Origin of the sequence: Pseudomonas spirodelae, assembly GCF_034653255.1 — a bacterium.
Classification (GTDB): domain Bacteria; phylum Pseudomonadota; class Gammaproteobacteria; order Pseudomonadales; family Pseudomonadaceae; genus Aquipseudomonas; species Aquipseudomonas spirodelae.
Genome location: NZ_JAYEET010000023.1, coordinates 56,214 through 113,321, shown reverse-complemented (window position 1 = coordinate 113,321; position 57,108 = coordinate 56,214). Strand labels below are relative to the sequence as shown.

Annotated in this window: 51 protein-coding genes, 3 tRNA genes, 3 rRNA genes, 1 other RNA gene and 1 pseudogene (2 of these 59 running past the window's edge); 30 read left to right on the top strand and 29 right to left on the bottom strand. The window is 57.0% G+C overall.

Translation table 11 applies throughout. From position 1 onward, the window contains the following. From pheT to SOP97_RS07685, 7 genes are all read right to left on the bottom strand, one after another. Window positions 1-951 carry the 5' portion of a phenylalanine--tRNA ligase subunit beta gene (gene pheT / locus SOP97_RS07715; RefSeq protein WP_322948829.1) on the bottom strand. The gene continues 1,428 nt to the left of window position 1, outside the view, so the window shows 951 of its 2,379 coding nt (coding positions 1-951); the start codon lies at window positions 949-951; the stop codon falls past the left edge of the window. Window positions 952-996: 45 nt separating this feature from the next. Continuing rightward, complete coding sequence (gene pheS / locus SOP97_RS07710) at window positions 997-2,013, bottom strand: phenylalanine--tRNA ligase subunit alpha (RefSeq protein WP_274088769.1); 1,017 nt, start codon at window positions 2,011-2,013, stop codon at window positions 997-999. A gap of 95 nt (window positions 2,014-2,108) precedes the next feature. Then, a complete protein-coding gene (gene rplT / locus SOP97_RS07705) occupies window positions 2,109-2,465 on the bottom strand; it encodes a 50S ribosomal protein L20 (protein WP_040069108.1) in 357 nt (118 codons plus the stop codon). Between the two features lie 25 nt (window positions 2,466-2,490). After that, the gene (gene rpmI, locus SOP97_RS07700) at window positions 2,491-2,685 is read right to left on the bottom strand and encodes a 50S ribosomal protein L35 (RefSeq protein WP_136665879.1); all 195 of its coding nucleotides are present in this window, start codon (window positions 2,683-2,685) and stop codon (window positions 2,491-2,493) included. 60 nt (window positions 2,686-2,745) lie between these two features. After that, window positions 2,746-3,297: a translation initiation factor IF-3 gene (gene infC / locus SOP97_RS07695; protein WP_274088779.1), complete on the bottom strand. Its 552-nt coding sequence runs from the start codon at window positions 3,295-3,297 to the stop codon at window positions 2,746-2,748. Beyond that, window positions 3,297-5,219, bottom strand: a complete 1,923-nt coding sequence (gene thrS / locus SOP97_RS07690) for a threonine--tRNA ligase (RefSeq protein WP_274088768.1) — start codon at window positions 5,217-5,219, stop codon at window positions 3,297-3,299. The genes infC and thrS overlap by 1 nt, the downstream gene beginning before the upstream one ends. Window positions 5,220-5,463: 244 nt before the next feature. Continuing rightward, window positions 5,464-5,540, bottom strand: a tRNA-Val gene (locus tag SOP97_RS07685). Window positions 5,541-5,725: 185 nt separating this feature from the next. Between SOP97_RS07685 and SOP97_RS07680 the strand changes: the two genes are divergently transcribed. Further along, window positions 5,726-7,009 (top strand): NAD(P)/FAD-dependent oxidoreductase, encoded by a 1,284-nt coding sequence (locus SOP97_RS07680; RefSeq protein WP_274088767.1) that lies wholly within the window; start codon window positions 5,726-5,728, stop codon window positions 7,007-7,009. 76 nt (window positions 7,010-7,085) lie between these two features. Here SOP97_RS07680 and SOP97_RS07675 read toward each other — a convergent pair whose 3' ends face one another. Further along, a complete protein-coding gene (locus SOP97_RS07675) occupies window positions 7,086-7,733 on the bottom strand; it encodes a PA2778 family cysteine peptidase (protein ID WP_274088766.1) in 648 nt (215 codons plus the stop codon). A gap of 268 nt (window positions 7,734-8,001) precedes the next feature. On the opposite strand from SOP97_RS07675, the gene cbpA reads away from it, so the two are divergent. The 6 genes from cbpA (at window position 8,002) to SOP97_RS07645 (ending at window position 15,327) form a co-directional block, all read left to right on the top strand. Beyond that, the gene (gene cbpA, locus SOP97_RS07670) at window positions 8,002-8,949 is read left to right on the top strand and encodes a curved DNA-binding protein (RefSeq protein ID WP_274088765.1); all 948 of its coding nucleotides are present in this window, start codon (window positions 8,002-8,004) and stop codon (window positions 8,947-8,949) included. After that, window positions 8,946-9,251, top strand: a complete 306-nt coding sequence (locus SOP97_RS07665; RefSeq protein WP_274088764.1) for a chaperone modulator CbpM — start codon at window positions 8,946-8,948, stop codon at window positions 9,249-9,251. The genes cbpA and SOP97_RS07665 overlap by 4 nt, the downstream gene beginning before the upstream one ends. A gap of 65 nt (window positions 9,252-9,316) precedes the next feature. Next, window positions 9,317-10,387 carry an HlyD family secretion protein gene (locus SOP97_RS07660; protein WP_274088763.1) on the top strand — a complete coding sequence of 357 codons (1,071 nt, stop codon included), beginning with the start codon at window positions 9,317-9,319 and terminating at the stop codon, window positions 10,385-10,387. Then, complete coding sequence (gene rbbA / locus SOP97_RS07655) at window positions 10,384-13,119, top strand: ribosome-associated ATPase/putative transporter RbbA (protein WP_322948828.1); 2,736 nt, start codon at window positions 10,384-10,386, stop codon at window positions 13,117-13,119. The genes SOP97_RS07660 and rbbA overlap by 4 nt, the downstream gene beginning before the upstream one ends. A 1-nt stretch (window position 13,120) precedes the next feature. Beyond that, the gene (locus SOP97_RS07650; protein ID WP_322948827.1) at window positions 13,121-14,245 is read left to right on the top strand and encodes an ABC transporter permease; all 1,125 of its coding nucleotides are present in this window, start codon (window positions 13,121-13,123) and stop codon (window positions 14,243-14,245) included. 332 nt (window positions 14,246-14,577) lie between these two features. Continuing rightward, window positions 14,578-15,327 carry a substrate-binding periplasmic protein gene (locus SOP97_RS07645; protein ID WP_322948826.1) on the top strand — a complete coding sequence of 250 codons (750 nt, stop codon included), beginning with the start codon at window positions 14,578-14,580 and terminating at the stop codon, window positions 15,325-15,327. A 146-nt stretch (window positions 15,328-15,473) separates the two neighbouring features. Here the strand turns inward: SOP97_RS07645 and SOP97_RS07640 are convergent, their stop codons facing one another. The 5 genes from SOP97_RS07640 to SOP97_RS07620 form a co-directional block, all read right to left on the bottom strand. Next, window positions 15,474-16,202, bottom strand: coding sequence for an LrgB family protein (locus SOP97_RS07640; RefSeq protein ID WP_322948825.1), 729 nt, complete (start codon window positions 16,200-16,202; stop codon window positions 15,474-15,476). Further along, window positions 16,195-16,563 (bottom strand): CidA/LrgA family protein, encoded by a 369-nt coding sequence (locus SOP97_RS07635; protein WP_274088758.1) that lies wholly within the window; start codon window positions 16,561-16,563, stop codon window positions 16,195-16,197. The genes SOP97_RS07640 and SOP97_RS07635 overlap by 8 nt, the downstream gene beginning before the upstream one ends. 11 nt (window positions 16,564-16,574) lie before the next feature. Then, the gene (locus SOP97_RS07630) at window positions 16,575-17,087 is read right to left on the bottom strand and encodes a DUF934 domain-containing protein (RefSeq protein ID WP_322948824.1); all 513 of its coding nucleotides are present in this window, start codon (window positions 17,085-17,087) and stop codon (window positions 16,575-16,577) included. Beyond that, window positions 17,084-18,754 (bottom strand): nitrite/sulfite reductase, encoded by a 1,671-nt coding sequence (locus SOP97_RS07625; protein WP_322948823.1) that lies wholly within the window; start codon window positions 18,752-18,754, stop codon window positions 17,084-17,086. Before SOP97_RS07625 ends, SOP97_RS07630 begins: the two co-directional genes overlap by 4 nt. Before the next feature lie 428 nt (window positions 18,755-19,182). Further along, window positions 19,183-19,485 (bottom strand): DUF1883 domain-containing protein, encoded by a 303-nt coding sequence (locus SOP97_RS07620; RefSeq protein WP_090256153.1) that lies wholly within the window; start codon window positions 19,483-19,485, stop codon window positions 19,183-19,185. A 158-nt stretch (window positions 19,486-19,643) separates the two neighbouring features. Here SOP97_RS07620 and SOP97_RS07615 point away from each other — a divergent pair, with 158 nt between their 5' ends. After that, complete coding sequence (locus SOP97_RS07615; protein WP_322948822.1) at window positions 19,644-20,675, top strand: RNA methyltransferase; 1,032 nt, start codon at window positions 19,644-19,646, stop codon at window positions 20,673-20,675. A gap of 102 nt (window positions 20,676-20,777) precedes the next feature. Here the strand turns inward: SOP97_RS07615 and nfuA are convergent, their stop codons facing one another. Together nfuA and SOP97_RS07605 are read right to left on the bottom strand one after the other, a co-directional pair. Beyond that, on the bottom strand, window positions 20,778-21,362 hold the full coding sequence (nfuA, locus tag SOP97_RS07610; RefSeq protein WP_322948821.1) for a Fe-S biogenesis protein NfuA: 585 nt from the start codon (window positions 21,360-21,362) through the stop codon (window positions 20,778-20,780). A gap of 90 nt (window positions 21,363-21,452) precedes the next feature. Continuing rightward, window positions 21,453-22,148, bottom strand: a complete 696-nt coding sequence (locus tag SOP97_RS07605) for an alpha/beta family hydrolase (RefSeq protein WP_322948820.1) — start codon at window positions 22,146-22,148, stop codon at window positions 21,453-21,455. 104 nt (window positions 22,149-22,252) lie between these two features. Here SOP97_RS07605 and ccoN (SOP97_RS07600) point away from each other — a divergent pair, with 104 nt between their 5' ends. From ccoN (SOP97_RS07600) to SOP97_RS07525, 16 genes are all read left to right on the top strand, one after another. Continuing rightward, the gene (ccoN, locus tag SOP97_RS07600) at window positions 22,253-23,692 is read left to right on the top strand and encodes a cytochrome-c oxidase, cbb3-type subunit I (RefSeq protein WP_322948819.1); all 1,440 of its coding nucleotides are present in this window, start codon (window positions 22,253-22,255) and stop codon (window positions 23,690-23,692) included. After that, complete coding sequence (gene ccoO / locus SOP97_RS07595; protein WP_322948818.1) at window positions 23,692-24,300, top strand: cytochrome-c oxidase, cbb3-type subunit II; 609 nt, start codon at window positions 23,692-23,694, stop codon at window positions 24,298-24,300. Before ccoN (SOP97_RS07600) ends, ccoO (SOP97_RS07595) begins: the two co-directional genes overlap by 1 nt. A gap of 4 nt (window positions 24,301-24,304) precedes the next feature. After that, complete coding sequence (locus SOP97_RS07590; RefSeq protein ID WP_322948817.1) at window positions 24,305-24,490, top strand: cbb3-type cytochrome oxidase subunit 3; 186 nt, start codon at window positions 24,305-24,307, stop codon at window positions 24,488-24,490. Then, window positions 24,487-25,425, top strand: a complete 939-nt coding sequence (gene ccoP, locus SOP97_RS07585) for a cytochrome-c oxidase, cbb3-type subunit III (RefSeq protein ID WP_322948816.1) — start codon at window positions 24,487-24,489, stop codon at window positions 25,423-25,425. The genes SOP97_RS07590 and ccoP (SOP97_RS07585) overlap by 4 nt, the downstream gene beginning before the upstream one ends. Window positions 25,426-25,803: 378 nt before the next feature. Beyond that, window positions 25,804-27,246: a cytochrome-c oxidase, cbb3-type subunit I gene (gene ccoN / locus SOP97_RS07580; RefSeq protein ID WP_274088748.1), complete on the top strand. Its 1,443-nt coding sequence runs from the start codon at window positions 25,804-25,806 to the stop codon at window positions 27,244-27,246. After that, on the top strand, window positions 27,246-27,854 hold the full coding sequence (ccoO, locus tag SOP97_RS07575; RefSeq protein ID WP_090242354.1) for a cytochrome-c oxidase, cbb3-type subunit II: 609 nt from the start codon (window positions 27,246-27,248) through the stop codon (window positions 27,852-27,854). The genes ccoN (SOP97_RS07580) and ccoO (SOP97_RS07575) overlap by 1 nt, the downstream gene beginning before the upstream one ends. A gap of 6 nt (window positions 27,855-27,860) precedes the next feature. Next, window positions 27,861-28,046, top strand: a complete 186-nt coding sequence (locus SOP97_RS07570; RefSeq protein WP_322948815.1) for a cbb3-type cytochrome oxidase subunit 3 — start codon at window positions 27,861-27,863, stop codon at window positions 28,044-28,046. Beyond that, complete coding sequence (ccoP, locus tag SOP97_RS07565; protein WP_274088746.1) at window positions 28,043-29,032, top strand: cytochrome-c oxidase, cbb3-type subunit III; 990 nt, start codon at window positions 28,043-28,045, stop codon at window positions 29,030-29,032. Before SOP97_RS07570 ends, ccoP (SOP97_RS07565) begins: the two co-directional genes overlap by 4 nt. Before the next feature lie 136 nt (window positions 29,033-29,168). Beyond that, window positions 29,169-30,581, top strand: coding sequence for a cytochrome c oxidase accessory protein CcoG (gene ccoG / locus SOP97_RS07560; RefSeq protein ID WP_322948814.1), 1,413 nt, complete (start codon window positions 29,169-29,171; stop codon window positions 30,579-30,581). A 12-nt stretch (window positions 30,582-30,593) separates the two neighbouring features. Then, window positions 30,594-31,106: a FixH family protein gene (locus SOP97_RS07555; protein WP_274088744.1), complete on the top strand. Its 513-nt coding sequence runs from the start codon at window positions 30,594-30,596 to the stop codon at window positions 31,104-31,106. An 8-nt stretch (window positions 31,107-31,114) separates the two neighbouring features. Further along, window positions 31,115-33,514, top strand: a complete 2,400-nt coding sequence (locus SOP97_RS07550) for a heavy metal translocating P-type ATPase (protein ID WP_322948813.1) — start codon at window positions 31,115-31,117, stop codon at window positions 33,512-33,514. 39 nt (window positions 33,515-33,553) lie between these two features. After that, window positions 33,554-33,772 (top strand): cbb3-type cytochrome oxidase assembly protein CcoS, encoded by a 219-nt coding sequence (gene ccoS, locus SOP97_RS07545; RefSeq protein ID WP_274088742.1) that lies wholly within the window; start codon window positions 33,554-33,556, stop codon window positions 33,770-33,772. Continuing rightward, window positions 33,765-34,448, top strand: a complete 684-nt coding sequence (locus tag SOP97_RS07540) for a sulfite exporter TauE/SafE family protein (RefSeq protein ID WP_322948812.1) — start codon at window positions 33,765-33,767, stop codon at window positions 34,446-34,448. The genes ccoS and SOP97_RS07540 overlap by 8 nt, the downstream gene beginning before the upstream one ends. Window positions 34,449-34,552: 104 nt before the next feature. After that, complete coding sequence (hemN, locus tag SOP97_RS07535; RefSeq protein WP_322948811.1) at window positions 34,553-35,935, top strand: oxygen-independent coproporphyrinogen III oxidase; 1,383 nt, start codon at window positions 34,553-34,555, stop codon at window positions 35,933-35,935. A 398-nt stretch (window positions 35,936-36,333) separates the two neighbouring features. Next, window positions 36,334-37,068, top strand: a complete 735-nt coding sequence (gene fnr / locus SOP97_RS07530; RefSeq protein ID WP_274088739.1) for a fumarate/nitrate reduction transcriptional regulator Fnr — start codon at window positions 36,334-36,336, stop codon at window positions 37,066-37,068. Between the two features lie 28 nt (window positions 37,069-37,096). Beyond that, on the top strand, window positions 37,097-37,645 hold the full coding sequence (locus tag SOP97_RS07525; protein ID WP_322948810.1) for an adenine phosphoribosyltransferase: 549 nt from the start codon (window positions 37,097-37,099) through the stop codon (window positions 37,643-37,645). Between the two features lie 65 nt (window positions 37,646-37,710). On the opposite strand, the gene SOP97_RS07520 is transcribed toward SOP97_RS07525, so the two are convergent. Next, window positions 37,711-39,270 (bottom strand): cation:proton antiporter family protein, encoded by a 1,560-nt coding sequence (locus tag SOP97_RS07520; RefSeq protein ID WP_322948809.1) that lies wholly within the window; start codon window positions 39,268-39,270, stop codon window positions 37,711-37,713. Between the two features lie 620 nt (window positions 39,271-39,890). On the opposite strand from SOP97_RS07520, the gene SOP97_RS07515 reads away from it, so the two are divergent. After that, on the top strand, window positions 39,891-40,103 hold the full coding sequence (locus SOP97_RS07515; protein WP_069516724.1) for a cold-shock protein: 213 nt from the start codon (window positions 39,891-39,893) through the stop codon (window positions 40,101-40,103). Window positions 40,104-40,180: 77 nt separating this feature from the next. Here the strand turns inward: SOP97_RS07515 and SOP97_RS07510 are convergent, their stop codons facing one another. The 4 genes from SOP97_RS07510 to dnaX form a co-directional block, all read right to left on the bottom strand. Next, window positions 40,181-41,329, bottom strand: coding sequence for an acyl-CoA dehydrogenase family protein (locus SOP97_RS07510; protein WP_322948808.1), 1,149 nt, complete (start codon window positions 41,327-41,329; stop codon window positions 40,181-40,183). A 107-nt stretch (window positions 41,330-41,436) separates the two neighbouring features. Then, window positions 41,437-42,036, bottom strand: a complete 600-nt coding sequence (gene recR / locus SOP97_RS07505; protein WP_322948807.1) for a recombination mediator RecR — start codon at window positions 42,034-42,036, stop codon at window positions 41,437-41,439. 154 nt (window positions 42,037-42,190) lie between these two features. Continuing rightward, window positions 42,191-42,517, bottom strand: coding sequence for a YbaB/EbfC family nucleoid-associated protein (locus tag SOP97_RS07500; RefSeq protein ID WP_090242388.1), 327 nt, complete (start codon window positions 42,515-42,517; stop codon window positions 42,191-42,193). Window positions 42,518-42,534: 17 nt separating this feature from the next. After that, the gene (dnaX, locus tag SOP97_RS07495) at window positions 42,535-44,556 is read right to left on the bottom strand and encodes a DNA polymerase III subunit gamma/tau (RefSeq protein ID WP_322948806.1); all 2,022 of its coding nucleotides are present in this window, start codon (window positions 44,554-44,556) and stop codon (window positions 42,535-42,537) included. Between the two features lie 461 nt (window positions 44,557-45,017). Between dnaX and SOP97_RS07490 the strand changes: the two genes are divergently transcribed. After that, complete coding sequence (locus SOP97_RS07490; RefSeq protein WP_090242392.1) at window positions 45,018-45,239, top strand: hypothetical protein; 222 nt, start codon at window positions 45,018-45,020, stop codon at window positions 45,237-45,239. Window positions 45,240-45,309: 70 nt separating this feature from the next. After that, window positions 45,310-45,597: a DUF3509 domain-containing protein gene (locus SOP97_RS07485; protein ID WP_322948805.1), complete on the top strand. Its 288-nt coding sequence runs from the start codon at window positions 45,310-45,312 to the stop codon at window positions 45,595-45,597. A gap of 257 nt (window positions 45,598-45,854) precedes the next feature. On the opposite strand, the gene ffs is transcribed toward SOP97_RS07485, so the two are convergent. The 3 genes and pseudogenes from ffs to SOP97_RS20365 all read right to left on the bottom strand — a co-directional run. After that, an RNA gene (gene ffs / locus SOP97_RS07480) (signal recognition particle sRNA small type) lies at window positions 45,855-45,951 on the bottom strand. Between the two features lie 100 nt (window positions 45,952-46,051). Continuing rightward, window positions 46,052-46,831: a methyl-accepting chemotaxis protein gene (locus tag SOP97_RS20370; RefSeq protein WP_411912041.1), complete on the bottom strand. Its 780-nt coding sequence runs from the start codon at window positions 46,829-46,831 to the stop codon at window positions 46,052-46,054. A 78-nt stretch (window positions 46,832-46,909) separates the two neighbouring features. Continuing rightward, window positions 46,910-47,686: pseudogene (locus SOP97_RS20365) on the bottom strand (HAMP domain-containing protein); the annotation flags it as partial. Window positions 47,687-47,833: 147 nt separating this feature from the next. Here SOP97_RS20365 and SOP97_RS07470 point away from each other — a divergent pair. Beyond that, on the top strand, window positions 47,834-48,112 hold the full coding sequence (locus SOP97_RS07470) for an HU family DNA-binding protein (protein WP_322948803.1): 279 nt from the start codon (window positions 47,834-47,836) through the stop codon (window positions 48,110-48,112). A gap of 119 nt (window positions 48,113-48,231) precedes the next feature. Here the strand turns inward: SOP97_RS07470 and rrf are convergent. The 6 genes from rrf to tyrS all read right to left on the bottom strand — a co-directional run bounded on the left by rrf (window position 48,232) and on the right by tyrS (window position 55,298). Further along, window positions 48,232-48,347: ribosomal RNA gene (gene rrf, locus SOP97_RS07465) — 5S ribosomal RNA — on the bottom strand. A 138-nt stretch (window positions 48,348-48,485) separates the two neighbouring features. Further along, window positions 48,486-51,375: ribosomal RNA gene (locus SOP97_RS07460) — 23S ribosomal RNA — on the bottom strand. A gap of 243 nt (window positions 51,376-51,618) precedes the next feature. Then, a tRNA-Ala gene (locus SOP97_RS07455) sits at window positions 51,619-51,694 on the bottom strand. A gap of 31 nt (window positions 51,695-51,725) precedes the next feature. Then, window positions 51,726-51,802, bottom strand: a tRNA-Ile gene (locus tag SOP97_RS07450). A gap of 65 nt (window positions 51,803-51,867) precedes the next feature. Beyond that, a 16S ribosomal RNA gene (locus SOP97_RS07445) occupies window positions 51,868-53,404 on the bottom strand. Together the 16S, 23S and 5S rRNA genes with 2 tRNA genes alongside form the textbook arrangement of a ribosomal RNA operon. A gap of 694 nt (window positions 53,405-54,098) precedes the next feature. Continuing rightward, complete coding sequence (gene tyrS, locus SOP97_RS07440; protein ID WP_274089019.1) at window positions 54,099-55,298, bottom strand: tyrosine--tRNA ligase; 1,200 nt, start codon at window positions 55,296-55,298, stop codon at window positions 54,099-54,101. Window positions 55,299-55,509: 211 nt separating this feature from the next. On the opposite strand from tyrS, the gene SOP97_RS07435 reads away from it, so the two are divergent. Continuing rightward, a complete protein-coding gene (locus tag SOP97_RS07435; RefSeq protein WP_322948802.1) occupies window positions 55,510-56,916 on the top strand; it encodes a peptidoglycan DD-metalloendopeptidase family protein in 1,407 nt (468 codons plus the stop codon). Between the two features lie 3 nt (window positions 56,917-56,919). Then, window positions 56,920-57,108, top strand: the 5' end (the start) of a protein-coding gene (locus tag SOP97_RS07430; RefSeq protein WP_322948801.1) for an anhydro-N-acetylmuramic acid kinase. 903 nt of this gene lie beyond the right edge of the window; only the first 189 of its 1,092 coding nucleotides appear in the window; it begins with the start codon at window positions 56,920-56,922; its stop codon lies beyond the right edge, outside the window.

Here is a 57,108-nt window from a genome sequence, read left to right as displayed (position 1 = left end):
ACCCATCACGCCAGCAATGGCCAAGGCACGATTATGATCGGCGATTACCAGCGTATCGCTACGTAGGCTGACCTCCTGACCATCAAGCAAAACGAGCTTCTCGCCCTCCTCCGCCATACGCACACGGATACCACCATTGATCTCGGCAAGATCGAACGCGTGCAGCGGCTGACCCAACTCAAGCATCACGTAATTAGTGATGTCGACAGCCGCATCAATACTGCGCACATCGGCACGACGCAAACGCTCAACCATCCACAACGGCGTGGGCTTGGACAGATCGACATTACGCACAACGCGACCGAGGTAACGCGGGCAGGCTTGCGGCGCGAGCACTTCGACCGGACGCACTTCATCGTGGCTCGACGCAACCGCCTCAATTACTGGACGAGTGACAGGCGCGGCATACAGCGCACCCACTTCACGCGCCAGGCCAGCCAAAGACAGGCAATCACCACGATTTGGCGTCAGATCAACTTCGATGCTGGCGTCGTCAAGATCCAAATAGACACGAATGTCCTGACCGACTGGCGCGTCTGCCGGCAACTCCATAAGGCCATCATGGTCTTCACTGATCTGCAGCTCGGAAGCCGAGCACAGCATGCCGTTTGATTCGACACCACGCAGCTTGGCTTTCTTTATTTTGAAGTCGCCAGGCAGTTCGGCACCAATCATGGCAAACGGAATTTTCAGGCCGGGGCGCACATTCGGCGCGCCGCACACCACCTGAAAGGTTTCCGCACCACTACTAACCTGACACACACGCAATTTATCGGCATCAGGATGCTGCTCGGTGCTCAGCACCTCGCCCACCACCACGCCACTGAATACGCCCGCAGCTGGCGATACGCTATCGACTTCTAGGCCAGCCATGGACAGGCGGGCAACCAGATCGTCGCGAGAGACATCTGGGTTTACCCAGCTGCGCAGCCATTGTTCACTGAATTTCATTCTGTCTGTTCTCCTGAACCAATTCGATTACGGAATGCGAAGGCGCTAGCGAAATTGCGCCAGGAACCGCAGGTCGTTATCGAAGAACAGCCGTAAATCGTTGACGCCGTAACGCAGCATGGCCAGGCGCTCAACACCCATACCGAAGGCGAAGCCGGAGTATTTTTCCGGATCAATGCCCGACATGCGCAGTACATTCGGATGCACCATGCCGCAGCCCATAACTTCCAACCAGCCAGTCTGCTTACACACACGGCAACCTTTGCCGCTGCACATTACGCATTGCATGTCGACTTCGGCCGATGGCTCGGTGAACGGAAAGAACGAGGGACGGAAACGCACACCCAGCGGCTTCTCGAAGAACACCCGAAGGAATTCCTCAATGGTGCCTTTGAGGTCGGCAAAACTCACACCCTCGTCGACCAGCAGACCTTCGACCTGATGGAACATCGGCGAGTGAGTGATATCAGAGTCGCAGCGATAGACACGACCGGGGCAAACAATGCGGATCGGCGGCTGCTGCGATTCCATGGTGCGCACCTGTACCGGCGAGGTGTGGGTGCGCAGCAACATGTTCGCGTTGAAGTAAAAGGTGTCATGCATCGCCCGCGCCGGATGGTGGCCGGGGATATTGAGCGCCTCAAAGTTGTGGTAGTCGTTCTCTACCTCGGGGCCTTCGGCGATGCCGTAGCCTATCCGAGTAAAAAACTGCTCTACACGCTCCAGTGTGCGGGTTACAGGATGTAGCCCGCCCGACACCTGCCCACGCCCTGGCAGGGTTACATCAATCTTTTCGGCGGCGAGCTTGGCGCTCAGCGCAGCCTGTTCCAATGTCTCTTTACGATTGTTCAGAGCATCCTGAACTTTATCCTTGGCAGCATTGATCAACGCACCGGCTTGCGGGCGCTCTTCTGCTGACAGATTGCCCAGGGTCTTCATCACCTGAGTTAATTCGCCCTTCTTGCCCAGATAGTGAACGCGCAGCTGCTCTAGAGCATTCACATCGTCGGTGTGGCTAACGGCCTCAAGCGCTTGCGAGACCAGCACATCCAGATTTTCCATTTACAGACTCCAGATACGAAATAGGGGAAGAGCTTGAAGGCTCTTCCCCTATTGGTGACGTTTAGCACCGGGCGAGCCCGGTGATTGTCGGGGACTTAAGCCAGTACGGCTTTCGCTTTCTCGACAATCGCAGCAAACGCCGCTTTTTCGTTCACTGCCAGATCAGCCAGTACCTTACGGTCGATCTCAATGGACGCTTTTTTCAGGCCAGCAATGAAACGGCTGTAAGACAGACCGTTAACACGTGCACCGGCGTTGATACGAGCGATCCACAGAGCGCGGAACTGACGTTTTTTCTGACGACGGTCACGGTAGGCGTACTGGCCTGCCTTGATCACCGCTTGCTTGGCAACGCGGAACACGCGTGAACGTGCGCCGTAGTAGCCTTTAGCGAGTTTCAGAATTTTTTTGTGACGCTTGCGAGCAATAACGCCGCGCTTAACACGAGCCATGAGTAATTTCCTCTATCTTGACCGATTAACGAACGCGCAGCATGCGCGCCACTTTTGCTACGTCAGACGGGTGCACCATGGAGCTGCCCCGCAGTTGACGCTTACGCTTAGTGGACATCTTGGTCAGGATGTGGCTCTTGAAAGCGTGCTTGTGCTTGAAGCCGTTAGCAGTTTTCAAAAAACGCTTGGCTGCACCACTCTTAGTTTTCATCTTTGGCATGTTCGGATACTCCGCATTCAGTTGATAAACATAACCGCAAGGCCTGCCGTGCCCTGGTGGTTATTTCTTCTTTTTGGGGGCGATGACCATGATCAGCTGGCGTCCTTCCATCTTTGGATGCTGTTCAACGGTGCCGTATTCAAGCAGGTCAGCCTCAACCCGCTTCAACAACTCCATGCCCAGCTCCTGATGCGCCATCTCACGGCCGCGGAATCGAAGCGATACCTTGGCCCTGTCCCCATCACTAAGGAAACGTACCAGGTTGCGTAGTTTTACCTGGTAATCCCCTTCCTCCGTCCCTGGACGAAACTTGATTTCTTTAACCTGGATCTGCTTCTGGTTTTTCTTTGCAGCAGCAACCTGTTTCTTCTTTTCGAAGATCGATTTGCCGTAGTCCATCAGCTTACAAACAGGTGGCACTGCATCGGCAGAAATCTCTACCAGATCCAGCTTGGCCTCTTCGGCCTTAAGAAGCGCGTCCTCAATTGACACAATCCCGAGCTGCTCACCCTCAGCGCCAATTAACCGTACCTCACGTGCCGAGATATTCTCGTTGATCGGTGCCTTAGGTGCAGCTCGCTTATCTTGTCTCATATCACGCTTAATAATGATTACTCCAAATCTTGGCGACCACGCCGGGAAACCGCCTGCGCAAGAAGTTCAGCGAATTGAGTGACGGGCATAGAGCCCAGATCAACACCTTCGCGAGTACGCACGGCGACAGTTTTCGTCTCAACTTCCCGATCTCCGATAACCAAGAGATAGGGAACCTTGAGCAAAGTATGCTCGCGGATTTTAAAGCCTATCTTCTCGTTCCTCAAGTCAGACTTGGCACGAAAACCGCTTTGATTGAGCGTTTTTTCCACTTCGAGGGCAAAATCAGCCTGTTTATCAGTGATATTCATCACCACAGCCTGAGTCGGTGCTAGCCAAGCGGGGAACGCACCCTCGTAGTGCTCGATCAAAATACCGATGAAACGCTCGAATGAACCAAGAATCGCCCGGTGCAACATGACCGGCACTTTGCGACTGTTGTCCTCGGAAACGTAACTCGCTTCAAGGCGCTGAGGCATATTCGGATCGTACTGCAGCGTACCGCACTGCCAGGCACGACCGAGACAGTCAAGCAGGGTGAACTCGATCTTTGGACCGTAGAACGCACCCTCCCCCGGGAGATACTCCCAAGGCAGACCCGCCTCATTCAGCGCATTGGCCAGCGCCTCTTCAGCTCGATCCCAGAACGCGTCATCACCCACACGCTTAGCTGGGCGCGTAGAAAGCTTCATCTTCACATCACTGAAACCGAAGTCAGCGTAGACCTGCAACGTCAGCTTGATGAAGTCAGCGGCCTCTTTCTTGACCTGCTCTTCAGTACAGAAGATATGCGCATCATCCTGAGTGAAGCCACGCACGCGCATGATGCCATGCAGCGCACCCGACGCTTCATTGCGATGACAGGAGCCGAACTCAGCCAACCGCAGCGGCAATTCACGGTAGCTTTTCAGCCCCTGATTGAACACCTGCACGTGGCATGGGCAGTTCATCGGCTTGATAGCGTAGTCGCGACTCTCCGACTCAGTAGTGAACATATTGTCGGCGTAGTTACCCCAGTGCCCAGACTTCTCCCACAGCACGCGATCAACGATTTGCGGGGTCTTGATTTCCTGGTAGCCATTCTCGCGCTGCACACCGCGCATGTACTGCTCAAGCACCTGATAGATAGTCCAGCCATTTGGGTGCCAGAACACCATGCCAGGCGCTTCTTCCTGGGTATGGAATAGATCAAGGCGCTTGCCGATCTTGCGATGGTCGCGCTTCTCAGCCTCTTCAATACGCTGAATATAAGCCGCCAGCTGCTTCTTATCTGCCCAGGCTGTGCCGTACACACGCTGCAGCTGCTCATTCTTGGCATCGCCGCGCCAGTAAGCACCAGACAACTTGGTCAGCTTGAAAGCTTTAAGGAAGCGCGTATTCGGCACGTGCGGACCACGGCACATGTCGACGTATTCTTCGTGGTAATACAGGCCCATGGCCTGCTCATCCGGCATATCTTCAACCAGACGCAGCTTGTACTCCTCACCACGGGCGGTGAAGACATCAATAACCTCGGCGCGTGGCGTCACTTTCTTGATGACGTCGTAGTCTTTCTCGATCAGCTGCTGCATACGCTGCTCGATGGCCGCCACATCATCTAGAGTGAAGGGACGCTCAGACGCGATGTCGTAGTAGAAACCGTCATCAATGACCGGCCCGATTACCATCTTGGCAGTCGGAAACAACTGCTTAACCGCATGCCCAATCAAATGCGCACAGGAGTGGCGAATGATTTCGAGACCTTCTTGGTCTTTGGGCGTAATGATCTGCAGGGTTGCGTCGCTATCAATCACGTCACAGGCATCAACCAGCTTGCCATTGACCTTACCGGCTACCGTGGCCTTGGCCAGGCCGGCACCGATGGATTGCGCCACCTCAAGTACAGATACTGGGTGATCGAACGAACGCTGACTGCCGTCGGGAAGAGTAATGATGGGCATGGCGCCTCCTCTCCTAGTGGTGACCTCTACCAAAGGCCACATGGGTTGGGATGAGCCAGTAAGCGATTCGGCGGTAAACCTGCCATACAGAAGCAGGAGCATGTACGCCTAACCAAAACCGAACCGCAGTCACTGGAGGTTTTAAACAACAACTAACCGCATGTGAATGCTTGCAGAAAGCCTGGCTTACTGACAAGAACCCAAAAAAAAGGGCCGCCTAAGCGACCCTTTTTTCTACCAAATTTGGTAGGCACGATTGGACTCGAACCAACGACCCCCACCATGTCAAGGTGGTGCTCTAACCAACTGAGCTACGTGCCTACGATGGGTGCGCATTTTACGGCCAGGCGAAAAAGTGTCAACAAGTATTTTAGCTAACTGCCTGAATAATTGAATTTTTTACTGTTTTATCGTGCGTTTAATATTTCGCACAGGCCACTAGCCGAGCATTTTCAACTCAGGTAGCATCCGCTCATTCGTAAAATATAAAGAACAGAGGTTGCAAAATGGCGCACACAGCTTATCCACAATCCTACTATGCGGCCTCCGCCAATCCGATACCGGCACGCCCGGAGCTAAATGGTGAGGTCGAAACTGACGTGTGCATCGTCGGTGCGGGCTATACCGGCCTATCTACCGCTATTGCCCTGTTGGAAAACGGCTTCAAGGTCAGCATCGTTGAGGCGGCAAAAGTCGGCTTTGGCGCATCGGGTCGTAATGGCGGGCAGATCGTCAACAGCTACAGCCGTGATATCGATGTGATCGAGCGCAGCGTGGCACCCAAGCAAGCACAGCTGCTCGGCGACATGGCCTTTGAAGGCGGGCGCATCATTCGCGAGCGCATCGCCAAGTACAACATCCAGTGCGACCTTAAAGATGGTGGCGTCTTCGCAGCCAATACGCCTAAGCACATGAAGCATCTGGAGTCGCAGAAAAAACTCTGGGAGCGCTATGGCCACACCCAGCTGGAACTGATGGACGCCAAACGCATACAAGAAGTCGTGGGTACTGACATTTATGCCGGCGGCATGCTCGATATGAGCGGCGGCCATATCCATCCACTCAACCTGGCACTCGGTGAAGCCGCGGCAGTTGAGTCGCTCGGTGGGGTGATTTACGAGCAGTCCCCTGCTATCCGCATTGAGCGCGGCGCCAATCCCGTTGTGCACACCCCCAACGGCAGGATCAAAGCCAAGTTCGTGGTGGTCGCGGGCAACGCCTACTTGGGCAACCTGATTCCTGAACTATCGGCCAAATCGATGCCATGCGGCACCCAGGTGATTACCACTGAGCCATTGCCCCCTGAGCTGGCGAAAAGCCTGCTGCCGCAGGACTACTGCGTAGAAGACTGTAACTACTTGCTCGATTACTACCGCCTTAGCGGTGATAACCGCCTGATCTTTGGCGGCGGCGTGGTCTACGGCGCCCGTGACCCGGCCAACATTGAGGCGATCATTCGCCCGAAAATGCTCAAGGCTTTCCCGCAGCTGAAAGACGTGAAAATCGATTACGCTTGGACCGGCAACTTCCTGCTGACGCTCTCGCGCCTGCCGCAAGTCGGTCGCCTGGGCGACAACATCTATTACTCACAAGGCTGCAGCGGTCATGGCGTTACCTATACCCACTTGGCCGGCAAGGTGCTGGCCGAAGCACTGCGCGGTCAGGCCGAGCGCTTCGACGCATTCGCCGACTTACCGCATTACCCATTTCCGGGCGGTCGCCTGTTCCAGGTGCCGTTCAGCGCTTTGGGCGCTTGGTACTACACCATGCGTGACAAGCTGGGTATCTAACACCCGCACCACAAACATAAACGGCACCCTTGAGGTGCCGTTTTGCGTTTTCGCTCACGCGAATTGTTGGATGCCTTTACAGCGCGGCATCCGGCCAAACCTCACGCGCCGTGCGCAACGCACGCTGCGCCGCTGAGCCCCGACCTTGCTGCTGCAAATCACGGGCAGCCTGCAACCAGACGTTCTCAACGGGTTGTGCAGGCAGTTGATTGGTCGGCTGAATCAATACCGCCCAACGCCCGGCCTCCTCCCACGCGTCGTCGAAGCTGGCAAAGCTGCTGTACCAGCGTCGGTCATTGCCCGAACGCAGCACCAGCGTCCGCTCACGCTGGTCATAGCCCACCAGCACGGCAAACTGCGAGCCCGGCCCAGCAAACAGACGGTCCTGCAGCACCAGCACAGGGTGCCCAGCGGAAACCTGCTGCATCAACGCATCCAAGTTACCTGTCAAGGGATACACCAGGAGCTCATACGAGCGCGCCACCGCCTCAAGCCCCGCCTGCGGGCTCTGCCCTTTGCCCACCTGCTGCAGGCGCTCATCCACCAAACCAGGGCTACTGATCACTCCGTGATAATTGAGCAACGCCGCTAACGCCGAAGGCCCACCCTGAGCGTCACTGAGTTGGAAGAACGGTACATCAGTCAGCTCGACCCGTTCAGGCAAGCGCTCTGTCTCTGGCGACAGCTGCGGTGCGCCCGCGCAGGCAACGAGCAGAAAAAGCATGGCAAAGGGCAGAAGCCTGACGACTCGAATTGGCTGGAACATCACTCACCCACTGATCTATTTGTGGCGCAGAGCATAACCATGAAGTGCCCACGCCCCAACCTCTTCAGGCTACTTACAGCGTTATTTACACCCGGAAGAAACAGGTAATCATTGCCCGCAGCACGGCACCACGAACGTTTAAACCCTGATCTCGGACAACGCGTTCTGCACGCAATAGGCTTATATAGATGGGTGAACGTCTCGGTGGATAACCCAGGGTGGCCCGATGGACTTTAAGGATTACTACAAGACACTCGGCCTTGAGCCCGGTGCAGATGACAAGGCGGTCAAGGCGGCCTATCGCAAACTAGCGCGCAAATATCACCCCGACGTCAGCAAGGAAAAGGACGCGGAAAATAAGTTCAAGGAAGTCGCCGAAGCCTACGAGGTGCTGAAAAGCGCCGAAAAGCGCGCCGAGTACGATGAGCTGCGTCAATACGCCAAGCAAGGTCGGCCCTTTGAGCCGCCGCCTGGGTGGCAATCCCAGGCCCATGCCGGCTTTGCAGATAGCATGGACGGCGACAGCGAGTTTTCGGATTTTTTCGAGTCCTTGTTCGGCGCCGCTGGACGCAGCCATCGCGGCGGCCGCAGCGGCGCACGCCGCGGCCAAGACGTGGAAATGGAGCTGGCGCTGCTGCTCGAAGAAACCCTGGCGGATGAGACAAAAACCATCGCCTTCCAATTGCCGCAGTACAGCCCCGACGGCCAGCCACTGCCCGCGCTCAACAAGACCTTAAACGTAAAAATCCCACGCGGCGTGAGCAACGGCGAACGTATTCGCCTGAAAGGCCAAGGTGCGCCCGGGCTGGGCGGCGGCGCGAATGGTGACCTGTACCTGATTATTCGCTTTGTCCCGCACCCACTGTTCGACGTTGAGGGGCACAACCTGATTCTCACCGTGCCATTGGCACCCTGGGAAGCGGTGCTGGGCGGCCAGGTCACGGTGCCCACGCTGACCGGCAAAATTAACCTGCGCATCCCCGCCAACACCCAAAGTGGGCAGCGGCTACGGATCAAAGGCAAGGGGCTGCTCAGCAAATCTGGCGAGCCGGGCGATCTCTACGCGCTGTTCAAGATCGTTATCCCGCCGCAAACCGACGAGCCAGCACGCGCACTCTGGGCGCAACTGGCCGAACAAGCCGCTTTTAACCCGCGCGCGCAGTGGAGTCAGTGATGAGCAGCCTGATCATGCAATTAGACATTCACGAGTTTTGCCAACGTGCCGGGCTGTCGCAGACGGTTGTGCTGGAAATTGTCGAGCACGGCATCGTCGAACCCACAGGCCTGACACCCGATCAATGGCAATTCGATGCCGACGCTCTGGCCATCGTCAAGCGTGCGTTTCGCTTGCAAGCCGAACTGCAAATTGAATGGGCCGGGATTGCCCTGGCATTGCAGTTGCTCGATGAGCTGGAGCAGCTGCGCGCCGACAACAGCCATTTACGCCGGCGCTTGAGCCGCTTCGAGCAACCCTAGCAGGCCCTGCGTGACACCAAGCCGTGCAGTTGCAAACTCCCTCTGTTTAGCTAACCAAGGTAACTATGTCAGTCAGCCGTAAATGGATCGTTCCTGCCGCGAGCATTGCTGTCGTGGCAATAATCGCCGGCTTACTCTGGTACACCCTGCGCCCTACTGGCCTGGGAGATGGTTTCGCCAGCGGTAACGGGCGCATTGAAGCCACCGACGTCGACGTGGCCAGCAAGCTGCCCGGCCGAATCGCCAGTATCGACGTTGAGGAAGGCCAGTTCATTCAACCCGGGCAAATCATTGCCCGCATGGACACCCAGGTACTTGAAGCACAGTTGGCACAGGCCCAGGCGCAAATGCGTCAAGCACAGAACAGCCAGCTGACCGCACGCGCCCAGGTCCGCCTGCGCGAAAGCGAGAAAGTTACCGCTGAGGCGATCGTGCGTCAGCGCCAGGCTGAAGTGTCGGCCGCGCAAAAACGCCACGGTCGCAGTGCCATTCTGGTTAAACGCAATGCCATGGCGCAGCAGCAACTGGACGATGACCTCGCCCGCCTGCAAAGCACTCAGGCGGCACTGGCCGCCGCGCAGTCTCAGGTGATCTCGGCTGAAGCGGGCATTGCCGCCGCACAGTCGCAGGTGATCGAGGCGCAATCTGCCGTGGAAGCCACCCAAGCCAGCGTGGCCCGCTTGCAGATCGACATTGAAGACAGCCAGCTCAAAGCACCGCGCGGTGGCCGCGTGCAGTACCGCATCGCCGAACCCGGCGAAGTCATCGGTGCGGGCGGCAAGGTACTTAATCTGGTTGATCTGAGTGATGTCTACATGACCTTCTTCCTGCCCGAGCAGCAGGCAGGCCGAGTCGCGCTGGGCGCCGAGGTGCGTCTGGTGATAGATGCCATCCCGCAGTTTGTGATCCCGGCCAAAGTCAGCTACGTGGCCAGCGTCGCTCAGTTCACCCCGAAAACCGTGGAAACGGCCAGCGAGCGGGAAAAACTGATGTTCCGGGTTAAGGCCCGGCTTGACCCGCAACTGCTGCAGCGCCACCTCACGCAAGTCAAAACCGGCGTACCCGGCGTGGCGTATCTGCGCCTCGACCCACAGGCCGAGTGGCCTGAGCAGCTGGCGATTAAGGTTCCGCAGTGAGCACAGCCGCGGCAACCGTTGCAGAGCTGCATGATGTCAGCCTGCACTACGGCAAAACCTGCGCCCTCAATGCCGTCAGCCTGGACGTACCCGCGCAACGCATGGTCGGCTTGATCGGCCCGGACGGCGTGGGCAAGTCCAGCTTGCTGGCGCTGATTGCCGGTGCCCGTAAAATCCAGAGCGGGCAGATCGAGGTGCTCGGTGGCGACATGGCCAGCCGCGACCATCGCCGACAGGTTTGCCCGCATATCGCTTACATGCCTCAAGGGTTAGGCAAGAACCTCTACCCAACGCTCTCGGTGATCGAGAACCTGGACTTCTTCGCCCGCCTGTTCGGCCAGGCCGAGGCCGAGCGCAAGAGCCGTATCGATGACCTGCTGCGTAGCACCGGCCTCAGTAAATTTGGCGAACGCCTGGCCGGCAAGTTGTCGGGCGGCATGAAGCAAAAGCTCGGGCTGTGCTGCGCCTTGATCCACGACCCTGACCTGCTGATCCTCGACGAGCCCACCACCGGGGTCGACCCGCTGTCGCGTAACCAGTTCTGGGAGTTGATCGAGCGCATTCGCGCCCAACGCCCACAAATGAGCGTGCTGGTGGCCACGGCTTACATGGAAGAGGCCGAGCGCTTTGATCATTTGATCGCCATGGATGACGGCGCCGTACTGGCCACCGGCAGCCCGACCGAGCTGCTGCAACGCACAGGCTGCAAACATCTGGAAGACGCCTTTATCGCCCTGATGCCGGAGGCCAAGCGTAAGGACCATACGCAATTGGTCATCCCGCCAAGGCCGGCAGGCGAGCAGGAAATTGCCATTGAGGCGCGCGACCTGACCCTGCGTTTCGGTGATTTTGTCGCGGTCGACCACGTCGACTTTCGCATTGAGCGCGGGGAAATCTTCGGCTTTCTCGGCTCCAATGGCTGCGGCAAAACCACCACCATGAAGATGCTGACCGGCTTGTTACCCGCCAGTGAGGGGCAAGCCCTGCTGTTCGGCCAAACGGTAGACGCCAACGACATGGCTACGCGCAAGCGGGTTGGTTATATGTCGCAGGCCTTCTCGCTGTACGGCGAATTGAGTGTGCGGCAAAACCTGGTGCTGCACGCCCAGCTGTTTCACGTTGCGACCGAGCAGATTGACGCGCGGGTCGCGGAAATGGCCGAACGCTTCAGCCTGGGCAACGTCATGGAGCAACTGCCTGAGCGCTTGCCGCTGGGTATTCGTCAGCGGCTATCGCTGGCGGTGGCGATGATCCACAAACCTGAAATCCTCATCCTTGATGAACCGACCTCAGGCGTCGACCCGATTGCCCGCGATGTGTTTTGGCAACTGATGCTCGATCTGTCACGCGATGACGGCGTGACCATCTTCATCTCCACGCATTTTATGAACGAAGCGTTGCGCTGCGACCGCATCTCCTTGATGCACGCGGGCAAGGTACTGGACAGCGATACGCCACAGGCACTGATGGACAAGCGCGGCCTGCCAACCCTGGAGGCGACCTTTATCGCCTACCTGCAAGAGGCGGTTGGCAAGCCAACACCCACCGAAGCCCCTGCACCCGCCCCGGACGCGAGCAGCGCTGCCGTCCGCCCGGCCGCGCGCCGACGTTTCAGTTTGCTGCGCCTGTTCAGCTATACCCACCGCGAAACCCTGGAGCTGCGCCGCGACCCGATTCGCGGGAGCATGGCGCTGTTCGGCAGCCTGCTGCTGTTGTTCATCATCGGCTATGGCATCAGCCTGGATGTGGAAAATCTCACCTACGCCGTGCTCGACCGCGACCAAACCACCACCAGCCAGGCCTATGCACTCAACCTGGCTGGCTCGCGCTACTTCCTTGAGCAAGCGCCTCTGCACGATTACGACGAACTGGAACGGCGCATGCGCAGCGGTGAAATCAGCCTGGCGGTGGAAATACCGCCTAATTTTGGCCGCGACCTCAAGCGCGGCGCCGTGCCGCAGATTGGCATGTGGCTCGACGGCGCGATGCCCATGCGCGCCGAAACCATCAAGGGGTATGTCACGGGCCTGCATGCCAGTTACCTGCAACAACTGGCACGCCAGAATAGCGCCTCGACCAGCAGCAACCTGCCGACGTTGGAAGTGCGCTACCGCTACAACCCGGACGTGGAAAGCCTGAATGCCATGGTGCCGGCGGTGATCCCACTGCTGCTGATGTTGATTCCGGCGATGCTCACCGCCCTTGGCGTGGTACGTGAAAAGGAGCTGGGCTCGATCATCAACCTGTATGTCACCCCGGTCACCCGCCTGGAGTTCCTGCTCGGCAAACAGCTGCCGTATATCGCCTTGGGCATGCTCAATTTCATCTTGTTGCTGATGGCCGCCGTCTTCGTCTTCGACGTGCCGCTCAAGGGTAGCCTGCTGGCCCTGCTGACTGGCGGCCTGCTGTACATCAGTTGCGCTACGGCTATGGGCCTGCTGATGTCGACCTTCACCCGCAGCCAGATTGCCGCGGTATTTGGTACGGCCATCGTCACCCTGATTCCGGCCATTCAGTTTTCCGGGCTGATTTACCCGGTGTCCTCGCTGGAAGGCTTTGGCGCCGTGATTGGACAGATTTACCCCACCTCGCACTTTTTAATCATCAGTCGCGGGGTATTTTCCAAGGCCCTGGGCTTCGTTGAGCTGTACCGCTACTTCATCCCCCTGCTGATCACCATTCCCGTTCTGCTGGCGCTGTGCACCAGCCTACTGAAGAAGCAGGAGGCCTGACATGGCGCAGCTGGCGAATATCTTTCACCTGGGGCTCAAGGAGTTGCGCAGCCTACAACGTGACCCGGCGTTGCTGTTGCTGATTGTCTGGGCCTTCACCTTGGGCATTGTTACGGCCGCTACCAGCATGCCGGAGAGCCTGCACAATGCCTCGATAGCCGTGGTCGACGAGGACCGCTCGCCGCTCTCGGCCCGCTTGATTGATGCCTTTCAGCCGCCGTTTTTCCGCGCGCCGCAACGCATTGAGCTGAACGAGATGGACCACGGCATGGACTCCGGGCAGTACACCTTCACCCTGAATATCCCGCCCGATTTCCAGCGTGATGTACTCGCCGGGCACAGCCCAGCGATTCAGCTCAACGTCGATGCGACCCAAGTGAGCATGGCCTTCACTGGTGCGGGCTATATCCAAATGATCGGCGCCCAGGAAGTCAGCGCGTTCTTGCGTCACTACCGCGCCGATCTGCCGCAGCAGGCTGAATTGGCCGTGCGCGTCGCGTTTAACCCGAACCTGACACGCAGCTGGTTCGGCTCGGTGATGGAGGTGATCAACCAGATCACCATGCTGTCGATCATCCTCACCGGTGCCGCGCTGATCCGTGAGCGTGAGCACGGCACCATCGAACACCTGCTGGTGATGCCCGTAACGCCGCCTGAGATCATGCTGGCCAAGGTCTGGTCGATGGGCCTGGTGGTGTTGGTGGCCACCGCGCTGTCGTTACTGTTAGTGGTGCAGGGCTGGCTGCAGGTGCCGATTGCCGGCTCGCTGCCGCTGTTTCTGTGCGGTGCGCTGCTGCATCTGTTTGCCACCACCTCAATGGGCATTTTCTTCGGCACTATCGCGCGCTCAATGCCACAACTGGGCTTGCTGATCATTCTGGTACTGATCCCACTGCAGATCCTCTCCGGCGGCACCACGCCGCGCGAGAGCATGCCTGAACTGGTGCAGCAGATCATGCTGGTGGCGCCGACCACCCACTTCGTCGACCTGGCCCAGGCAATCCTTTACCGCGGTGCAGGTTTTGCCACCGTTTGGCCGCAGTTCGTGGCGATCATCGCCATTGGCGCGTTGTTTTTTGCCGGCGCGCTGCTGCGCTTTCGCAAGACCCTGGCGCAGATCAACTAAAGGCTCGCTGCTCATGGCGGGCTGCTGGATACCTTGTCGAATGGCGCCCGCGTTTTATCCGGCTAGACATCCCGCATCAGAACAACTTGAAAATCTGAGCAGCAGCAGTTTCAGTGGCCGTTTTACAGCGCCATACTGCAGCCTCGCATACACCTTCGTGTTTTAACGCGCGCGGTGGTTTGTCCGCGTACTCGGGGTTACCCGCTTACCGCAAAACGCGGGATGATCAATTTAGCCGCCTAATCAACCGCACAGACGCCAGGCTTATTCGGGGCTTCTGTGTGCCCTGCTCAAGTAGCCTCCCATAAGGCGCACAGTTTCCAGGCCACCACGTGAAATATTCGACACTCACTGCAGCGCTGCTCTGCCTATTGTTCAGCCACCTTGCTCGGGCTGAGCCGTATCAGGTCGTGACCGAAGAGTGGGCCCCCTACAACTACCAAGCGAACAATCAGCTCACCGGCATGAGCACGGAGATCATCCGGGCCATTATGGCCCTGACCGGTGATAACTTTGAGGTGTTGCTAGTGCCCAGTATGCGTACCTCCCGCACCTTACGAACACGCCCGAAAACCATCATGTACTCAATGTTCCGCACAGCTGAGCGTGAGCCGTTATACAAATGGGTCGGGCCGCTCGTGGAAGAGTCTATTTACCCCTATCAGTTGGCCAATACCTCGCAGCCGATAACTTCCCTGGAGCAACTTCTGCGGGCTCCGCAGATCACCACGCGCCATGCAGGGCTAGTCCCCGACATGCTGCAATCACTGGGTTTCAACAACCTCGATAAGAGTGCCGCCAATAGCCATCAGCTCTACCGCATGCTGCTGGCCGGACGCACCGACATCATCATTGGCGACACTGCGGCAGGGGTGGCTTACTACAGCCGCGAGTTGAATATCCCAGCCGGGACATTGCGGCAGATCCCCCTCGAACTCTATCGCTCACCGCTGTACATCGCCTTTAGCCTCGACTCTGACGATGAACTGCTCGCCGCATGGGCTAACGCCTTAGCGCAGCTGCGCCAATCGGGTGAGCTGGAGCGCATCCAGCGGCGGTACGAGCAACCTATAGGGCAATAAAAGCGCTGGCTGGTAACAGCTATTCGTCACGATGTAGCCACCACAGGGCAGCGATAAGCCGCGCCTGCCCGTGACAGTCATCAGCACGGCAGCAGGTTAAAAAAAACGGGAGCACGAGGCTCCCGCTTCTCTTTTATGGCGACAGGTTACAAACCCGAGAGCGCCCAGCCCGCTACAAATGGCAAGAGTACGGCGCTGATCACGCCCAGCAGGCTCATACCCAGAGCGGCGAAAGCACCACACTCCGAGCCTTCCTCCAGTGCCCGCGCCGTGCCGATGGCATGGGCGTTGATGCCGTAGCTCAGCCCGCGCGCCGCCGGGTGGGTCACATTGAACACGCCCAGCAACCAAGGCCCTAAGGCCGTGCCAATCACCCCAGTCAGCATCACAAACACCGCGGCCAGGGAGGCCAGGCCGCCGAGCTGTTCAGCCGCCAGCATGGCAATCGGCATGGTCACCGACTTGCCCGACAGGCTCGCCAACACCGGCAACTGTGCCCCCATCGCATGAGCAATCACCAACGTCAGCGTGACCGTCAACGAGCCGCCGACCAGTACCGTCAGTAGCACCGGCCACGCCAGCAGGCGAATACGCTTGATGTTGTTATACAAAGGCACCGCCAGGGCAATTGTCACCGGGCCCAGCAAAAAGGCGATGGGCGCCGCACCTTCACGGTAGGTGGCGTAATCCATACCGCAGGCCAGCAACGCGCCCACCACCAGCAACATGGACACCATCACTGGTTGCAGCACTAGCCAACCACTGCGCCGGTACAACCACAAGGCAAACTGGAACGCCAGCAGCGTCAGCCCTACGGGGAACAGCGGGTGATCGATCACCAACTGCGCCACCATCCGCCACGATGACTCACTCATGACGCCCCTCCTCACGCTGTTCAACACGAATCGCTAGGCGTTGCATCATCCAGCCGCACAGCGGCACCGTGACCAGCAACGACAGGCACAATGCGGTGAGGATCGCCGGCAGATCGGCGAGCAGTGCATCACTGGCCAGCATGATCCCCGCTGCGGGTACCACGAACAGCAATGGCAGATACTGCAGCAGCACGCTGGTCGCCTGACCCAGGGGTTCGCTGACCCCGCCGCGCAACAACAGGTAGCCAAACAATAGGAGTAAGCCAATCACGCTACCGGGCAACACGGGCAGCAGTAACTCGCTGACAAGGCTGCCAACGATTTGCAGGAGGACCAGCCAGGTCAGTCCTTTCAACACCATGAGAAAACTCCTTATGTACGACGTCGGAACAATGGCCGCGGCTCGATGGCCGACCGCCCATATACCACACTCATCCCGGCTAAGCCCTTGAGTGCATCCGTAACTGACTTGTCTTCACGCACCGCAAAGGCATCAAAACCGCACTGGCGCATATGGCTGAGCTGGTCACGCAGCACATCGCCCACCGCGCGCAATTCGCCCTGCCACCCCAATCGGGTGCGCAACAAATAGGCCTGGCTGTAGCCACGACCATCGCGAAAGCTCGGGAAGTCGATGGCGATCAGCGGCAGGATCGCGAGATAAGCCTGCAGGCTTTCGACTTCATCATCCGGGGCCAGGCAAATACCGTCAGGGCTCAAGCGCTCACCCAGCAGCACAGCCTGCTCTTGGCGCTCAACCCAGACGTCCAATGGCAGAATCAACGGCCCGTCCGGGTGCGGCTCTGGGGTATCAGCCACCAGCGTCCAGGGGTCGTTTTCGATGATGCGCGGGGCGCCATCAAGCAAGCGGATCAGGTTATTCATGCGTTCACCTGCTGCTTGCGATAGACCTGTTCCTTGAACGGCTCCAGGCCGATTCGCTGCACAGTATCGACAAAACGCTCGTCGGCTTCGCGGTAGTCAGCAAAGGTGCGTACCAGCCCATCGATCACCTCAGGAATCTGCTCGGCGCTGAACGCCGGACCGATCACCTTGCCCAGTGCACTGCTTTTGCCTTGCGAGCCACCAATGGTGACCTGGTACCACTCGCTGCCGTTTTTATCGACGCCGAGAATACCGATGTTGCCAATATGGTGATGGCCGCAAGCATTCATACAGCCGGAGATATTCAGGCTGATATCGCCTAGGTCATGCAGGTAATCAAGGTCGTCGAATCGCTGCTGAATCGCCTGGGCAATCGGGATCGACTTGGCGTTGGCCAGGGCGCAGAAGTCGCCGCCCGGGCAGGCAATCACATCCGTCAGCAGCCCGACATTTGGCGTTGCCAGGCCCGCTTCAGCGGCCGCCTGCCACAAGGCATAGAGGTCCGCTTTGCGGATATCAGGCAAGACAACGTTCTGCTCATGGGCAATGCGCAACTCGGCAAAACCAAAGCGCTCGGCCAGATCGGCCAGCGCGTTCATCTGCTGCGCCGTCACATCACCAGGCGGTGCGGCGATGCCCGGTTTGGTCGACAGCACCACGGCGATATAACCCGGCACCTTGTGCGCCAGGGTATTGCGCGACACCCAGCGGGCGAATTCAGCGTTCTGCGCCAAGGCAGTACCGAAACCCAGATCGACCTCAGGCAATGCTTCATACGGCGGCGCAATGAAGGCATCGGCCACCCGCTGATACTCTTCCTGGGTCAACTCGGCCGGGCCATCTTTGATGTGTTGCCACTCCGCCTCAACCTCACGGGCAAACGCCTCGATCCCCAGGGCTTTGACCAGGATCTTGATGCGCGCCTTGTACTTGTTGTCACGCCGGCCATGGCGGTTGTACACGCGCAGCACGGCCTCGACATAGGACAGCAGATGCTGCCACGGCAACGCCTCACGAATCTGCTGGCTGAGGATAGGCGTGCGTCCTAAACCGCCGCCCACCATGACCCGCAACAACAGCTCGCCCGCCGCGTCGCGATATAGATAAAGACCGATGTCATGCATCATCACCGCCGCACGGTCTTCTTCAGCGGCGCACAGGGCGATCTTGAACTTACGCGGCAGGTAGAGGAATTCCGGATTGATGGTCGACCACTGCCGGAGGATTTCCGCCAGCGGGCGTGGGTCCAGCAGCTCATCGGCGGCGACCCCAGCGAAGGCTTCAGTGGTGATATTGCGCACACAGTTGCCGGAGGTCTGGATCGCGTGCATCTCCACCTCGGCGAGGTGTTCGAGAATATCCGGCACCTGCTCCAGCTCGATCCAGTTGAACTGAATGTTCTGCCGGGTGGTGAAGTGCCCATAACCCCGGTCGTAATGCTGCGCGATATTGGCCAACGCGCGCATCTGCCGCGCCGCTAGCGTTCCGTAGGGGATCGCCACCCGTAGCATGTAGGCATGTTTCTGCAGATACAGGCCATTTTGCAGGCGCAGCGGCAGAAACTCTTCCTCGCTTAGCTCGCCACTGATACGGCGCTCAACCTGATCGCGAAACTGCGCCACACGCTCATGCACCAGCGCGTGGTCATATTCATCGTATTGGTACATCGGCGGCCTCGGCTGTTATCGATAGCGCACTATGCCCACGGCCCTGATACCGAAACAGCGGCAGATTAGGCGTAAAAATACGGATCAGATGGGCTTGCGCGCCAGCAACAGGCAGCCAAGCGCGACGATACGCTCGCGGGTTTCGAGCACAGGCTGCGGGTTAGTCGGCTGATTTAACCAAGGCGCTCGGCCCACGCTGTGGCGCCGAGCAGTGCGCGAAAATCGGTGAATAGCGACGGCACAGTGCACGTGCAAGGTCACAGGCCGGCTTACCCAGCGAGCAGGGGGCGCTCGTTAGTTGTCTGCGCCCTTCCATAGCCACTGCCGCACGAGCAAACGGCAGCAGAAGGAAGGCTTGGAGACAGAGCGCATTGCAGGAGGCTGAGCGGGTTTAAAGGCCTGAGCGTTGAGCACAGGCAAAATCCGTATCAGCTCAAGCGGGAGGTGGATTTGCGTACGATTTTGATCGAGTGCTTGAGCGTTGGCTTACGCGTCACGCTGATGGCTTTCCGGCTTACCGTATCGATGGTGATATTCCAGAAGCCGCTGCTCGGTACGGTGATCTTCGCCGGAAAAGTGTCAAACGCGCCGCCGTGGTAAGTATGCCGGCCGCCATTCTTAAAGCTGCGGAAGTTGGCATCGCTCATCAGGCGAATGTTGCAAGTTTGCGAGCACTCGATCACGACGACGTCGTCTTCGTTGAGGTGTTCGCGCTGGTGTATAAATTTCATCTACCGCTCCGCACAGCTGGGTCAGGCTAATCAGGCCGCTAGTATGAGTGCCCGCGCCCCGGAGAGCAAAGCGCGATGCGGTTTTGCCCAGGTTAGCCGACGCCTGCCCGCCGCCACACATTCCACCGCATCCTGGCCGGTGGTAGCATGCGCGCCCCATGCATATCCACGACTTTCACCAACGCCTCACCGATCTCGGTGCCAAGCCCATGCACATCGGGCGGATTACCCGTGCCTGGCTGCGCGGCATGCCGCTGGATACCGGCACGCGTAACCAGAAGACCGAGAACTTCCTGCCGCTGGCGGTGCGTAACGCCCTGCCCGAACTGAGCAACGCGCTGGATGGACTGGCCCGTCTCAGCTCCGAACACCCGGCGACGGACGGCTCGGCGCGCCTGCTGGTGGAGCTGGCCGACAAGCAGATGGTGGAAAGCGTACTGCTGCCGCGCGATGGGCTGTGCGTCTCCAGCCAGGTGGGTTGCGCAGTGGGTTGTGTGTTCTGCATGACCGGTAAGAGCGGCCTGCTGCGCCAACTGACCACCAGCGAAATTCTCGCCCAGGTGGCATTGGCCCGGCGTTTTCGCGCGGTAAAGAAAGTGGTGTTTATGGGCATGGGTGAGCCGGCGCATAACCTGGATAACGTGCTCGAAGCGATCAACCTGCTCGGCACTGAAGGTGGCATCGGCCAGCGCAACCTGGTGTTTTCTACCATCGGCGATCCGCGGGTGTTTGAGCGTTTGCCAGAGCAGCAGGTCAAGCCTGCCCTGGCGCTGTCGCTACATACCACCAATGCCGAGCTGCGCCAGGCGCTGCTACCACGCGCGCCGCGTATCGATCCTGAAGAACTGGTGGAGCTGGGCGAAACCTACGCGCGGCAGATCGACTATCCGATCCAATACCAGTGGACGCTGCTCAAGGGCATCAACGACAGCCAGGAAGAAATGGACGGTATTCTGCGCCTGCTCAAGGGCAAGTACGCGATCATGAACCTGATCCCCTACAACAGCCTGGAAGCTGACGAATTCCAACGCCCCGATGGCGACCGTATCGTGCAGATCGTGCGCTACCTGCACAGCCGTGGCGTGCTGACCAAGGTGCGCAACTCGGCGGGGCAGGACATTGATGGCGGCTGCGGGCAGCTGCGGGCGCGGGCGACTGAGGTAATTGATCGGCGCAAAAACCGTGTTTGAGTGATGACTGCACTGTTGCAGTCGCGGCTAAAGCCCCTCCCACGCAAAGTAAGCACCAACAAAAATGCCCGCACTGCGCGGGCATTTTTTATCGCGGTCTACTTAGTAGTAGGCGTTTTCCTTGATGCTGTGATCGGTCACATCACGCACGCCTTTTAGCTCGGGGATGCGCTCCAGCAGGGTCTTCTCGATACCCTCTTTAAGGGTCAAGTCGACCTGACCGCAGCCCTGGCAGCCGCCGCCGAACTTCAGCACGGCAATACCGTCGTCAACCACGTCGATCAGGCTGACTTCGCCGCCATGGCTGGCCAGACCCGGGTTGATCTCGGTCTGCAGGTAGTAGCTGATGCGCTCGTTGATCGGGCTGTCTTCATTGACCATCGGCACCTTGGCGTTCGGCGCCTTGATGGTCAGCTGGCCGCCCATACGGTCGGTGGCGTAATCGACCACTGCATCGTCAAGAAACGGCTCGCTGACCGCATCGATCCAGGCGGTAAAGCTGGCCAGGCCTAGGGCCGTGTCTTCAGCTTTCTGCTCGCCTGGCTTGCAATAAGCAATGCAGGTTTCGGCGTACTGGGTGCCTGGCTGGGTGATAAACACACGAATGCCGATGCCCGGGGTGTTCTGCTTGCTCAGCAGATCAGCCAGATAATCGTGGGCAGCGTCGGTAATGGTAATAGTGCTCATGGCAACTCCTCGCAAACATGGGCGCAGTGTACGCCACTCGCCAGCGCCGGCAAAGTCCTAGTGTTTTAGTAGGAATAACATCAGCCGCACTTATGCAGCGTCCTGCTCGCGCCCGATGAACGCCGCAATCGCTTCAGCCGCACTAAGCAAGTGCTGAGAATGAGTGAAACCTGAGCTTTTCAGCGGTTTTAGATCGTGATCGCCGGCCGTTAGCCAATGCAGTTTGATCGCCCCAGACAGCGCATAGCCCTGAACCGTTTGACGATTACCCAGCGCATCGCGCTCGCCCTGAATGATCAGCGTCGGGGTTTTCAACTCGGCCAGGTGCGCGACACGCGGCTTCTCCGGTTTGCCAACGGCGTAGAAGGGATAACCCAGACACACCAACGCGTCGACGTTCAGCTCATCGGCCAGCAGGCTGGCCATGCGCCCACCCATCGACTTGCCACCAATCGCCAGCGGCCCTGCGACCTGTTGGCGCACCTGGTGGTAGACCTCACGCCACTGCTCAAGCAATTGCGCCTGAGGATTGGGCGGACGTTTCTTGCCGTCCTGCCGCCGTGCGGCCATGTAGGCAAACTCGAAACGCAGCAGCGCAACCCCACAGGCAACAAGGTTTTGCGCCATGTGTTGCATAAATTCGCTGTCCATCGGCGCGCCGGCACCATGGGCCAGGATCAAGGTCGCGCGCGGCTCGCCTCGCGGCCGACCCCACAGCCAGCCCTCCGGGCTCTGTTCCCGCACGTATTGATCCCCGTCAATACCCGCTTCCCTTGCTTTGCTCATGCTTGCCTCGCTTAAAGAATCCGTTGGACTGCGGCGCTGATCGTACAGGCGCGCAGCCGCTGATTTTCGATGATCTGCCTATAACCGTGGATGGAAGCCCAGACATGAACACAACCAGCAGCAGCGCCTACAACTACAAGGTGGTGCGCCAATTCGCCATCATGACAGTGGTGTGGGGCATTGTCGGGATGGGGCTCGGCGTGTTTATCGCCGCGCAACTGGCTTGGCCCGAACTCAACTTCAACCTGCCGTGGACCAGCTTCGGGCGCCTACGCCCGCTGCATACCAACGCGGTCATCTTCGCCTTCGGCGGGTGCGCACTGTTCGCCACCAGTTACTACGCCGTGCAGCGCACTTCACAGGCCACGCTATTCGCACCCAAGCTCGCCGCCTTTACCTTCTGGGGGTGGCAGCTGGTGATTGTACTGGCAGCCATCAGCCTGCCGATGGGCTGGACCAGCTCCAAGGAATACGCCGAGCTGGAATGGCCGATCGACATTCTGATCACCATTGTCTGGGTCAGCTACGCCATCGTGTTCTTCGGCACGGTGATGAAGCGTAACGTCAGCCACATCTATGTGGGCAACTGGTTCTTCGGTGGTTTTATCCTCACCGTGGCGTTGCTACATCTAGTCAACAACCTAGAAGTGCCGGTCACCCTGACCAAGTCCTATTCGGCCTATGCTGGTGCGACCGATGCGATGATTCAGTGGTGGTACGGCCACAACGCCGTGGGCTTTTTCCTCACCGCGGGCTTCTTGGGGATGATGTATTACTTCGTGCCTAAGCAAGCGGGTCGTCCGGTGTATTCCTATCGCCTATCGATCGTGCACTTCTGGGCACTGATTGCTGTGTACATCTGGGCCGGCCCGCACCACCTGCACTACACCGCGCTGCCAGACTGGGCGCAGAGCCTGGGCATGGTGATGTCGCTGATTCTCCTGGCACCGAGCTGGGGCGGCATGATCAACGGCATGATGACCCTCTCTGGCGCCTGGCATAAGTTGCGCACCGACCCGATCCTGCGCTTCCTCGTGGTGTCGCTGGCGTTCTACGGCATGTCGACCTTCGAAGGCCCTATGATGGCCATCAAGACCGTCAACGCGCTGTCCCACTACACCGACTGGACCATCGGCCATGTGCACGCCGGCGCACTCGGCTGGGTGGCCATGGTGTCCATCGGCTCGCTGTATCACATGCTGCCCAAGGTCTTTGGCCGCGACGAGATGCACAGCATCGGCCTGATCAACGTGCACTTCTGGTTCGCCACCATCGGTACCGTGCTCTACATCGCCTCGATGTGGGTTAACGGCATCGCCCAGGGCCTGATGTGGCGTGCAGTCAACGAAGACGGCACCCTCACCTACTCCTTCGTCGAAGCACTGGAAGCCAGCCACCCCGGCTTTATAGTTCGGGTGATCGGCGGCGCGATTTTCTTTGCTGGCATGTTGGTGATGGCCTGGAACGTCTGGCAAACCGTGCGTCATACCAAGGCCGCTGAAATGGAAGCCGCCGCGCAGTTTTCGCTTGAGGGAGCTCACTGATGAGACACGAAATACTCGAGAAGAACATCGGCCTAATGGCGCTGATGATGGTCCTGGCCGTGAGCATCGGCGGCCTGACGCAGATCGTGCCGCTGTTCTTCCAGGACGTCACCAATGAGCCGGTAGCGGGCCTCAAGCCTTACACCGCGCTGCAACTGGAAGGTCGTGACATTTACATCCGTGAAGGCTGCGTGGGCTGCCATTCGCAGATGATTCGTCCATTCCGCGCCGAAACCGAGCGCTACGGCCACTACTCGGTGGCAGGCGAAAGCGTTTACGACCACCCCTTCCTCTGGGGCTCCAAGCGCACCGGGCCGGACTTGGCGCGCGTGGGCGGTCGCTACTCGGATGAATGGCACCGTGCGCACCTGTATAACCCGCGCAACGTGGTGCCGGAGTCGAAGATGCCTGCCTACCCGTGGCTGGTGGAAAGCACCCTGGACGGCCAACACACTCCGGCCAAGATGAAAGCCCTGCGCATGCTGGGCGTGCCTTACAGCGATGAGGACATTGCCGGTGCCGCTAGCGCGGTTAAGGGCAAGAGCGAGATGGATGCCATGGTCGCCTACCTGCAAGTGCTCGGCATTGCCGTGAAGAACAAGAGGTAGCGCCATGTCATTCGAACTTATTGATATCGGCACGCTGCGCGGCATAGGTACGGCACTGGTTCTGCTGTCCTTTGTTTGCGTCACTCTGTGGGCTTACAGCGGCAAGCGCCGCCTGGCCTTCGACCAGGCAGCACAACTGCCCTTTGCCGATGAACCCAAGCTGGCTGCACCAAGGAGCAAGACCCCATGAGCACGTTCTGGAGCTGGTACATCACCCTGCTGACTGTCGGCACTCTGCTCGCCCTGTCCTGGCTGATTTTCGCCACCCGCAAAAGCGAAGTTCACAAGAACCCAACCGATCAGACCATGGGTCATGCCTTCGATGGCATCGAGGAATATGACAACCCGCTGCCCAAGTGGTGGTTCATGCTGTTTGTCGGCACCATCATCTTCTCGATTGGCTACTTAGTGCTGTACCCCGGCCTGGGCAACTGGAAAGGTGTGCTGCCGGGCTATGAAGGCGGCTGGACCCAGGTCAAGCAGTGGCAGCGTGAAGTCGACAAGGCTGACGAGCTGTACGGGCCAATCTTCGCCAAATATGCAGCCATGCCCCTGGAAGAAGTGGCCAAAGACGAGCAGGCGTTGAAAATGGGCGGCCGCATGTTTGCCACCTATTGCTCGGTCTGCCACGGCTCCGACGCCAAAGGTGCAGTGGGCTTCCCTAACCTGACTGACAGCCACTGGCGCTGGGGCGGCGAGCCGGAAACCATCAAAACCACCATCCTCAATGGTCGTATGGGCGCCATGCCCGCGTGGGCACCGGTGATTGGCGAAGACGGCGTGCAACAAGTCGCGGCCTATGTGCGTAAGGACCTGGCCGGCTTGCCACTGCCAGCCGACAAGCCATATGACCTGGATAAGGGAGCGGCCATTTATGCCGCCAACTGCCTGGCCTGTCACGGTGCCGAAGGTAAAGGCATGGCCGTACTGGGTGCGCCAGACCTGACTAGCCCAGCGGGCTGGATCTACGGCAGCAGCCTGGTGCAGCTGCAACAGACCATCCGCCATGGCCGCAACGGCCAGATGCCGGCGCAGGATCAATACCTGGGCAACGACAAGGTGCATTTACTGGCCGCTTATGTGCTCAGCCTGAGCCAGCAAGCGCGCAACGCCGCAACGCAATAATCAGCCCTCAGCAATACTGCCTGGCGATCCCGTATCGCCAGGCAGCCTAAATAGCCTCCCCTCACGCCTCAAACCCCGCCAAGTCATGCGACCCAAGGTCGCACCCTTCCGACCAAGTGCACGCGCAGGCTTTGACTTGAGCTAATCTTGTCGACAGTCGCCACCTGTCATAACTCCAAGGCGATTCCCATCTTTGCGCTATGCCGTTTTAAGGCGTTTGTTGCTTGCAGCAATGCCTTGTGACAAAGGCATTACATGCTTGTTAAGAGCCCTGAAAGCCCTATCGCGCCGGCTTGTGTCGTTGCAATGAGAACCTGCTTTCTACATACTTGCCACCGATTTTTGCCCCTAAAAAATCCATTAACCGTGGAACCCATAATGAGCACAGCAATCAGTCAGACTGCTTATAACTACAAGGTGGTTCGCCAATTCGCCGTAATGACGGTGATTTGGGGAGTCATTGGCATGGCTCTAGGTGTTTTCATCGCCGCACAACTCGTGTGGCCTGAACTCAACCTAGGCATGGAATGGACGACCTTTGGCCGTCTACGTCCGCTTCACACCAACGCGGTAATCTTCGCCTTCGGCGGTTGCGCACTGTTTGCCACGTCTTACTACGTGGTGCAGCGCACGTGCCAAACGCGCCTGATTTCCGATGGTCTGGCTGCTTTCACCTTCTGGGGCTGGCAAGCCGTAATCGTCGCAGCGGTCATCACCCTGCCGATGGGTTACACCGGCACCAAAGAGTACGCTGAGCTTGAGTGGCCGATTGATATCCTCCTGGGTATCGTCTGGGTGACTTACGCAGTGGTGTTCTTCGGCACTGTGGCCAAGCGTAAAACCAAGCACATCTATGTCGGCAACTGGTTCTACGGTGCCTTCATTCTGGTGACCGCGATGCTGCACATCGTCAACAGTGCGGCCGTTCCGGTCAGCCTGTTCAAGTCCTACTCGGCCTATGCCGGTGCGACTGACGCGATGATTCAGTGGTGGTACGGGCACAACGCCGTAGGCTTCTTCCTGACCACTGGCTTCCTGGGGATGATGTACTACTTCGTACCCAAGCAGGCTGAGCGTCCGATCTACTCCTACCGCTTGTCCATCGTGCACTTCTGGGCGCTGATCACCCTGTATATCTGGGCTGGCCCGCACCACCTGCACTACACCGCACTGCCGGATTGGGCGCAGTCCCTCGGTATGGCGATGTCGATCATTCTGCTGGCACCGAGCTGGGGCGGCATGATCAACGGCATGATGAGCCTGTCTGGCGCCTGGCATAAGCTGCGCACCGACCCAATCCTGCGCTTCTTGGTGGTATCGCTGGCGTTCTACGGCATGTCGACCTTCGAAGGTCCGATGATGGCGATCAAGACCGTCAACGCGCTGTCCCACTACACCGACTGGACCATCGGCCACGTACACGCCGGCGCTCTCGGCTGGGTAGCGATGATCTCCATCGGCGCGCTGTACCACATGCTGCCTAAAGTGTTTGGTCGCCCACAGATGCACAGCGTCGGCCTGATCAACGCACACTTCTGGTTGGCCACCATCGGTACCGTGCTGTACATCGCCTCCATGTGGGTCAACGGCATTACCCAGGGTTTGATGTGGCGTGCAGTCAACGAAGACGGCACCCTCACCTACTCCTTCGTTGAAGCGCTGGAAGCCAGCCACCCAGGTTATGTGGTGCGTATGATCGGCGGCGCGTTCTTCGTCACCGGCATGCTGCTGATGGCTTACAACACCTACCGTACCGTGCGTGCCGCGAAAGCTTCTGAATACGAAGCAGCTGCACAGATTCCAGCCGGAGTAGCGCACTGATGAAACACGAAATTATTGAGAAAAATATTGGCCTGATGGCGCTGCTGATGGTTCTAGCCGTCAGCATCGGCGGCCTGACTCAAATCGTTCCGCTGTTTTTCCAGGACGTCACCAATGAGCCGGTGGAAGGCCTCAAGCCTTACACCGCGCTGCAACTGGAAGGCCGCGATGTTTACATCGCCAACGGTTGTGTCGGCTGCCACTCGCAGATGATCCGTCCGTTCCGTGCGGAAACCGAGCGTTATGGCCACTATTCGGTCGCCGGTGAAAGCGTTTGGGACCACCCGTTCCTGTGGGGCTCCAAGCGTACCGGTCCGGACTTGGCCCGTGTTGGCGGTCGTTACTCGGATGAGTGGCAGCGTGCGCACCTGTATAACCCGCGCAACGTCGTGCCTGAATCGAAAATGCCGGCTTACCCCTTCCTGGTTGAGCACAAGCTTGACGGCAAGGACACCGCCAAGAAGATGGAAGTCATGCGTGGCTTTGGCATCCCTTACACCGATGAAGACATCGCAGGTGCTAAGGATGCAGTAAAAGGCAAAACCGAAATGGACGCACTGGTTGCGTACCTGCAGGTTCTCGGCACTTCCATCAAGAACAAACGGTAACGCTCAATGGATATCGGGACTATTCGCGGCATAGGCACAGCAGTGGTGTTCATCGCTTTTATTAGCGTGGTGCTCTGGGCTTACAGCAGCAAGCGTAAATCCAGCTTCGACGAGGCCGCCAACCTGCCCTTCGCCGACGATCCCAAACCCGTTGACCGTGACGAGCAATCTTCCAGGAGCAATAACCAATGACCACGTTCTGGAGTTGGTACGTAACCATTCTGTCGCTGGGCACCATCTTCGCCCTGACTTGGCTAGTGTTCGGCACCCGCAAGGGCCAGCGCCAGGACACTACCGAAGAAACCATGGGCCATACCTTTGACGGTATCGAAGAGTATGACAACCCACTGCCTAAGTGGTGGTTCATGCTGTTTGTCGGCACCATCGTCTTCGCCCTCGGCTACCTAGTCCTGTACCCAGGCCTGGGTAACTGGAAAGGTCTGCTGCCGGGCTACGACTACCTCGACAGCAAAGCAGAAACCCCATTTGCCACCAACGTGGAAATCGCTGGCGGTGCTGAGCGCAATGCCGGCTGGACCGGTGTGCACCAGTGGGAAAAAGAGATGGCCAAGGCCGATGCTCAGTACGGGCCGATCTTCGCCAAATACGCAGCCATGCCGATTGAGCAAGTGGCCCAGGACGAGCAAGCGCTGAAAATGGGCGGCCGCCTGTTTGCTTCCAACTGCTCGGTCTGCCACGGCTCTGATGCCAAGGGTGCTTACGGCTTCCCTAACCTCACCGACAACGACTGGCTGTATGGCGGCGAACCGGAAACCCTCAAGACCACCATCATGGGCGGCCGTCAGGCAGCTATGCCAGCGTGGAAAGACATCATCGGTGAAGAAGGCATCCGCAACGTTGCCGGCTACATCCGTACGCTGTCTGGCTTGAAGAATCCGCAGGGCATCGAAGTTGACCTTGCCGCAGGTCAAAACATCTTTGCGAGCAATTGTGCAGTCTGTCATGGCGCTGAAGGTAAGGGCCAACAGGCTATGGGCGCACCGAATCTGACTGACAAAGTCTGGCTCTACGGTTCCAGCTTCGCTCAGGTTCAACAAACTCTGCGTTATGGCCGTAATGGCAAGATGCCAGCCCAGGCTGACTTCCTGGGCAACGATAAAGTGCATTTGCTGGCCGCTTATGTGTACAGCCTGTCGCAAGGCAAAACCGAGAAGTAATTCTTGGGCTCAGCAGGCGCGACCGCAGGTCGCACCTGCCGAGTGATCGTCAGGCGTACCATAGCGCAAGAGCACGTATGACCCCGGCCGGCACGTATCGACCAGGGCAGCCATCCAACCGCCGTGGTACGCACTGATGAGCACACAGATCCCCGTTAAAGACGTCACTCCTGCCCAGGCCAAGGTCGAAGTTGTTGACCTGTACGCCAACCGCGAAAAAATCTACACCCGCTCCTTCACCGGCATCTTCCGCAACCTGCGCATGCTCGGTGGCGCAGCCCTCTTCCTGTTGTATTTCGGCACTGTATGGTTGACCTGGAATGGCCGTCAGGCTGTTTGGTGGGACCTGCCGGAACGCAAATTTCATATCTTCGGGGCCACCTACTGGCCACAAGACTTTGTCCTGCTCTCAGCACTGCTGATCATCGCCGCCTTCGGTCTGTTCTTTATCACCGTATTCGCCGGGCGCGTCTGGTGCGGCTACACCTGCCCGCAGAGCGTATTCACCTGGGTCTTTATGTGGGCTGAAAAGGTCACCGAAGGTGATCGCAATCAGCGCATGAAACTCGACAAAACCCCGATGACCTCGCAGAAGTTTCTGCGCAAGCTGGCCAAACACAGCATCTGGGTGGGCGTTTCACTGGTCACCGCGATTACCTTCGTCGGCTACTTCACCCCAATCCGCGATCTGATCCCCGATCTGTTTACCCTGCAAGCTGGCGGCTGGGCTCTGTTCTGGGTGGGCTTCTTTACCCTGGCCACCTACGGCAACGCCGGCTATCTGCGTGAGCAGGTGTGCATCTACATGTGCCCTTATGCGCGCTTCCAGAGCGTGATGTTCGACCAGGACACCCTGATCGTGTCCTACGACCCTCGCCGCGGCGAGCAGCGTGGCCCGCGTAAGCGTGATGCTGATTACAAGGCTGAAGGCCTGGGTGACTGCATCGACTGCAAGATGTGCGTACACGTCTGCCCGACCGGTATCGATATTCGCGACGGCCTGCAGATTGAGTGCATCGGTTGCGCGGCCTGTATCGACGCCTGCGACAGCATCATGGAAAAGATGAACTATCCGAAGGGCCTGATCAGCTACACCACCGAACACAACCTCTCCGGGCAAAAGACCCACTTGATACGACCCCGCCTGATTGGCTACGCCATCGCCCTGCTGGCCATGTTCTGTGTATTCAGCTGGGCCATCGTCGATCGCTCGCTGGTGGAACTGGATGTACTCAAAGACCGCGTGCTCTATCGTGAAAACGAAGAAGGCCGGATCGAGAACGTCTACACCCTGAAAATCATGAACAAGGCCCAGCACGAAGTGACCTATCGGATCGAAGCCGATGGCCTCGACGGCCTGGTGTATGAAGGCAAGCGTGAGGTCAAAGCACTGGCTGGCGAGGTACTGTCGCTGCCGGTGGAGCTGTCCATCGAACCTGAGAAACTGCCTTCGAGCGCCAATGAAATCAGCTTCCGCTTGCAGGCGGTAGATGACCCAAGCATCAAAACCGACGCCGCCAGCCGCTTTATCGGCCCCAGCGTGCGCTGACCAGAGAAGACCATGACTGAAAAGAACGCCGAGATCATCAAGCCCTGGTACAAGCAATTCTGGCCCTGGTTTCTGATTGGCCTGTTGGCCTATTCAGTGGTCCAGGGGCTGACCCTGCTGACCATCGCCACGAAAAACCCGCCGGGGCTGATTTCCGATGACTATTACGACGTCGGCAAGGGCATCAACCAGTCACTGGAACGGGAAAACCACGCCATCCGTCTCAAGCTGCACGCCAACCTGCTGCTCAACGATGACGACGGCACCGCCACCCTGCAGCTGAATGGCAACAGCCGCCCACAGCAGTTGGTGCTCAACCTGATTTCACCGACCCAGCCGGAGCGTGATCGCCGGGTAATCCTGCAGCCGCAGGCCGATGGCAGTTACAGCGGGCAGATGATCGATGCGGTGCAAGGTCGACGCTTTGTTGAGCTGATCGGCCAAGAAGGCGGCAAGGACTGGCGCCTGTTCGAAGAAGAAGACGTACAAAGCGGCCAAGAAATCCTTCTCGGGGATGCTCAATAAGCACACCGATGGCCACTCCAACCCCCTGCTATCACTGCGGTTTGCCGGTCCCCAGCGGCAGCCGCTTTCAGGCTCAGGTACTGGGCGCTCCCCGTGAAATGTGCTGCCCGGGCTGTCAGGCAGTGGCCGAAGCCATCGTCAGTGGCGGCCTGGAGCACTACTACAGCCACCGTAGCGAAAGCGCCGCCAACCCACAGAGCCTGCCCCAGGCCCTGCCTGATGAACTCGCCCTGTATGACCGCAGCGATGTGCAGCAACCCTTTGTCGAGCATGACGGTGAACTCAGTGAGACCTGCCTGCTGATTGAAGGCATCAGCTGCGCTGCCTGTGGCTGGCTGATTGAAAAACACCTGCGCGCCCTACCCGGCGTCAGCGAGGCGCACCTCAACCTGTCCAACCACCGCCTGCAAGTGCGCTGGGCCGACAGTCAGCTGCCGTTAAGCCAACTGCTCAAGGCGCTGCGTAAGATCGGCTACGCCGCCCACCCTTGGCAGGCCGATGCCGCCGCCGAACAGCTGCAACGCGAAAACCGCCGCGCCATGCGCGAACTGGGCGTCGCCGGCATGCTGTGGATGCAGGTGATGATGGCGACCATGGCCACATGGCCGGAATTCAACATTGACCTGTCTCCCGAGCTGGACAAGATTCTGCGCTGGGTCAGCCTGTTTCTCACTACCCCGATTGTCTTCTACTGCTGCGGGCAGTTCTTCCGCGGTGCCCTGCGCGACCTGCGCACCCGTCACCTGACCATGGACGTGTCGGTATCCCTGGCGATTGGTGGCGCCTATGTCGCCGGTATCTGGTCCACCATCACCGGTCAGGGCGAGCTGTATTTCGATGCCGTGGGCATGTTTGCCCTGTTCCTCCTGGCCGGCCGCTACCTGGAACGCCGCGCCCGCGAACGCACTGCCGCCGCCACCGCGCAGCTGGTCAACCTGCTACCGGCGTCCTGTCTGCGCCTGGATGCCGACGGCCAGAGCCAACGGATTCTGCTCAGCGAATTGCGCGTCGGTGATCAGGTGCTGGTGCCGCCAGGCGCCCTGCTGCCCGCCGACGGGCGCATTGTTCAAGGCCAGTCGAGCGTCGATGAGTCCCTGCTAACCGGCGAATACCTGCCACAGCCGCGTAACGTCGGCGATGCCGTCACCGCCGGTACTCTGAATGTCGAAGGTCCGTTGCAGGTTGAAGTGCAGGCCCTCGGTGACGCTACGCGGCTGTCGGCAATCGTCCGCCTGCTGGAGCGCGCGCAGAGCGACAAACCGCGTCTGGCAGTACTCGCCGACCAAGTGGCGCAGTGGTTCCTGCTGATTGTTCTAGTCGTCGCGGCTATCGTCGGCCTGGTCTGGTGGCAACTCGACCCATCGCGTGCCTTCTGGATTGTGCTGGCCCTGCTGGTCGCCACCTGTCCCTGCGCACTGGCATTGGCCACGCCGACCGCATTGACCGCCGCCACGGGCTCGCTGCACAAGCTCGGCATGCTGCTGACCCGTGGCCACGTACTCGAAGGCCTGAATCAGATCGACACCCTGGTGCTGGACAAGACCGGCACCTTGACCGAAGGCCGCCTGACACTCAGCGCCATCCACCTGCTGCGCGAGCTGGATGCGGATAGCTGCCTGGCCCTGGCCGCCGCCCTGGAAAACCGCTCTGAGCACCCGATTGCCCGCGCCTTTGGCCAAGCGCCTGAGGCGGCCGAACAAGTCGACAGCCATCCAGGCCTCGGCCTGCAAGGGCGCGCCGGGGGACGCTTGCTCCGCATCGGCCAGGCAGACTTCGTCTGCGCACTGAGCGCTCAGCCCGTCCCAACCATTACCGGCGAACATGGCCAGTGGCTGCTGCTGGGTGACGAACAAGGGCCGCTGGCCTGGTTCGTACTGGATGACCGCTTACGCGATGACGCGCCACAACTGATCGCCATGGCCAAAGCCAAACGCTGGCAGATCATGCTGCTGTCCGGCGACAGCTCCCCGATGGTCGCTGAAGTAGCGCGACAACTCGGCATCGACGATGCACATGGCGGCCTCACCCCGGATGCCAAGCTGGACGTACTGAAGCAGCTACACAGCCAGGGCCGCCGCGTACTGATGCTGGGTGACGGAGTCAATGATGTGCCGGTCCTGGCCGCCGCCGACATCAGCGTGGCCATGGGCAGCGCCACCGACTTGGCAAAAACCAGCGCCGATGCCGTGCTGCTCTCCAATCGCCTTAGCAGCCTGGTACAGGCGCTACACATGGCGCAACGAACCCGCCGGGTGATCATCGAGAACCTCGCCTGGGCCAGCCTGTACAATGGCCTGGTACTGCCCTTCGCCGCCATCGGCTGGATTACCCCGATCTGGGCCGCGCTGGGCATGTCGGTCAGCTCACTGCTGGTGGTACTCAACGCCTTACGGCTAACACGCCCGTAAGGGGGTTCACGCCTCACCCAAGCCGCACCTGGAGATCTTATGCCCGCCCTCTATATCTTGATCCCAGTCGCCATTGCGCTGGTGGCATTCGCCATCTGGCTGTTCTTCTGGGCGGTCGACAGTGGGCAGTACGACGACCTGGACGGCCCGGCCCACAGCATTCTGTTCGACGACGAAGACCCAAAACACAAAGCCGCCGTTACCCAGGCGCAGCAACAAGACACGCAGCACGACTCACAGGAGCCGCCGCGTGCTTGATCTGCTGCCGCTGCTGATCTCAGCCATGATCCTCGGCCTGCTTGGCGGCGGCCATTGCCTGGGCATGTGCGGCGGACTCATGGGCGCGCTGACCCTAGCGATCCCGCCCGAGCAGCGCGCGCAACGCTTTCAGCTGTTACTGGCCTACAACCTGGGGCGGATTCTCAGTTACACCCTGGCAGGGCTTCTGCTCGGGCTGGCTGGCTGGGCAGTCGCCGCCAGCCCACTGGTAACCGGGTTGCGCGTAATAGCGGCACTGCTGCTGATTGCCATGGGCCTATACCTGGCTGGCTGGTGGAGCGGCCTGACGCGTATCGAAGCCCTTGGTCGCGGCCTGTGGCGCTATATCCAACCCCTGACCCGACGCTTTATGCCCGTCACCAGCCTGCCGCGTGCTCTGGTGCTCGGCAGTTTGTGGGGCTGGCTGCCCTGCGGCCTGGTCTACAGCACCCTGCTGTGGGCCGCCAGCCAGGGCAACGCGTTCGACAGCGCCGCGCTGATGCTGGCCTTCGGCTTGGGCACCATGCCCGTTCTTCTGGCCACCGGCCTAGCCGCCGAACGCCTGACCGCCCTGCTGCGTAAACGAGGCATCCGCATGGCCGGTGGTATTTTGGTCATCCTCTTCGGTCTGTGGACCCTGCCCGGCCCGCACCAGCACTGGCTAATGGGCCACTGATCGGCAATCGGCGACAGCACGCAGCCGCTTGATACAGGTCAAAACACCCCCAGCGTGGCGCACTTAGACTCCCCGGCATTGAAAGCCAAACCGGGAACCCCCGCATGCTCAACGCCATCCAGTGGGACAGCAACCTGATCCGCCGTTATGACCAGGCCGGCCCGCGCTATACCTCTTACCCGACCGCCGTGCAGTTCCATGAGCGCGTTAGCCAGTTCGACCTGCTGCACGCCCTGCGTGATAGCCGCAAAGCCATGCGTCCGCTGTCACTGTATGTGCACATCCCGTTCTGCGCGCACATCTGCTACTACTGCGCCTGCAACAAGGTCATCACCAAAGATCGCGGGCGCGCTCAGCCTTACCTGGAAAAACTCGAACGCGAAATCGAGATTATTAGCCATCATTTAGACCCGCAGCAGAAGGTCGAACAGCTGCACTTCGGCGGTGGTACGCCGACCTTTCTCAGCCATGATGAATTGCGTCACCTGATGGGCCACCTGCGCCAACACTTCAACCTGCTGGATGACGACTCAGGCGATTACAGCATTGAGATCGACCCACGCGAAGCCGACTGGTCAACCATGGGCCTACTCCGTGAGCTCGGTTTCAACCGTGTCAGCTTGGGCGTGCAAGACCTCGATCCGGCCGTGCAACGAGCGGTGAACCGCCTGCAAACCCTGGAAGAAACCCGCGCCATCATCGAAGCCGCGCGCACCCTGCAGTTCCGCTCGGTAAACATCGACCTGATCTACGGCCTACCGCTGCAAACGCCTGAACGCTTCGCCCGCACGGTCGACGAAATAATAGCCCTGCAACCCGATCGCCTATCACTCTTCAACTACGCCCATTTGCCGGAGCGCTTTATGCCGCAGCGGCGCATCAACACCAGCGACCTGCCCAGCCCAGGCGACAAGCTGGCCATGCTGCACGCCAGCATCGAGCAACTGAGCGCCGCCGGTTACCGCTATATCGGCATGGATCACTTCGCCTTACCCGATGACGAGCTGGCCAGCGCCCAGGAAGACGGCAGCCTGCAGCGCAACTTCCAGGGCTATACCACCCACGGCCATTGCGACCTGATCGGCCTAGGCGTGTCATCCATCAGTCAGATTGGCGACCTGTACTGCCAGAACATCAGCGATCTAAGTAAATACCAAGACAGCCTCGAACACAGTGAACTGGCCACCGTGCGCGGCCTGCACTGTGATGACGACGACCGCCTGCGGCGTGCGGTGATCCAGCAGCTGATCTGTCATTTCCAACTGCGCTTTATCGACATTGAGCAGGCCTATTCCATCGAGTTTCGCCGCTACTTTGCCGATATCTGGCCGCAACTGCAGCAAATGGCCAGTGATGGTTTGATCGAATTGAATGCCCAGGGCATCGAGGTCCTGCCAGCAGGCCGCCTACTGGTGCGCTCGCTGTGCATGCTGTTTGATCGCTACCTCAATGAACTCAGCAGGCAGCGTTTCTCACGGGTGATCTAAGACACCGTTGCGCGTGCCTATGTCATGACAAGGGTGGCCGCTCCTGCACCTGCAGCTCACTCGGAGCCTGCATAGCCTTGATCAGCGTCGCTACGGCGCTGCTTAAGGCCTCCCTTGCAGTAGGCCATGTCACGAGCGTCTACTGCGCATTCGCGTCGCCCTGAACGCAGCCTTCGGCTTCAGCACGCTTACGCTCCAGCACAGTATTCATGCCGCTTCCCGCATCGGCCAACTCCAGACAAATGGAGAGGCTCATTGCATATCTTTTAAGGTCATCCGACCTATCTCCCGAGCGCCATCAAACTTGATCACGCACTCAAGAACCGCATCCTAGTGGCCCAACCCTGCGCCCTGCTGTAACCTTGCGCTTATTGTGTGTTTATCCAGGATCATTCGAGATGTCCGAAAACATCAAGCTGCACGCACCCCATCAAGCCCATTGCAAGGACTGCAGCCTGGCGAGTTTGTGCCTGCCGCTATCGCTGAATCTGGAAGATATGGACGCCCTCGACGACATCGTCAAACGCGGCCGCCCACTGAAAAAAGGTGAGTTTCTGTTCCGCCAGGGCGATGCCTTCAATTCTGTTTTTGCCGTGCGTGCCGGCGCGCTAAAAACCTTCAGCCTGAGCGATGGCGGTGATGAACAAATCACCGGCTTCCACCTACCCAGTGAACTGATTGGGCTGTCGGGCATGGACAACGAGACCTATCCAGTGTCGGCCGTAGCCCTGGAAACCACCTCGGTGTGTGAAATCCCCTTCGAGCGGCTCGACGAATTGTCAGTGCAGTTGCCGCAACTGCGCCGCCAACTGATGCGCGTTATGAGCCGGGAGATCCGCGACGATCAACAGATGATGTTGCTGCTGTCGAAGAAGACCGCAGATGAGCGCATCGCCACATTCTTGGTTAACCTCTCGGCCCGCTTCCGCGCACGCGGCTTCTCGGCCAATCAGTTCCGCCTGGCCATGTCGCGCAACGAAATTGGCAACTATCTAGGCCTTGCAGTAGAGACCGTATCGCGGGTATTCACCCGTTTCCAACAGAACAAGCTGCTCGAAGCCGAAGGCAAAGAAGTGCAGATCCTCGACCCGATCGAGCTGTGCGCCCTGGCTGGCGGTAATCTCGACAGCTGATAGAACCGCACAGCGCAGGACCCAACAGATGATCTTCGACGAATTCAGCATCAAAACCCTGATCCGCCCGGTGGTGGACTTCCCCAAGCCGGGGGTGATCTTTCGCGACATCACCCCGCTGTTCCAGTCGCCACGTGCACTGCGCATGGTCGCCGACAGTTTTATCCAGCGTTACGTCGAAGCCGATTTCAGCCACATCGGCGCCATGGATGCGCGTGGTTTTCTGATCGGTTCAATCATCGCCTATGAGCTGAACAAGCCGCTGGTGCTGTTTCGCAAGCAAGGCAAACTTCCGGCTGATGTGCTCAGTGAGAGTTATCAAACCGAATACGGCGAAGCCAAGCTCGAAGTGCATGCCGACAGCCTCTGCGAAGGCGACAAAGTGCTGATTTTTGATGACCTGATCGCAACTGGTGGCACCTTGCTCGCGGCTGCACAATTGGTACGACGCATGGGCGCCAGCATCATTGAAGCCGCCGCGATCATCGATCTACCCGAGCTAGGCGGCTCGCAGAAACTGCAGGACAGCGGTATCGCCACTTTCGCCCTTACCCGCTTCGCCCTCACCGACCAGTAATACCCAGCAATCAACGAAACGCCCGCTTTATTGCGGGCGTTTTGGTTTCCAATTCTCCGAGAGCCTCAGGACGCCTCGGTACGGCTCTCCAATGTTCTGATCACATGTTCAGCCAAGCCAGAGCCGGCTTCACTCATGGTCAGGTAGGTACGATCAGCGCCCGCTTCCTGAATGCGCTTGGCAATGTCTTCGTACATTGCGTGGGACACCAGCAAACCACTAAAACCGCGCTCGCGCAGCTTCTGCGTTGCAATCACCTTGGTCTCTTCATCGTTAAGCGTGAGGATTACGGCATCAACCTTGGGCATATCCAGGTGCTGCCAAAACACCGGATCTTCACCATCGGCAAACAGCACGTGACGCCCAGCCGCCTTACTCTGTTCAATCACAGTAGGGTCGGAATCAAGACCAACCACACGATAGCCTTGCTCCTTCAGATAATCGTAAGCCGCCCGGCCAGTGCGCCCCATGCCCATTACCAATGTTTGTGCATCGCCCAGCGATAGCGGTTGCTCATCGGGGTGGCGGATATTGCGCTCTAGGGGGATTAAGCACCAAGACCAACGCTCGTAGAGCAGATGAACGATACGATTGAGTGGAGCGGACACAACAAACGACAACGCCACCGTAATGGCCAACGGAATCAGCCATTGCGGCAGCACGACACTGGCCATAATCAGGCCGAATTCGCTGTAGTTGGTAAGGCTGACACCCGCGAGGAAAGCGCTACGCGCGCGCAAGCGAAAGAGCAGAAACAGAAAAAAGAACAGCACGCCCTTGAGCGGCAATAGCAACGTCATCACCAGCGCAAACTTCAGCGCATCCGCATCAGGGAGACCGCCAATCCCGATCTGTAAAAAGAAGCCGACCAAGAAGACTTCTTTGATACCCCACAGTGAGTTGGACAGCTCGGTAGCCCGCTTATGCTTGGCCAACAACGCGCCAAATGCCAGAGCGCCTAGCTCCGAGCTCAGCCCCAATTGCTCAAAACCGAAGCCGCCGGCCGCCAACGCCAAAAGCAAACCGAGCAACAACAGCAGCTCCTCGTGGCCACTGGCGTCAAGCAAGCGAAATAACAGAGGACGCAGAAACGGCAAGGCAAAAACCATTAACGCCCATGGTGAAGGCAAATCCCCAGCAGCCAGGCTCATGACCAGCAAAGCAATCATGTCCTGAAGCACCAGAACGCCAATCGCTACACGACCGTGAAACGCCCGAAGCTCGCGCTTGCTTTCGAGTACTTTGGCCGCCAACACCGTGCTGGAAAATGACAGAGCGCTCGCCAGTAATAAGCACTGCAACCAAGGTAAATCGAGCAGCAGCCTAATTGCGGGGAGAAACAGCACACTGGAAATAGCGAAGTGCAGAAGCCCTCCGCCAATCACCTCACGCCGCAGCAGATTGCTCGGTTTCAACTTTAGGCCCACGGTAAACAACAGCAGCAGCACACCCAAATGAGCTATGTGCTGCAGCGCCTCACTGTCATGTGGACCAACACCGATGTACTCACCTACCGCGGCCAAAGCAAAACCTGCTCCCAGATAGCCCACCAATGGCGGCAGCCCCACAGCTCGTGCAGCCAAGCCCATGCCAAAGGCAAAAGCAATCCAGGCAGCTTCAATCATCAGTAATCCTTATCAGCAGAAACAAGCGCCAAGCCAGCAAACATATCAGCGGGCCGGGCGAAGTAACTTAATAGCATACGGGCGCAGCGCTTAAGCAACATTGATCAACATCAGCCATGGCGGTGCACCGGCAAGCGGAACCGGCTAGTCGTCGCAACATGAGGTCCATAGCAAGCCAGTCTCAGCCAACACACCAAACACACTCAGCTGCAGCTGGCAGAACGCTCGAGTGATTAATGTCCTTGCACTGATGGTGTGTTGGAGTTTTTCTGAGTACTCCGCAAAGCGAAACTGACCGTTCGACGAAGCAACCAGCAGCGCAAGAAGCCTTGATGGACAACGCCATTCAATGCATTTTTAGGGACCTAACGGTGGAATTCAGCTGTGGCCATGGCCCTGAGACGTACCATTTATCAAATACCTCAGCACCTACAGCCCAGTAAAATAGGGCTCTAAGGGCTTTCGGGCTGATAAAAATATGAATAATTGATGTTAAACCCAACACTTCCCGTAAAAACGGCCTATTATGGCTGAGCTGACTTCTTGTAGTTATCAGCAAAACCGCATAGGTGCTATGAGCACTCTGGCACCGCAATTCGTATCGATTTAAGAGACACACCATGGCAAATCGCGAAACTGGCACCGTTAAATGGTTCAACGATGAAAAAGGCTTCGGCTTCATCACCCCAACTAACGGCGGCGACGATCTCTTCGTTCACTTCAAAGCTATCCAGAGCGATGGCTTCAAAAGCTTGAAAGAAGGCCAGACTGTTACCTACGTGGCCGCTCGCGGTCAGAAAGGTATGCAAGCTGAAGAGGTACAGGTGGCTTAAGCCTCTGTCCTGCTTTAAAACAAACCCCGCGCTCGCGGGGTTTGTTTTATCTACTGTTTGTAAAACCCCGAGCGAACCTATAAGCCCATCTGCTTGCTGATGATCTCGTTCATGATTTCACGCGAGCCGCCACCAATCGACAGAATGCGGTTATCGCGGTACAGCCGCTCCACCAGGCTTTCACGCATATAGCCCATGCCGCCCATTATCTGCACGGCGTCGTAGGTCAGTCGATCGGCAATATCAGTGGCGAAGTTCTTAGCCATGGATATTTCCTTAATCACACTTTTACCAGCTGCCATCTTCGCCGCTTGCCGATAGGTAAAGTCGCGCGACACTTCAAGCTGAGTCGACATCTCCGCCAGACGATGCTTGAGCACCTGGAACTTGCCGATAGGCTTGCCAAACGCTTCGCGCTCTTTGGCCCATTTCAGTGCTTCCTCAAGCGCCAACTGCGCCGTCATATTGGCCATGATCGACAGCGACAAGCGCTCACTCTGGAAATTTGCCATGATGCAGGCAAAGCCCATATTCTCAGCGCCGATCAGATTGCCTACAGGCACTCGACAGTCATCGAAGAACAGCTCCGCCGTATCCGACGCCCACCAGCCCATCTTCTTCAGCTTGCGGCCCACAGTGAAACCAGGTGTGCCCTTCTCCACCAGCAACAGGCTGACACCACCAAAGCCATCACCACCGGTACGCACAGCAACTGTGTAGTAATCGGCGCGTACGCCACTGGTGATAAAGGTTTTGCTGCCACTCACACGGTAGTAGTCGCCATCGCGCACTGCACGGGTTTTCAGATTGGCCACATCCGAGCCGCCGGACGGTTCGGTCACCGCCAGTGCCATGATCTTCTCACCTGCCAACACCTGCGGCACGATGCACTCGCGTAGCTCCGGCTTGGCCCACTTCACCACGGGAGGCAGACCTATATCCAGCGACCCAAGCCCGGCCACGAGACCGCCAGAGCCCGAGCGCATCAACTCCTCGCTAGCAGCAACCTTGGCGAACACATCACCCTCATGACTGCCTCCAAACCCTTCTGGGTAACCGATGCCGAGAATCCCAGCCGCACCCGCCTTCAGATAAAGCTCGCGAGGAAATTCCTCAGCTTCTTCCCACTCATTGATATGCGGCAGAATTTCGCGCTCGACAAAGCGCCGAACTGAATCGCGTACCAACTGGTGTGAGTCATCAAAATATTCTTGTAAGGCAGACATGAGGTAACTCCGCTAAGGTTTTAGCGAAATTACCAAGCGCTTGCTTGGTTTACAAGGGAATGCTTAAAAAGCCGCCAACGCAAATCGAGTCGTTAGGCAATCGCGGGCTAAAGCAAGATAGGCCGCCGCCCAGCAATCGAATGCGCCAAGGTACCGCCATCGACCAATTCTAGCTCACCGCCCAAAGGCATACCGTGGGCAATGCGCGAAGCAACTAGACCTTTGCCCGCTAACAGCTGAGCGATGTAATGCGCTGTAGCCTCACCCTCGACCGTTGGGTTGGTTGCCAGAATCACCTCATCGAAACTTCCTGCTGCGATGCGCGCTAGCAGCTCTGGAATGCCTATCGCCTCTGGCCCCAGACCATCGAGTGGCGACAAGTGACCCTTGAGCACAAAGTAGCGGCCGCGAAACCCTGTGTGCTCGACGGCATAAACATCCATTGGCCCCTCAACGACGCACAGCAGACTGTCATCTCGACGCGGATCAAGACAAATCTGGCACTCATCCTCCTCGCTCAGGCTGCGGCATTGCTTGCAGTACCCGACCCCATTCATCGCTTGAGTCAGCGCTTGAGCCAGACGCAGCGCTCCTGCCCGATCATGCTCAAGCATCTGTAACGCCATACGTTGAGCGGTTTTTTGCCCAACGCCGGGAAGGATGCGTAGAGAGTCAATCAGGTGACGGATCAGCGGGCTAAAGCTCATGGGAAATACTCAACGACAACAAAGATTGAAGCACTTGCTATTCAGCCATCCTACAGGCCGTTAGTACCTTGCAGAGCTAGCCATTAAGCGGGGGCAGACTGAGGGCGCCTACACCCGCTGCAGCGCAATCGTCTGCGCTAGGCGGGATAGCTTTTTAGAACGGCATCTTAAAGCCTGGAGGCATCTGCATACCCGCCGTCACACCGGACATCTTATCCTGACTATTCTGCTCAACCTTGCGCACGGCATCGTTCACCGCAGCAGCAATCAGGTCCTCAAGGATTTCCTTGTCTTCTTGCATCAGACTGTCATCCAGGCTGACACGCTTGATATCGTGACGCCCAGTCATGACAACACTGACCAAGCCAGCACCGGATTGACCGGTGACTTCGGCGTTCGCCAGCTCTTCCTGCATCTTCTGCATTTTTTCCTGCATCTGCTGAGCCTGCTTCATCAGGCCGGCCATGCCACCTTTCATCATGGGGTAATCCTCGGTAATTAGGGGTTAACAGGAGTATCTAGGGGTTCAATGCTGTCTGCGCGAATCACCGCACCGAATTGCTGAATCATCTGCTGGACAAAAGGATCCTTCTCGATCGACGCCTCTGCATCACGCTGTCGATTAGCACGTTTACGCGCCGCAGCCTGCGCAGGGGTTTCCTGCTCAGGCTTCTGCAACTCAATCAATACGCTGAGTTCGCGCCCGTGAAACTGATTAAGCGCATCATTAAGACGCCGCTGCTGAGTTGAGTTGAACAGCGCAGACTGCGCAGGATCGAGGTGCAACAACCAGTTATTGCCCTCAACAGAAATCAACGTGCAGTTGGCCCCGATACTGCCAGTCATCCCAGACAACCCAAGCTTAGGGAATAACTCCAGCCACTCAGCAGCAAGCCCTGTTGCCGGCTGGGCGGCGGGTAACACCTCTGGCACGGCAGACTCACTGCGCTCTACGGCGTCAAAATCATAATCAAACGACTCGGCATCCATCTCGACATAGTCGTAGTCGCCCAACGGCGGCTCATCGTCGTCATCAACCAACGATGCCACGGGGAGCGGATCGGGTATTGCGGGCTGTGGCGCTTCAACAATTACATCGCCAGTAATAGGCACGATAGGTTCATGCACATTAGAAACCGGCGTCTGGGCCGGCTCTTCCCAGGGCAAGTCAACAACCTTTTTAGGGGCAATGTCGACAGACGCAGACTGCATGGCAGGCTCTTTGACAACTTCAGGCGCCAACACAACGTGCTGCTCAACAACAGCAGCGGGTGGCGCCTCAACAACTGGCGCCGGCTGAGATTCAGCGACAATTGCAACAGGAGTGCTAACCGGAGCTGCGTGAGCAGTACCGGCCACTGGGTTGTTCGCGGGATCAGCAGTGGCCTGGCTAATCCCTAGCGGCTTTAGCACCACCCCGGGCGCATCATGAGTATCCGCTGGGCGGAAGGCCAGCATACGCAACAACACCATCTCGAAGCCGCTACGCGGATCTGGCGACAATGGTAAATCGCGTCGTCCAATCAACCCCATTTGATAATAGAACTGCACGTCCTCACTGGGCAGGACGCTCGCCAGCTCAAGGACCCGCTCACGGTCGCCCTGACCATTATCCACGGCCTCGGGCAGCGCCTGTGCAATAGCCACACGGTGTAGCACATTGAGTATTTCGGATAACACACCGCTCCAGTCCGGCCCTTGCTCCGCCAAGTGCCGCACCGCTTCAATAAGGCCGCGGGCATCTCCCTCAAGCAAAGCATGCAACACGCCATAAACCTGACCATGGTCGAGAGTCCCCAACATGGCACGCACATCAGCCGCTAAAACTTTGCCCTCACCAAAAGCGATCGCCTGATCGGTCAAGCTCATGGCGTCACGCATGGAGCCGTCTGCTGCTCGGCCGAGTAGCCACAGCGCATCATTTTCAAATGGAATCTGTTCGGCGGCCAAAACATGACTAAGGTGATCAACCACTCGCTCTGGCGGCATGTTCTTCAGCGAGAACTGCAAACAACGCGACAGCACTGTCACCGGCAGTTTCTGTGGGTCAGTTGTCGCCAAAAGGAATTTGACGTGAGGAGGCGGCTCTTCCAGTGTTTTTAACAGGGCGTTGAAGGAGCTGGTGGAGAGCATGTGCACTTCGTCGATCAGGTAGACCTTGAAACGTCCACGGCTGGGCGAATACTGCACGTTATCGAGCAACTCGCGGGTGTCTTCCACCTTGGTCCGGCTGGCCGCATCGACCTCAATCAGGTCAATAAAGCGACCTTCATCAATCTCTTTACAGATCGAACAAACACCGCAGGGTGTCGAGCTGATGCCAGTTTCACAATTCAGGCACTTGGCAATAATCCGCGCAATCGTTGTCTTACCTACGCCACGCGTACCCGTGAACAAATAGGCGTGGTGCAGACGTTGACTATCGAGCGCATTGATAAGCGCCCGAAGCACATGAGTCTGGCCAACCATTTCGCTGAACGAGCGCGGACGCCACTTACGTGCAAGAACCTGATAACTCATCGAAACCCGTCACGAGAGGAAAGCAAAAGTGACGCTAATCCTAACGGAGCAGGGGCTAAATTGCATCTGATGCGCAGCCCACGAATGACCGCCCAGCAGATTACTGACAAATGAGCTGGCTAATAATTAACCAAGCGAGTATTCTCTGCCCTGTTCGTACCACGCTGTAAGTCAATTAGGCCTTTTGGCCACCTCGATGGTTCCCAAGCAAGAGCGCATAACCCAAGGGTAATGCCGCACAGCTCTAGCCTCTCGACCCAACCTGCTGACTGATCTGGCCGTCCCGCGCAAGCGCTGACTCAAGCCCGCCTCCGAAGTACCGACCCGCACAAAGCAACCTAAATGGGAACTTGTGCGCGCAGTCCAGCTCCAATTTGCACATGCAATAGACAATTTAAGTCGACCGCCTGGAGCTCTATTAAGCGCAATGACGCGCCTGCTGTTTTAGGAAATACCAAAAAATGAATACTCAACACCAAATTCAGGATGCCATTCGCACCCTATCCAGTGCATTTGCACCGCTTGATTGCCGCATCCTTGCCGCCCGCAAAGGCAGCTTTAGCTTCACCATCGTCAACGATGCTGGCATCGCCAAGCACAGTCAGCGCCTATATCCCGGCCAGTACGGTGCCGCGCACCTACAGCAAGTCATTGAGCGTGCCCGACAATCACTGGCGGCCTGATTACCGAAGGTAGCGAACCATCGAGCCATCTTGAGGTCTGAATCTATCACCCTCAGGATGGAACATCGTCATGGATAGCATTAATCGCCAACTCGTCGAACAGCTGTTTTCCCCACTGCGCGCAACATTCAGCCCGCCCCGACCAGATGGCGGAATCGTCCTATCATTACTCGATGCCAGCGACGCCACTGCGTATAGCCGTGTACTCAGCGCCGCTCAACGTGCTGACTCACAGGCATTCGCACAAAGCCTTGAAGACATCCGCCTAGAGCTTGCAATGCGTTCTGGCAACATCCCCGCCGACATGCGCAAAGCACTTAAGGAGCAGGACAGCGTCCTCAGTTACCAGACAAACTGAGGAGACGCGAGGCCCAGCTCACTGCCGGGCCCGTCATATAATTGCCCTTACGATCATAGCGAGAAGTATTTTTTAATCGACAGCTATGAGCAGCTTGGCCAGTGCACTGACCGCCAGCTAAGCGCAATAAAAGACAAGGACGCTAATTCACGCTCAGCAGAGATCATGACTAGCAGACAGGGTATTTGATGATAGAGAGAATCGAGACTGGTACTTACTCAGTAGATGAGCCGTAACCATAGGGATATTGGAGGCAGCCCTGCCAGCCACACCTCGGCACACAATGTCACCGCTGCGGCTGCTCCCTTCCAGGCCTGACCGGGTTCACGGTTAATCGTTGCGAGGGGACCGGCAGGACCACCATAACGCAGCTCACCAGAAGCGAGCCGAGGTATTGTACCGGCTTGACTTGAAGTTACAACCGTTTCAAACACTTAGCCTAATTAATCGCGCACTAGACACGAAACCTACCAACCAACTTAGTCAGTCCATGTGACAACTCAGATAGCCGCTGACTGGCCTTAGCGCTCTGCTCAGAGGTTTTTGCTGCTTCATCAGACAGATCGCGAATACCACTGATATTACGTGCAATCTCCTCGGTCACACTGCTCTGCTCCTCACAAGCTGTTGCGATCTGCGCCGTCATGTCGTTGATACGCTGTACCGAATCGCTAGTGTCAGTGAGTGCCTGATCCACGCCAGCCGCTTGCTCAACACTTTGTTGCGCCCTAGTACTTCCTGAATGAGTCGCCTTAACGGCATTCTGCACACCAACTTGCAGGCGCTCGATCATCACTTGGATATCCTTAGTCGATTCCTGCGTACGTGCTGCCAGTGCACGCACCTCATCCGCCACAACCGCGAAACCGCGCCCCTGCTCTCCGGCGCGTGCCGCCTCAATCGCCGCATTTAATGCTAACAAGTTGGTTTGCTCAGCAATGCCCCTGATAACAGCTAGTACCGCACCAATATTGGTGGCTTCCTGCTCAAGGGTTTGAATAGTTACCGAAGCACTTTCGACTTCTTGCGCCAACTGACGAATAGAGTTGATCGTTGCTCCAACAACTCGCGCGCCCTCTCGTGATTGAGCTTCTGCACCACGAGCCGCGTCAGCTGCATTTTGCGCATTACGTGCCACTTCATGCACAGCAGAGCTCATCTGCGTTGCCGCAGTACTCACCTGGTCTACTGCTGCGTGCTCACTGCTGATCAACCTATCATTGGCTGCTGCCATTCCTGCCAGATTTTGCGCAGAGCTTTCGACCTCACCCGTAACTCGACCAACCTCTTTTATCAACGGCTGCAATTTATCCAGAAAGCGATTGAATGCATGACTGAGCATACCCAATTCATCATTAGACAATACATCCAAGCGCACCCGCAGATCACCATCACCGTCAGCAACCTGCTCAATACGGTTAAGCAAATTATGTAGCGGCCCGGTAACAAGGATTGGAAAACCAACGACCAATACGAGGCAAACGACTAAGCCGATGGCAATAATCACACCCTGCTGCCAGCTCAGAGTTTCGCCCAGCGCTATGGCTGCAAGCCCTTCGGCATTAGCTGCCAGATCATCCATCTCGCCCAGTTTGTCAATCGCGGTGCGCATTGCCTCAAACTGCTCTTCGCTACTACCGAAACTCAACACACTTGCCGCCTGAGGGTCACTGATAGCTAACTGTAAGACCTTTTGCGAGGTTGCCTTCCAGCGCTCGAAGCCTGCATCGAACTGCGTAACTAATAGCATCGCTTCACTGCCAGGCTGCATACCTGCGAATTTATGTACGCGGTCATAAGCCTGCTGCAAGTTCTCCGCATGAGTTGCTGTCAGCGCATCAGCATTTGCCCCCACCCCTTCATCAAGTAAGCTGCGTTCTGCAACAAACGCCTGATAGAGATCGCGATCCGCATTCAACAGCAAGCTAATGCCTGGCAAGAAACGATTAGTCAGCTTCGTGCTTGAATCCGCGACCTGGGTAATCCCTCGCATCCCGAGAACCCCCATAGAAACAAGCAAAACCGCCAGCAACAAAATGGGAAGCGCGATCTTCCAGCGAAAACCTAAATCAGCAAAGACACGCAGCATGCTGGCTCTCCAAGGCAATGACTAAGTAACATCAGCATAGACCGCGCTCCAGACTCATTGCTAATGACTTTTACGCACGCAAATTTTCACTGAGGGCAGATACCCTGACCCGCACTCAATCCGCATCAACCCAAAAGGAACTTAACCATGGCAATAACCAAAGACCAATTGATCAGCGACATTGCGGAAGCCATCGACACACCGAAAAGCACAGTACGCGCAGCACTTGAACAGCTGAGCGAGATCGTATCCGACGCACTGGAAAATGGTGACGAGATAACTCTACCTGGCATCGGCAAACTCAAAGTGAGCGAGCGCCCTGCGCGTACCGGCCGCAACCCGAAAACCGGTGAAGCGCTACAAATTTCTGCCAAGAAAATCGTCAAATACGTACCGGCAAAAGCCCTAAGCGACGCAATAAACTGAGTTTAGGTGCGCTCTGCAGGAGCGCACTTCGTGACAAAGATAGCGCTAGGCTTTTAAAAAATTCTGTGCCCAAAGTAAAACCCCCGACCAGTTTCCTGATCGGGGGTTTTGGTGTAGGTGCTTGACGATGACCTACTCTCACATGGGGAGACCCCACACTACCATCGGCGATGCATCGTTTCACTACTGAGTTCGGGATGGGATCAGGTGGTTCCAATGCTCTATGGTCGTCAAGCGATTCAGCTGAGATGTCGTGCTGCTTGCGCGGCTCGCTACCTCGAATTGGGTATGTGATGTGGTTTGTAGTTGTGCAAATTTTCGGCTGTTGCAGTCTTCATAGAGACACACAAACATCAAATTGTTTGGGTGTTATATGGTCAAGCCTCACGGGCAATTAGTATTGGTTAGCTCAACGCCTCACAGCGCTTACACACCCAACCTATCAACGTCGTAGTCTTCGACGGCCCTTTAGGGAACTCAAGGTTCCAGTGAGATCTCATCTCAAGGCAAGTTTCCCGCTTAGATGCTTTCAGCGGTTATCTTTTCCGAACATAGCTACCCGGCAATGCCACTGGCGTGACAACCGGAACACCAGAGGTTCGTCCACTCCGGTCCTCTCGTACTAGGAGCAGCCCCTTTCAAATCTCAAACGTCCACGGCAGATAGGGACCGAACTGTCTCACGACGTTCTAAACCCAGCTCGCGTACCACTTTAAATGGCGAACAGCCATACCCTTGGGACCGGCTTCAGCCCCAGGATGTGATGAGCCGACATCGAGGTGCCAAACACCGCCGTCGATATGAACTCTTGGGCGGTATCAGCCTGTTATCCCCGGAGTACCTTTTATCCGTTGAGCGATGGCCCTTCCATACAGAACCACCGGATCACTAAGACCTACTTTCGTACCTGCTCGACGTGTCTGTCTCGCAGTCAAGCGCGCTTTTGCCTTTATACTCTACGACCGATTTCCGACCGGTCTGAGCGCACCTTCGTACTCCTCCGTTACTCTTTAGGAGGAGACCGCCCCAGTCAAACTACCCACCATACACTGTCCTCGATCCGGATAACGGACCAGAGTTAGAACCTCAAGGTTGCCAGGGTGGTATTTCAAGGTTGGCTCCACGCGAACTGGCGTCCACGCTTCAAAGCCTCCCACCTATCCTACACAAGCAAACTCAAAGTCCAGTGCAAAGCTATAGTAAAGGTTCACGGGGTCTTTCCGTCTAGCCGCGGATACACTGCATCTTCACAGCGATTTCAATTTCACTGAGTCTCGGGTGGAGACAGCGCCGCCATCGTTACGCCATTCGTGCAGGTCGGAACTTACCCGACAAGGAATTTCGCTACCTTAGGACCGTTATAGTTACGGCCGCCGTTTACCGGGGCTTCGATCAAGAGCTTCGCGTTAGCTAACCCCATCAATTAACCTTCCGGCACCGGGCAGGCGTCACACCCTATACGTCCACTTTCGTGTTTGCAGAGTGCTGTGTTTTTAATAAACAGTCGCAGCGGCCTGGTATCTTCGACCGGCATGGGCTTACGCAGTAAATGCTTCACCCTCACCGGCGCACCTTCTCCCGAAGTTACGGTGCCATTTTGCCTAGTTCCTTCACCCGAGTTCTCTCAAGCGCCTTGGTATTCTCTACCTAACCACCTGTGTCGGTTTGGGGTACGGTTCCTAATTACCTGAAGCTTAGAAGCTTTTCCTGGAAGCATGGCATCAACCACTTCGTCGTCTAAAAGACAACTCGTCATCAGTTCTCGGCCTTGATTTCCCGGATTTACCTAAGAAATCAGCCTACCACCTTAAACACGGACAACCAACGCCGTGCTGGCCTAGCCTTCTCCGTCCCTCCATCGCAGTAATTAGAAGTACGGGAATATTAACCCGTTTCCCATCGATTACGCATTTCTGCCTCACCTTAGGGGCCGACTCACCCTGCGTCGATTAACGTTGCGCAGGAAACCTTGGTCTTTCGGCGTGGGAGTTTTTCACTCCCATTGTCGTTACTCATGTCAGCATTCGCACTTCTGATACCTCCAGCAAGCTTCTCAACTCACCTTCACAGGCTTACAGAACGCTCCTCTACCGCTCATCCTAAGATGAACCCGTAGCTTCGGTGTATGGTTTGAGCCCCGTTACATCTTCCGCGCAGGCCGACTCGACTAGTGAGCTATTACGCTTTCTTTAAAAGATGGCTGCTTCTAAGCCAACTTCCTAGCTGTCTAAGCCTTCCCACATCGTTTCCCACTTAACCATAACTTTGGGACCTTAGCTGACGGTCTGGGTTGTTTCCCTTTTCACGACGGACGTTAGCACCCGCCGTGTGTCTCCCGTGCTGACACTTGTTGGTATTCGGAGTTTGCATCGGTTTGGTAAGTCGGGATGACCCCCTAGCCGAAACAGTGCTCTACCCCCAACAGTGATACACGAGGCGCTACCTAAATAGCTTTCGAGGAGAACCAGCTATCTCCGAGCTTGATTAGCCTTTCACTCCGATCCACAGGTCATCCGCTAACTTTTCAACGGTAGTCGGTTCGGTCCTCCAGTTAGTGTTACCCAACCTTCAACCTGCCCATGGATAGATCGCCCGGTTTCGGGTCTATACCCAGCGACTGTCGCCCTATTAAGACTCGCTTTCGCTACGCCTCCCCTATTCGGTTAAGCTCGCCACTGAATATAAGTCGCTGACCCATTATACAAAAGGTACGCAGTCACCCAACAAAGTGGGCTCCCACTGCTTGTACGCATACGGTTTCAGGATCTATTTCACTCCCCTCTCCGGGGTTCTTTTCGCCTTTCCCTCACGGTACTAGTTCACTATCGGTCAGTCAGTAGTATTTAGCCTTGGAGGATGGTCCCCCCATATTCAGACAAAGTTTCTCGTGCTCCGTCCTACTCGATTTCATTGATAAGAGAATTTCGTGTACGGGGCTATCACCCACTACGGCGGCACTTTCCAGAGCCTTCCACTATTCTCAAATCAACTTAAGGGCTAGTCCCCGTTCGCTCGCCACTACTAAGGGAATCTCGGTTGATTTCTATTCCTCAGGGTACTTAGATGTTTCAGTTCCCCTGGTTCGCCTCACACACCTATGTATTCAGTGTGTGATAACCAGCTTATGCTGGCTGGGTTCCCCCATTCAGAGATCTCCGGATCAAAGTCTGTTTGCCGACTCCCCGGAGCTTATCGCAGGCTACAACGTCTTTCATCGCCTCTGACTGCCAAGGCATCCACCGTATGCGCTTCTTCACTTGACCATATAACCCCAAGCAATCTGGTTATTGTCTCTAACGTGAAGACGACATTCGCCGAAAATTTGCAATTGAGAACTACAAATTTTACCTTGACCAAATTAATTACCAGTGAAAGTAATTAATCAGTCACTTCTATCACATACCCAAATTTTTAAAGAACGATTTTCTTACTGGTCAAAGACCAGAAATCAACATTCATCTGCTCTAGCAGGAACGTTCATTTCTGAACTCTTACGATGCTGTATATGGTGGAGCCAAGCGGGATCGAACCGCTGACCTCCTGCGTGCAAGGCAGGCGCTCTCCCAGCTGAGCTATGGCCCCATATTCGTACAAGGCCAAACCCCACAACAATTGGTGGGTCTGGGCAGATTCGAACTGCCGACCTCACCCTTATCAGGGGTGCGCTCTAACCAACTGAGCTACAGACCCAATCGTCTTTTTCAATGAATCAAGCAATTCGTGTGGGAACTTATGAAGAAGCTGAAGTCTTCGATTAAGGAGGTGATCCAGCCGCAGGTTCCCCTACGGCTACCTTGTTACGACTTCACCCCAGTCATGAATCACACCGTGGTAACCGTCCTCCCGAAGGTTAGACTAGCTACTTCTGGTGCAACCCACTCCCATGGTGTGACGGGCGGTGTGTACAAGGCCCGGGAACGTATTCACCGTGACATTCTGATTCACGATTACTAGCGATTCCGACTTCACGCAGTCGAGTTGCAGACTGCGATCCGGACTACGATCGGTTTTATGGGATTAGCTCCACCTCGCGGCTTGGCAACCCTTTGTACCGACCATTGTAGCACGTGTGTAGCCCTGGCCGTAAGGGCCATGATGACTTGACGTCATCCCCACCTTCCTCCGGTTTGTCACCGGCAGTCTCCTTAGAGTTCCCACCATTACGTGCTGGTAACTAAGGACAAGGGTTGCGCTCGTTACGGGACTTAACCCAACATCTCACGACACGAGCTGACGACAGCCATGCAGCACCTGTGTCTGAGTTCCCGAAGGCACCAATCTATCTCTAGAAAGTTCTCAGCATGTCAAGGCCAGGTAAGGTTCTTCGCGTTGCTTCGAATTAAACCACATGCTCCACCGCTTGTGCGGGCCCCCGTCAATTCATTTGAGTTTTAACCTTGCGGCCGTACTCCCCAGGCGGTCAACTTAATGCGTTAGCTGCGCCACTAAGAGTTCAAGACTCCCAACGGCTAGTTGACATCGTTTACGGCGTGGACTACCAGGGTATCTAATCCTGTTTGCTCCCCACGCTTTCGCACCTCAGTGTCAGTATCAGTCCAGGTAGTCGCCTTCGCCACTGGTGTTCCTTCCTATATCTACGCATTTCACCGCTACACAGGAAATTCCACTACCCTCTACCGTACTCTAGCTCAGCAGTTTTGAAAGCAGTTCCCAGGTTGAGCCCGGGGATTTCACTTCCAACTTACTGAACCACCTACGCGCGCTTTACGCCCAGTAATTCCGATTAACGCTTGCACCCTTCGTATTACCGCGGCTGCTGGCACGAAGTTAGCCGGTGCTTATTCTGTCGGTAACGTCAAAGTAGCAACGTATTAAGTTACTACCCTTCCTCCCAACTTAAAGTGCTTTACAATCCGAAGACCTTCTTCACACACGCGGCATGGCTGGATCAGGCTTTCGCCCATTGTCCAATATTCCCCACTGCTGCCTCCCGTAGGAGTCTGGACCGTGTCTCAGTTCCAGTGTGACTGATCATCCTCTCAGACCAGTTACGGATCGTAGCCTTGGTGAGCCATTACCTCACCAACTAGCTAATCCGACCTAGGCTCATCTAATGGCGCGAGGCCCGAAGGTCCCCCGCTTTCTCCCGTAGGACGTATGCGGTATTAGCGTCCGTTTCCGAACGTTATCCCCCACCACTAGGCAGATTCCTAGGCATTACTCACCCGTCCGCCGCTCTCAAGAGAAGCAAGCTTCTCTCTACCGCTCGACTTGCATGTGTTAGGCCTGCCGCCAGCGTTCAATCTGAGCCATGATCAAACTCTTCAGTTCAATACTGCTTGGGTTTTGAGAAAACCCTAAACTTAGCTCAGCAATCGTTGGTTACATCTTTGATTTCTCGCGGAGTAACTTGTGATGCTGATAATCTTGCGACTAGCAGTCTTACCTCACAAGCACCCACACGAATTGCTTGATTCAGTTGTTAAAGAGCGGTGGTTAAGTCTTTCGTCTCAACCGAGGCGCGAACTCTACAGCAGCCTCATCTTACGTCAAGTGATTTCGAAAATTTCTTTTCAATCTCAACCACTTGCGCCTTCGATCAACACCTAGCCTCTCGTCAGCGGAAGGCGAATTCTACAGCGTTTCAAACCACTGTCAACCACCTCTTTTACCGCTTTCGATCATCTCGATCGAACCACCAACAGAATCAAACCACTACCCTGCCAGCCAGGCGCATTCTACGCAGCTTTCGCCGCTTTGCAACCCTTCTTATAAACCAACCTATTGTTTTATAAGACGTTTAAGGAGACGCACACATCTGAAAAGCAGTCCCACATAGAGAGAACACTATAAAGGCGAGGCGATTGCTAGGCCTTTCCATAATGTCCGCCGTAAGCTCACGACCCAGCGACCAATGTGCGTCGCCCGCAGAAACGACAAAGCCGTTGAAGCTGACGCTTCAACGGCTTTGTCGAACTTAACGCGCAACAGCTGAGCAGCAGCCACAGCACTCGAGCCTTAAGTGCTACTCGAGCTTAAGCGTGATACGCGCAAACGACTTCTTGCCAGCCTGACAAACATGCACTGCACCTACCTTATATATAAAGGCGCGATCTACAACCTCGCCATCGACACGCACACCACCAGACGCCAACAAATCACGCGCCATCGCCGCATTCTTAACCAAGCCTGCTTTATTCAGCAACGCAGAAATCGGCATGTCATCAGCGGAAAGCACTTCGATCTCTGGAAGATCCTCAGGCAACTCCCCCTCTTTCATGCGGTTACCTGCCGAGCGATGGGCCGTGAGCGCGGCCTCTTCACCATGGAAACGCGCAACAATTTCTTCTGCCAGTTTGATCTTCACGTCCCGAGGGTTAGCGCCCTGCTCGACATCGCGCTTGAACTGTTCAATCTCCTCCATTGAGCGGAAGCTGAGCAGTTCGAAGTAACGCCACATCAACGCGTCTGGCATGGAGACCAACTTGCTGTACATCACACCCGGCGCTTCTTGAATGCCTATGTAGTTGCCCAGAGACTTGGACATCTTCTTCACGCCATCCAGCCCTTCCAAAAGCGGCATAGTGACAACACACTGGGATGCCTGCCCATAAGAGCGCTGCAGCTCACGCCCCATCAGCAAGTTAAACTTCTGATCAGTGCCGCCCAACTCAACATCTGCCTGCAACGCAACTGAGTCATAACCCTGAACCAGCGGATAGAGGAACTCGTGAATGGCAATAGGCTGCTGGGTCGAATAGCGCTTACTGAAGTCATCACGCTCAAGCATGCGGGCGACGGTGTACTGAGAGGTCAGACGAATGAAGTCGGCCGGCCCCATCTTGTCCATCCACGTGGAATTGAAAGCGACTTCGGTTTTCGCCGGATCGAGAATCTTGAACACCTGGGTCTTGTAGGTCTCCGCATTCTCTAAAACCTGCTCCCGGGTCAACGGTGGGCGCGTCGCACTCTTACCACTCGGATCACCAATCATCCCGGTGAAATCGCCGATCAAGAAGATCACCTGGTGCCCCAGCTCTTGGAACTGTCGCAGCTTATTAATAAGCACGGTGTGCCCAAGGTGAAGATCCGGTGCGGTCGGATCAAAACCCGCCTTGATGCGCAGCGGTTGACCACGCTTAAGCTTCTCAACCAGCTCAGCCTCAACCAAAACCTCTTCTGCGCCGCGCTTGATCAGCGCCAACTGCTCTTCAACCGACTTCATGACAGGACTCACGACCACTCAAAAACAAAAGGGAACCAACCATACAAGATCGCGGACAAATCACAAGTTCTGCCAACCATCCACCAAAGCTAAGATCACCTCGCGACAACCGGGGTTGCCTAGCAAGCGATTTGGTTATATTTTATACAGTTACTGCATATTCATCATTTTTTTATCTATTTCTTTCCATTTTTAAAGTCAAAAGCCGCCTATGACCTCTACAACTAAAGCGCCACCGCTCTACCCCAAAAGCCATATTTTGGCGGCCAGCGGCGTCGCCGCACTACTGAGCCTAACCCTACTGGTATTTCCCACTCGCGAAGTTGAAGCCAAGAAAACCTACCTCAACCTTGAGTTGGACAACGGTTCCGAGTACGCCGAACAACAAGCGGAGCCGACACCTACGACATCGCAGTCGAATCAGTCCCCCTTCGCCAATACCGCTGCTGCCGAGACCTCGACTGCCGACGAGCTGAAAACCACTCAGATCGAGACGCCAGAAGAAGCCGACCCACTGCACCACATTATTAACGTGCAAAACGGCGATACCCTGTCCACGGTATTTGCCAAAGTCGGCTTGAGCGCAACGACCCTGCATGAAGTACTCAACAGCAGCAAAGAAGCCAAACAACTGACTCGTTTAAAGGTAGGCCAGCCGCTTGAATTCAATCTGAGCGCTGACGGCCAGCTTGAAAGCCTGCACAGCAAGCTCAGCGACCTGGAAAGCATTGTTCTGGCAAAGAGCGAGAAAGGTTTCACCTTCAAGCGTGAACTGGTTAAACCAGAGATTCAAACCAGCTATAGCCATGGCGTGATCAACAGCTCGCTGTTTCTATCGGCCAAACGTGCCGGCCTGTCGCACAACCTGACCATGGACTTGGCCAACATATTTGGCTACGACATCGACTTCGCCATGGATATTCGTGAAGGTGACGAATTCGAGCTGATCTTCGAAAAGAAAGTGGTCAACGGCAAGCAAGTCGGAACCGGCAACATTCTCTCCGCACGTTTCACCAACCGCGGCAAGACATATACTGCGGTGCGCTATACCAACAAACAGGGTAATAGCAGTTACTACAGCGCCAATGGCGAAAGCATGCGCAAGGCCTTTATCCGTACACCGGTAGACTTCGCCCGTATCAGCTCGCGCTTTTCCAATGGTCGTCGCCATCCAATCCTGAATAAGATTCGCGCCCACAAAGGCGTTGATTATGCAGCTCCCCGCGGCACCCCAATCAAAGCAGCAGGCGACGGCCGTATTTCGTTGGCCGGGCGACATGGCGGCTATGGCAACGCAGTCATCATCCAGCATGGCCAGCGCTACCGTACGCTGTACGCGCACATGCAGGGCTTCGCAAAGGGTGTACGCACCGGTGGCAACGTCAAGCAAGGCCAGATCATTGGCTATATCGGCACCACAGGCCTGTCCACAGGGCCACACCTGCACTATGAATTCCAAGTTAATGGCGTGCACGTTGACCCGCTGAGCCAAAAGCTGCCAATGGCCGACCCTATCGCCAACAGCGAGAAAGCCCGGTTTATGCAGCTGAGCAAACCGCTGATGGCGCAAATGGACAAAGAGAAGTCCACAATGCTCGCTCTGAATAATCAGCGCTGAACCATGCCCCTCTACCTTGGCGTGATGTCCGGCACCAGCCTGGATGGACTGGACATTGCGCTAATCGAGCAAGAACGTGACACCCGCCTAATAGGCACGCTTTACCTGCCCATGCCAGACGAACTGCGTGGCACCCTACTGAGCCTGTGCGCTTCCGGCCACGATGAACTGGCCCGCGCAGCCATTGCCGAG

Excerpts from the sequence above, each read along its gene's own strand:
- SOP97_RS07570 (WP_322948815.1), top strand. The coding sequence starts at position 27,861 with ATGGATATCGGGACTATTCGCGGCATAGGCACAGCAGTGGTGTTCATC.
- thrS (WP_274088768.1), bottom strand. The coding sequence starts at position 5,219 with ATGCCCATCATTACTCTTCCCGACGGCAGTCAGCGTTCGTTCGATCAC.
- SOP97_RS07675 (WP_274088766.1), bottom strand. The coding sequence starts at position 7,733 with ATGCTTTTTCTGCTCGTTGCCTGCGCGGGCGCACCGCAGCTGTCGCCA.
- SOP97_RS07435 (WP_322948802.1), top strand. The coding sequence starts at position 55,510 with ATGACCTCTACAACTAAAGCGCCACCGCTCTACCCCAAAAGCCATATT.
- ccoO (WP_090242354.1), top strand. The coding sequence starts at position 27,246 with ATGAAACACGAAATTATTGAGAAAAATATTGGCCTGATGGCGCTGCTG.
- SOP97_RS07620 (WP_090256153.1), bottom strand. The coding sequence starts at position 19,485 with ATGAAATTTATACACCAGCGCGAACACCTCAACGAAGACGACGTCGTC.
- ccoN (WP_322948819.1), top strand. The coding sequence starts at position 22,253 with ATGAACACAACCAGCAGCAGCGCCTACAACTACAAGGTGGTGCGCCAA.
- ccoO (WP_322948818.1), top strand. The coding sequence starts at position 23,692 with ATGAGACACGAAATACTCGAGAAGAACATCGGCCTAATGGCGCTGATG.
- SOP97_RS07515 (WP_069516724.1), top strand. The coding sequence starts at position 39,891 with ATGGCAAATCGCGAAACTGGCACCGTTAAATGGTTCAACGATGAAAAA.
- SOP97_RS07490 (WP_090242392.1), top strand. The coding sequence starts at position 45,018 with ATGAATACTCAACACCAAATTCAGGATGCCATTCGCACCCTATCCAGT.
- pheS (WP_274088769.1), bottom strand. The coding sequence starts at position 2,013 with ATGGAAAATCTGGATGTGCTGGTCTCGCAAGCGCTTGAGGCCGTTAGC.
- cbpA (WP_274088765.1), top strand. The coding sequence starts at position 8,002 with ATGGACTTTAAGGATTACTACAAGACACTCGGCCTTGAGCCCGGTGCA.
- SOP97_RS20370 (WP_411912041.1), bottom strand. The coding sequence starts at position 46,831 with ATGGCAGCAGCCAATGATAGGTTGATCAGCAGTGAGCACGCAGCAGTA.
- SOP97_RS07635 (WP_274088758.1), bottom strand. The coding sequence starts at position 16,563 with ATGGTGTTGAAAGGACTGACCTGGCTGGTCCTCCTGCAAATCGTTGGC.
- SOP97_RS07525 (WP_322948810.1), top strand. The coding sequence starts at position 37,097 with ATGATCTTCGACGAATTCAGCATCAAAACCCTGATCCGCCCGGTGGTG.
- ccoN (WP_274088748.1), top strand. The coding sequence starts at position 25,804 with ATGAGCACAGCAATCAGTCAGACTGCTTATAACTACAAGGTGGTTCGC.
- SOP97_RS07605 (WP_322948820.1), bottom strand. The coding sequence starts at position 22,148 with ATGAGCAAAGCAAGGGAAGCGGGTATTGACGGGGATCAATACGTGCGG.
- SOP97_RS07520 (WP_322948809.1), bottom strand. The coding sequence starts at position 39,270 with ATGATTGAAGCTGCCTGGATTGCTTTTGCCTTTGGCATGGGCTTGGCT.
- hemN (WP_322948811.1), top strand. The coding sequence starts at position 34,553 with ATGCTCAACGCCATCCAGTGGGACAGCAACCTGATCCGCCGTTATGAC.
- ccoG (WP_322948814.1), top strand. The coding sequence starts at position 29,169 with ATGAGCACACAGATCCCCGTTAAAGACGTCACTCCTGCCCAGGCCAAG.
- dnaX (WP_322948806.1), bottom strand. The coding sequence starts at position 44,556 with ATGAGTTATCAGGTTCTTGCACGTAAGTGGCGTCCGCGCTCGTTCAGC.
- SOP97_RS07510 (WP_322948808.1), bottom strand. The coding sequence starts at position 41,329 with ATGTCTGCCTTACAAGAATATTTTGATGACTCACACCAGTTGGTACGC.
- SOP97_RS07590 (WP_322948817.1), top strand. The coding sequence starts at position 24,305 with ATGTCATTCGAACTTATTGATATCGGCACGCTGCGCGGCATAGGTACG.
- ccoP (WP_274088746.1), top strand. The coding sequence starts at position 28,043 with ATGACCACGTTCTGGAGTTGGTACGTAACCATTCTGTCGCTGGGCACC.
- SOP97_RS07485 (WP_322948805.1), top strand. The coding sequence starts at position 45,310 with ATGGATAGCATTAATCGCCAACTCGTCGAACAGCTGTTTTCCCCACTG.
- tyrS (WP_274089019.1), bottom strand. The coding sequence starts at position 55,298 with ATGAAGTCGGTTGAAGAGCAGTTGGCGCTGATCAAGCGCGGCGCAGAA.
- SOP97_RS07680 (WP_274088767.1), top strand. The coding sequence starts at position 5,726 with ATGGCGCACACAGCTTATCCACAATCCTACTATGCGGCCTCCGCCAAT.
- SOP97_RS07615 (WP_322948822.1), top strand. The coding sequence starts at position 19,644 with ATGCATATCCACGACTTTCACCAACGCCTCACCGATCTCGGTGCCAAG.
- ccoS (WP_274088742.1), top strand. The coding sequence starts at position 33,554 with ATGCCCGCCCTCTATATCTTGATCCCAGTCGCCATTGCGCTGGTGGCA.
- rpmI (WP_136665879.1), bottom strand. The coding sequence starts at position 2,685 with ATGCCAAAGATGAAAACTAAGAGTGGTGCAGCCAAGCGTTTTTTGAAA.
- SOP97_RS07555 (WP_274088744.1), top strand. The coding sequence starts at position 30,594 with ATGACTGAAAAGAACGCCGAGATCATCAAGCCCTGGTACAAGCAATTC.
- nfuA (WP_322948821.1), bottom strand. The coding sequence starts at position 21,362 with ATGAGCACTATTACCATTACCGACGCTGCCCACGATTATCTGGCTGAT.
- SOP97_RS07660 (WP_274088763.1), top strand. The coding sequence starts at position 9,317 with ATGTCAGTCAGCCGTAAATGGATCGTTCCTGCCGCGAGCATTGCTGTC.
- SOP97_RS07470 (WP_322948803.1), top strand. The coding sequence starts at position 47,834 with ATGGCAATAACCAAAGACCAATTGATCAGCGACATTGCGGAAGCCATC.
- SOP97_RS07640 (WP_322948825.1), bottom strand. The coding sequence starts at position 16,202 with ATGAGTGAGTCATCGTGGCGGATGGTGGCGCAGTTGGTGATCGATCAC.
- SOP97_RS07500 (WP_090242388.1), bottom strand. The coding sequence starts at position 42,517 with ATGATGAAAGGTGGCATGGCCGGCCTGATGAAGCAGGCTCAGCAGATG.
- rplT (WP_040069108.1), bottom strand. The coding sequence starts at position 2,465 with ATGGCTCGTGTTAAGCGCGGCGTTATTGCTCGCAAGCGTCACAAAAAA.
- SOP97_RS07630 (WP_322948824.1), bottom strand. The coding sequence starts at position 17,087 with ATGAATAACCTGATCCGCTTGCTTGATGGCGCCCCGCGCATCATCGAA.
- recR (WP_322948807.1), bottom strand. The coding sequence starts at position 42,036 with ATGAGCTTTAGCCCGCTGATCCGTCACCTGATTGACTCTCTACGCATC.
- SOP97_RS07625 (WP_322948823.1), bottom strand. The coding sequence starts at position 18,754 with ATGTACCAATACGATGAATATGACCACGCGCTGGTGCATGAGCGTGTG.
- fnr (WP_274088739.1), top strand. The coding sequence starts at position 36,334 with ATGTCCGAAAACATCAAGCTGCACGCACCCCATCAAGCCCATTGCAAG.
- SOP97_RS07550 (WP_322948813.1), top strand. The coding sequence starts at position 31,115 with ATGGCCACTCCAACCCCCTGCTATCACTGCGGTTTGCCGGTCCCCAGC.
- SOP97_RS07650 (WP_322948827.1), top strand. The coding sequence starts at position 13,121 with ATGGCGCAGCTGGCGAATATCTTTCACCTGGGGCTCAAGGAGTTGCGC.
- ccoP (WP_322948816.1), top strand. The coding sequence starts at position 24,487 with ATGAGCACGTTCTGGAGCTGGTACATCACCCTGCTGACTGTCGGCACT.